61 protein-coding genes, 1 tRNA gene, 1 pseudogene and 1 riboswitch (2 of these 64 only partly in view) are annotated in these 52,886 nt (G+C 65.3%); of the genes and pseudogenes, 27 read left to right on the top strand and 36 right to left on the bottom strand.

The window, feature by feature from the left end; translation table 11 throughout:
* Positions 1-77, top strand: partial view of a quinone-dependent dihydroorotate dehydrogenase gene (locus ACN0V4_RS15030; protein WP_417677500.1) — the end only. 982 nt of this gene lie to the left of the window's left edge; 77 of the gene's 1,059 nt are visible here — the last part of the coding sequence; its start codon lies off the left edge, out of view; the stop codon is at positions 75-77.
* Positions 74-418 carry an arsenate reductase (glutaredoxin) gene (arsC, locus tag ACN0V4_RS15025; protein ID WP_417677498.1) on the top strand — a complete coding sequence of 115 codons (345 nt, stop codon included), beginning with the start codon at positions 74-76 and terminating at the stop codon, positions 416-418. The genes ACN0V4_RS15030 and arsC overlap by 4 nt, the downstream gene beginning before the upstream one ends.
* 129 nt (positions 419-547) lie before the next feature.
* On the opposite strand, the gene mraY is transcribed toward arsC, so the two are convergent.
* From mraY to mraZ, 7 genes are read right to left on the bottom strand one after another with little or no spacing between them, the layout of a single operon-like run.
* Complete coding sequence (gene mraY / locus ACN0V4_RS15020) at positions 548-1,630, bottom strand: phospho-N-acetylmuramoyl-pentapeptide-transferase (protein WP_417677496.1); 1,083 nt, start codon at positions 1,628-1,630, stop codon at positions 548-550.
* 17 nt (positions 1,631-1,647) lie between these two features.
* Positions 1,648-3,060 carry a UDP-N-acetylmuramoyl-tripeptide--D-alanyl-D-alanine ligase gene (locus tag ACN0V4_RS15015; RefSeq protein WP_417677494.1) on the bottom strand — a complete coding sequence of 471 codons (1,413 nt, stop codon included), beginning with the start codon at positions 3,058-3,060 and terminating at the stop codon, positions 1,648-1,650.
* Positions 3,057-4,556, bottom strand: a complete 1,500-nt coding sequence (locus ACN0V4_RS15010; RefSeq protein ID WP_417677492.1) for a UDP-N-acetylmuramoyl-L-alanyl-D-glutamate--2,6-diaminopimelate ligase — start codon at positions 4,554-4,556, stop codon at positions 3,057-3,059. The genes ACN0V4_RS15015 and ACN0V4_RS15010 overlap by 4 nt, the downstream gene beginning before the upstream one ends.
* Positions 4,557-4,584: 28 nt before the next feature.
* Complete coding sequence (locus ACN0V4_RS15005) at positions 4,585-6,372, bottom strand: peptidoglycan D,D-transpeptidase FtsI family protein (protein ID WP_417677490.1); 1,788 nt, start codon at positions 6,370-6,372, stop codon at positions 4,585-4,587.
* Entirely contained in the window at positions 6,369-6,725 is a 357-nt protein-coding gene (gene ftsL / locus ACN0V4_RS15000) for a cell division protein FtsL (RefSeq protein ID WP_417677488.1), read from the bottom strand. The genes ACN0V4_RS15005 and ftsL overlap by 4 nt, the downstream gene beginning before the upstream one ends.
* On the bottom strand, positions 6,722-7,735 hold the full coding sequence (rsmH, locus tag ACN0V4_RS14995) for a 16S rRNA (cytosine(1402)-N(4))-methyltransferase RsmH (protein ID WP_417677486.1): 1,014 nt from the start codon (positions 7,733-7,735) through the stop codon (positions 6,722-6,724). The genes ftsL and rsmH overlap by 4 nt, the downstream gene beginning before the upstream one ends.
* 2 nt (positions 7,736-7,737) lie before the next feature.
* Complete coding sequence (gene mraZ / locus ACN0V4_RS14990; RefSeq protein ID WP_417677485.1) at positions 7,738-8,265, bottom strand: division/cell wall cluster transcriptional repressor MraZ; 528 nt, start codon at positions 8,263-8,265, stop codon at positions 7,738-7,740.
* Positions 8,266-9,399: 1,134 nt separating this feature from the next.
* Here mraZ and ACN0V4_RS14985 point away from each other — a divergent pair.
* Positions 9,400-9,618 carry a DUF1127 domain-containing protein gene (locus tag ACN0V4_RS14985; RefSeq protein WP_417677484.1) on the top strand — a complete coding sequence of 73 codons (219 nt, stop codon included), beginning with the start codon at positions 9,400-9,402 and terminating at the stop codon, positions 9,616-9,618.
* Between the two features lie 356 nt (positions 9,619-9,974).
* Here ACN0V4_RS14985 and ACN0V4_RS14980 read toward each other — a convergent pair whose 3' ends face one another.
* The 4 genes from ACN0V4_RS14980 to thyX form a co-directional block, all read right to left on the bottom strand.
* Positions 9,975-10,265: a hypothetical protein gene (locus ACN0V4_RS14980; RefSeq protein WP_417677483.1), complete on the bottom strand. Its 291-nt coding sequence runs from the start codon at positions 10,263-10,265 to the stop codon at positions 9,975-9,977.
* Between the two features lie 115 nt (positions 10,266-10,380).
* A riboswitch (cobalamin riboswitch) is annotated at positions 10,381-10,577 on the bottom strand.
* A gap of 53 nt (positions 10,578-10,630) precedes the next feature.
* A complete protein-coding gene (locus ACN0V4_RS14975) occupies positions 10,631-12,988 on the bottom strand; it encodes an ATP-dependent helicase (protein WP_417677481.1) in 2,358 nt (785 codons plus the stop codon).
* Positions 12,989-13,206: 218 nt separating this feature from the next.
* Positions 13,207-14,013 carry a DUF3800 domain-containing protein gene (locus tag ACN0V4_RS14970; protein WP_417677479.1) on the bottom strand — a complete coding sequence of 269 codons (807 nt, stop codon included), beginning with the start codon at positions 14,011-14,013 and terminating at the stop codon, positions 13,207-13,209.
* A gap of 15 nt (positions 14,014-14,028) precedes the next feature.
* Positions 14,029-14,934, bottom strand: a complete 906-nt coding sequence (gene thyX / locus ACN0V4_RS14965) for an FAD-dependent thymidylate synthase (RefSeq protein WP_417677477.1) — start codon at positions 14,932-14,934, stop codon at positions 14,029-14,031.
* A 200-nt stretch (positions 14,935-15,134) separates the two neighbouring features.
* Here thyX and ACN0V4_RS14960 point away from each other — a divergent pair, with 200 nt between their 5' ends.
* The 4 genes from ACN0V4_RS14960 (at position 15,135) to ACN0V4_RS14945 (ending at position 18,771) form a co-directional block, all read left to right on the top strand.
* Entirely contained in the window at positions 15,135-16,127 is a 993-nt protein-coding gene (locus ACN0V4_RS14960) for a hypothetical protein (protein ID WP_417677475.1), read from the top strand.
* Positions 16,128-16,134: 7 nt separating this feature from the next.
* Positions 16,135-17,550, top strand: a complete 1,416-nt coding sequence (locus tag ACN0V4_RS14955; RefSeq protein WP_417677473.1) for a hypothetical protein — start codon at positions 16,135-16,137, stop codon at positions 17,548-17,550.
* A gap of 74 nt (positions 17,551-17,624) precedes the next feature.
* Entirely contained in the window at positions 17,625-18,053 is a 429-nt protein-coding gene (locus ACN0V4_RS14950) for a VOC family protein (protein ID WP_417677471.1), read from the top strand.
* 1 nt (position 18,054) lies between these two features.
* The gene (locus ACN0V4_RS14945) at positions 18,055-18,771 is read left to right on the top strand and encodes a DUF1194 domain-containing protein (RefSeq protein ID WP_417677605.1); all 717 of its coding nucleotides are present in this window, start codon (positions 18,055-18,057) and stop codon (positions 18,769-18,771) included.
* A 9-nt stretch (positions 18,772-18,780) separates the two neighbouring features.
* Here the strand turns inward: ACN0V4_RS14945 and ACN0V4_RS14940 are convergent, their stop codons facing one another.
* The 3 genes from ACN0V4_RS14940 to ACN0V4_RS14930 all read right to left on the bottom strand — a co-directional run bounded on the left by ACN0V4_RS14940 (position 18,781) and on the right by ACN0V4_RS14930 (position 20,037).
* On the bottom strand, positions 18,781-19,278 hold the full coding sequence (locus ACN0V4_RS14940) for a MarR family winged helix-turn-helix transcriptional regulator (protein ID WP_417677469.1): 498 nt from the start codon (positions 19,276-19,278) through the stop codon (positions 18,781-18,783).
* A 103-nt stretch (positions 19,279-19,381) separates the two neighbouring features.
* The gene (locus tag ACN0V4_RS14935; protein ID WP_417677467.1) at positions 19,382-19,639 is read right to left on the bottom strand and encodes a succinate dehydrogenase assembly factor 2; all 258 of its coding nucleotides are present in this window, start codon (positions 19,637-19,639) and stop codon (positions 19,382-19,384) included.
* Positions 19,636-20,037, bottom strand: coding sequence for a helix-turn-helix domain-containing protein (locus tag ACN0V4_RS14930; RefSeq protein ID WP_417677465.1), 402 nt, complete (start codon positions 20,035-20,037; stop codon positions 19,636-19,638). The genes ACN0V4_RS14935 and ACN0V4_RS14930 overlap by 4 nt, the downstream gene beginning before the upstream one ends.
* A 152-nt stretch (positions 20,038-20,189) precedes the next feature.
* On the opposite strand from ACN0V4_RS14930, the gene ACN0V4_RS14925 reads away from it, so the two are divergent.
* Both ACN0V4_RS14925 and ACN0V4_RS14920 read left to right on the top strand, forming a co-directional pair.
* On the top strand, positions 20,190-21,392 hold the full coding sequence (locus tag ACN0V4_RS14925) for a pyridoxal phosphate-dependent aminotransferase (protein ID WP_417677463.1): 1,203 nt from the start codon (positions 20,190-20,192) through the stop codon (positions 21,390-21,392).
* Between the two features lie 66 nt (positions 21,393-21,458).
* Positions 21,459-21,869 carry a hypothetical protein gene (locus tag ACN0V4_RS14920; protein WP_417677461.1) on the top strand — a complete coding sequence of 137 codons (411 nt, stop codon included), beginning with the start codon at positions 21,459-21,461 and terminating at the stop codon, positions 21,867-21,869.
* 135 nt (positions 21,870-22,004) lie between these two features.
* On the opposite strand, the gene ACN0V4_RS14915 is transcribed toward ACN0V4_RS14920, so the two are convergent.
* Entirely contained in the window at positions 22,005-22,244 is a 240-nt protein-coding gene (locus tag ACN0V4_RS14915; protein ID WP_417677459.1) for an Lrp/AsnC ligand binding domain-containing protein, read from the bottom strand.
* 52 nt (positions 22,245-22,296) lie between these two features.
* Positions 22,297-23,511, bottom strand: a complete 1,215-nt coding sequence (locus ACN0V4_RS14910; RefSeq protein WP_417677609.1) for a hypothetical protein — start codon at positions 23,509-23,511, stop codon at positions 22,297-22,299.
* A 114-nt stretch (positions 23,512-23,625) separates the two neighbouring features.
* Here ACN0V4_RS14910 and hisB point away from each other — a divergent pair, with 114 nt between their 5' ends.
* On the top strand, positions 23,626-24,213 hold the full coding sequence (gene hisB, locus ACN0V4_RS14905; RefSeq protein WP_417677457.1) for an imidazoleglycerol-phosphate dehydratase HisB: 588 nt from the start codon (positions 23,626-23,628) through the stop codon (positions 24,211-24,213).
* A 139-nt stretch (positions 24,214-24,352) separates the two neighbouring features.
* Entirely contained in the window at positions 24,353-24,991 is a 639-nt protein-coding gene (hisH, locus tag ACN0V4_RS14900) for an imidazole glycerol phosphate synthase subunit HisH (RefSeq protein ID WP_417677455.1), read from the top strand.
* A gap of 17 nt (positions 24,992-25,008) precedes the next feature.
* Here hisH and ACN0V4_RS14895 read toward each other — a convergent pair whose 3' ends face one another.
* On the bottom strand, positions 25,009-25,413 hold the full coding sequence (locus ACN0V4_RS14895; protein ID WP_417677453.1) for a DUF2147 domain-containing protein: 405 nt from the start codon (positions 25,411-25,413) through the stop codon (positions 25,009-25,011).
* Positions 25,414-25,561: 148 nt separating this feature from the next.
* Entirely contained in the window at positions 25,562-25,948 is a 387-nt protein-coding gene (locus ACN0V4_RS14890; RefSeq protein ID WP_417677451.1) for a DUF2147 domain-containing protein, read from the bottom strand.
* Positions 25,949-26,086: 138 nt separating this feature from the next.
* On the opposite strand from ACN0V4_RS14890, the gene hisA reads away from it, so the two are divergent.
* The 6 genes and pseudogenes from hisA to aqpZ all read left to right on the top strand — a co-directional run bounded on the left by hisA (position 26,087) and on the right by aqpZ (position 29,948).
* Entirely contained in the window at positions 26,087-26,812 is a 726-nt protein-coding gene (gene hisA, locus ACN0V4_RS14885; RefSeq protein ID WP_417677449.1) for a 1-(5-phosphoribosyl)-5-[(5-phosphoribosylamino)methylideneamino]imidazole-4-carboxamide isomerase, read from the top strand.
* A gap of 59 nt (positions 26,813-26,871) precedes the next feature.
* Complete coding sequence (locus ACN0V4_RS14880; RefSeq protein WP_417677447.1) at positions 26,872-27,150, top strand: hypothetical protein; 279 nt, start codon at positions 26,872-26,874, stop codon at positions 27,148-27,150.
* A gap of 83 nt (positions 27,151-27,233) precedes the next feature.
* Positions 27,234-27,671, top strand: a complete 438-nt coding sequence (locus tag ACN0V4_RS14875) for a DUF2867 domain-containing protein (protein WP_417677445.1) — start codon at positions 27,234-27,236, stop codon at positions 27,669-27,671.
* Positions 27,672-27,841: 170 nt separating this feature from the next.
* Positions 27,842-28,645: an imidazole glycerol phosphate synthase subunit HisF gene (hisF, locus tag ACN0V4_RS14870; protein ID WP_417677443.1), complete on the top strand. Its 804-nt coding sequence runs from the start codon at positions 27,842-27,844 to the stop codon at positions 28,643-28,645.
* Positions 28,645-28,959: a phosphoribosyl-ATP diphosphatase gene (locus ACN0V4_RS14865; RefSeq protein ID WP_417677441.1), complete on the top strand. Its 315-nt coding sequence runs from the start codon at positions 28,645-28,647 to the stop codon at positions 28,957-28,959. The genes hisF and ACN0V4_RS14865 overlap by 1 nt, the downstream gene beginning before the upstream one ends.
* A gap of 286 nt (positions 28,960-29,245) precedes the next feature.
* Positions 29,246-29,948: pseudogene (gene aqpZ, locus ACN0V4_RS14860) on the top strand (aquaporin Z).
* Positions 29,949-30,059: 111 nt separating this feature from the next.
* On the opposite strand, the gene ACN0V4_RS14855 reads toward aqpZ, so the two are convergent.
* Positions 30,060-31,043, bottom strand: a complete 984-nt coding sequence (locus ACN0V4_RS14855) for a TauD/TfdA family dioxygenase (protein ID WP_417677439.1) — start codon at positions 31,041-31,043, stop codon at positions 30,060-30,062.
* Between the two features lie 255 nt (positions 31,044-31,298).
* Between ACN0V4_RS14855 and ACN0V4_RS14850 the strand changes: the two genes are divergently transcribed.
* Positions 31,299-31,907 (top strand): TetR/AcrR family transcriptional regulator, encoded by a 609-nt coding sequence (locus ACN0V4_RS14850; RefSeq protein ID WP_417677437.1) that lies wholly within the window; start codon positions 31,299-31,301, stop codon positions 31,905-31,907.
* A 9-nt stretch (positions 31,908-31,916) separates the two neighbouring features.
* On the opposite strand, the gene ACN0V4_RS14845 is transcribed toward ACN0V4_RS14850, so the two are convergent.
* From ACN0V4_RS14845 to rlmB, 4 genes are all read right to left on the bottom strand, one after another.
* Positions 31,917-32,339 carry a CoA-binding protein gene (locus ACN0V4_RS14845; protein WP_417677435.1) on the bottom strand — a complete coding sequence of 141 codons (423 nt, stop codon included), beginning with the start codon at positions 32,337-32,339 and terminating at the stop codon, positions 31,917-31,919.
* A gap of 181 nt (positions 32,340-32,520) precedes the next feature.
* Positions 32,521-32,970: a YHS domain-containing (seleno)protein gene (locus tag ACN0V4_RS14840; RefSeq protein ID WP_417677433.1), complete on the bottom strand. Its 450-nt coding sequence runs from the start codon at positions 32,968-32,970 to the stop codon at positions 32,521-32,523.
* 103 nt (positions 32,971-33,073) lie between these two features.
* Positions 33,074-33,355, bottom strand: coding sequence for a hypothetical protein (locus ACN0V4_RS14835; RefSeq protein WP_417677431.1), 282 nt, complete (start codon positions 33,353-33,355; stop codon positions 33,074-33,076).
* 28 nt (positions 33,356-33,383) lie between these two features.
* Entirely contained in the window at positions 33,384-34,157 is a 774-nt protein-coding gene (rlmB, locus tag ACN0V4_RS14830) for a 23S rRNA (guanosine(2251)-2'-O)-methyltransferase RlmB (protein WP_417677429.1), read from the bottom strand.
* Between the two features lie 113 nt (positions 34,158-34,270).
* Here rlmB and ACN0V4_RS14825 point away from each other — a divergent pair.
* Both ACN0V4_RS14825 and ACN0V4_RS14820 read left to right on the top strand, forming a co-directional pair.
* Positions 34,271-34,354 (top strand) — tRNA-Tyr (locus tag ACN0V4_RS14825).
* A 195-nt stretch (positions 34,355-34,549) separates the two neighbouring features.
* Complete coding sequence (locus ACN0V4_RS14820) at positions 34,550-36,865, top strand: response regulator (protein WP_417677427.1); 2,316 nt, start codon at positions 34,550-34,552, stop codon at positions 36,863-36,865.
* A gap of 24 nt (positions 36,866-36,889) precedes the next feature.
* On the opposite strand, the gene ACN0V4_RS14815 is transcribed toward ACN0V4_RS14820, so the two are convergent.
* Both ACN0V4_RS14815 and ACN0V4_RS14810 read right to left on the bottom strand, forming a co-directional pair.
* On the bottom strand, positions 36,890-37,759 hold the full coding sequence (locus ACN0V4_RS14815) for an alpha/beta hydrolase (protein WP_417677425.1): 870 nt from the start codon (positions 37,757-37,759) through the stop codon (positions 36,890-36,892).
* 87 nt (positions 37,760-37,846) lie between these two features.
* Complete coding sequence (locus ACN0V4_RS14810) at positions 37,847-38,368, bottom strand: DUF2478 domain-containing protein (RefSeq protein ID WP_417677423.1); 522 nt, start codon at positions 38,366-38,368, stop codon at positions 37,847-37,849.
* A 135-nt stretch (positions 38,369-38,503) separates the two neighbouring features.
* Between ACN0V4_RS14810 and ACN0V4_RS14805 the strand changes: the two genes are divergently transcribed.
* Genes ACN0V4_RS14805 through ACN0V4_RS14795 form a run of 3 tightly spaced genes read left to right on the top strand, consistent with a single transcriptional unit; the run spans position 38,504 to position 40,272 of the window.
* Entirely contained in the window at positions 38,504-38,908 is a 405-nt protein-coding gene (locus ACN0V4_RS14805; protein ID WP_417677421.1) for a PaaI family thioesterase, read from the top strand.
* Between the two features lie 4 nt (positions 38,909-38,912).
* Positions 38,913-39,575: a DNA-3-methyladenine glycosylase I gene (locus ACN0V4_RS14800; protein ID WP_417677419.1), complete on the top strand. Its 663-nt coding sequence runs from the start codon at positions 38,913-38,915 to the stop codon at positions 39,573-39,575.
* Positions 39,576-39,579: 4 nt separating this feature from the next.
* Positions 39,580-40,272 (top strand): hypothetical protein, encoded by a 693-nt coding sequence (locus tag ACN0V4_RS14795; protein WP_417677417.1) that lies wholly within the window; start codon positions 39,580-39,582, stop codon positions 40,270-40,272.
* A gap of 265 nt (positions 40,273-40,537) precedes the next feature.
* Here ACN0V4_RS14795 and ACN0V4_RS14790 read toward each other — a convergent pair whose 3' ends face one another.
* The 4 genes from ACN0V4_RS14790 to ACN0V4_RS14775 form a co-directional block, all read right to left on the bottom strand.
* On the bottom strand, positions 40,538-40,948 hold the full coding sequence (locus ACN0V4_RS14790; protein WP_417677415.1) for a c-type cytochrome: 411 nt from the start codon (positions 40,946-40,948) through the stop codon (positions 40,538-40,540).
* Positions 40,945-41,373 carry a c-type cytochrome gene (locus ACN0V4_RS14785; RefSeq protein WP_417677413.1) on the bottom strand — a complete coding sequence of 143 codons (429 nt, stop codon included), beginning with the start codon at positions 41,371-41,373 and terminating at the stop codon, positions 40,945-40,947. Before ACN0V4_RS14785 ends, ACN0V4_RS14790 begins: the two co-directional genes overlap by 4 nt.
* Before the next feature lie 97 nt (positions 41,374-41,470).
* Positions 41,471-42,154, bottom strand: coding sequence for an ABC transporter ATP-binding protein (locus ACN0V4_RS14780; protein ID WP_417677411.1), 684 nt, complete (start codon positions 42,152-42,154; stop codon positions 41,471-41,473).
* The gene (locus ACN0V4_RS14775; protein WP_417677409.1) at positions 42,147-43,433 is read right to left on the bottom strand and encodes a lipoprotein-releasing ABC transporter permease subunit; all 1,287 of its coding nucleotides are present in this window, start codon (positions 43,431-43,433) and stop codon (positions 42,147-42,149) included. The genes ACN0V4_RS14780 and ACN0V4_RS14775 overlap by 8 nt, the downstream gene beginning before the upstream one ends.
* 297 nt (positions 43,434-43,730) lie before the next feature.
* On the opposite strand from ACN0V4_RS14775, the gene ACN0V4_RS14770 reads away from it, so the two are divergent.
* Positions 43,731-44,096: a hypothetical protein gene (locus ACN0V4_RS14770; protein WP_417677407.1), complete on the top strand. Its 366-nt coding sequence runs from the start codon at positions 43,731-43,733 to the stop codon at positions 44,094-44,096.
* Between the two features lie 85 nt (positions 44,097-44,181).
* Here the strand turns inward: ACN0V4_RS14770 and proS are convergent, their stop codons facing one another.
* Positions 44,182-45,576: a proline--tRNA ligase gene (gene proS / locus ACN0V4_RS14765; RefSeq protein ID WP_417677405.1), complete on the bottom strand. Its 1,395-nt coding sequence runs from the start codon at positions 45,574-45,576 to the stop codon at positions 44,182-44,184.
* A 145-nt stretch (positions 45,577-45,721) separates the two neighbouring features.
* Here proS and ACN0V4_RS14760 point away from each other — a divergent pair, with 145 nt between their 5' ends.
* Genes ACN0V4_RS14760 through ACN0V4_RS14750 form a run of 3 tightly spaced genes read left to right on the top strand, consistent with a single transcriptional unit; the run spans position 45,722 to position 49,107 of the window.
* Positions 45,722-46,795, top strand: coding sequence for an AI-2E family transporter (locus ACN0V4_RS14760; protein WP_417677403.1), 1,074 nt, complete (start codon positions 45,722-45,724; stop codon positions 46,793-46,795).
* 1 nt (position 46,796) lies between these two features.
* On the top strand, positions 46,797-47,513 hold the full coding sequence (locus ACN0V4_RS14755; protein ID WP_417677401.1) for a DnaA ATPase domain-containing protein: 717 nt from the start codon (positions 46,797-46,799) through the stop codon (positions 47,511-47,513).
* A 49-nt stretch (positions 47,514-47,562) separates the two neighbouring features.
* Positions 47,563-49,107: a Ppx/GppA family phosphatase gene (locus tag ACN0V4_RS14750; RefSeq protein WP_417677399.1), complete on the top strand. Its 1,545-nt coding sequence runs from the start codon at positions 47,563-47,565 to the stop codon at positions 49,105-49,107.
* Positions 49,108-49,125: 18 nt separating this feature from the next.
* Here ACN0V4_RS14750 and ACN0V4_RS14745 read toward each other — a convergent pair whose 3' ends face one another.
* From ACN0V4_RS14745 to scpA, 6 genes are all read right to left on the bottom strand, one after another.
* Positions 49,126-49,521, bottom strand: coding sequence for a hypothetical protein (locus tag ACN0V4_RS14745; RefSeq protein ID WP_417677397.1), 396 nt, complete (start codon positions 49,519-49,521; stop codon positions 49,126-49,128).
* Between the two features lie 47 nt (positions 49,522-49,568).
* Positions 49,569-50,582: an endonuclease/exonuclease/phosphatase family protein gene (locus ACN0V4_RS14740; protein ID WP_417677395.1), complete on the bottom strand. Its 1,014-nt coding sequence runs from the start codon at positions 50,580-50,582 to the stop codon at positions 49,569-49,571.
* Positions 50,563-51,258, bottom strand: a complete 696-nt coding sequence (locus ACN0V4_RS14735) for a TerB family tellurite resistance protein (RefSeq protein WP_417677393.1) — start codon at positions 51,256-51,258, stop codon at positions 50,563-50,565. Before ACN0V4_RS14735 ends, ACN0V4_RS14740 begins: the two co-directional genes overlap by 20 nt.
* A 103-nt stretch (positions 51,259-51,361) precedes the next feature.
* Complete coding sequence (locus ACN0V4_RS14730) at positions 51,362-51,973, bottom strand: VOC family protein (RefSeq protein ID WP_417677391.1); 612 nt, start codon at positions 51,971-51,973, stop codon at positions 51,362-51,364.
* 74 nt (positions 51,974-52,047) lie between these two features.
* The gene (locus tag ACN0V4_RS14725) at positions 52,048-52,482 is read right to left on the bottom strand and encodes an MAPEG family protein (protein ID WP_417677389.1); all 435 of its coding nucleotides are present in this window, start codon (positions 52,480-52,482) and stop codon (positions 52,048-52,050) included.
* Positions 52,479-52,886, bottom strand: the 3' portion of a protein-coding gene (gene scpA, locus ACN0V4_RS14720) for a methylmalonyl-CoA mutase (protein ID WP_417677387.1). 1,722 nt of this gene lie beyond the right edge of the window; only the last 408 of its 2,130 coding nucleotides appear in the window; the start codon falls outside the window, past its right edge — the gene reads right to left on this strand; its stop codon occupies positions 52,479-52,481. The genes ACN0V4_RS14725 and scpA overlap by 4 nt, the downstream gene beginning before the upstream one ends.

Below are 52,886 nucleotides of genomic sequence, written 5' to 3'. Positions count from 1 at the left end.
TCGATGCGCTTCTCGCCCGCGACGGGTTCGAAACTGTCACCCAAGCCGTAGGCACCGCAAGAGAGGACTGGCTATGATCGAATACTGGCATAACCCGCGTTGCTCGAAGTCGCGCGAGGGGCTGGCGCTGCTGGAAGACAGGGGCGTCGACCTGCATCTGCGCCGTTACCTGGAGCAGGCTCCGAACCTGGAGGAGCTGCAGGCAGCCCGCGCCGCGCTCGGCAATCCGCCGGTGATCGAGATGATGCGCCCCAAGGAGCCACGGTTCAAGGAGCTGGGTCTGTCGACGAGCGACAGCGATGAGACGCTGCTGGCGGCGATGGCCGCGAACCCGGTGCTGATCGAACGGCCGCTGGCGATCAAGGGCGACCGCGCGGTGATCGGCCGGCCGCCGGAAAAGCTGCTGGAGCTGCTTTGAACCTCTGACGCTGGGGGCTCTGCCCCCCACGGCCTGCGGCCTCCCCCCGGGATATTTGGGGCTAGAAAAAGACGAAAAAGGCGCGCCGGGAAACCACGCGCCTTTTCTTTTTTGCCGAGGGGTGCGGGGTCAGCGCACCTTGAGCGTGGCCAGCCCGATCATCGCCAGGATCAGCGAGATGATCCAGAAGCGGATCACCACGGTGGGTTCGGACCAGCCCTTCTTCTCGTAATGGTGGTGGATCGGCGCCATCAGGAAGACGCGGCGACCGGTGCGCTTGAAATAGAGGACCTGGATGATCACGCTCAGCGCCTCGACCACGAAGAGGCCACCGACTACGGCGAGGACCAGTTCGTGTTTGGTCGCCACGGCGATCGCGCCGAGCGCGCCCCCCAGGGCGAGGCTGCCGGTGTCGCCCATGAAGACCGCCGCCGGCGGCGCGTTGTACCACAGAAACCCGAGCCCGGCGCCGAAGAGGGCGGCGGTGAAGACCAGAAGCTCCCCGGTGCCCGGGACATAGTGGACATCGAGATATTCGGAAAAGTCGATCCGCCCCACCGCATAGGCGATGATGCCCAGCGTGCCGCCGGCGATCATCACCGGCATGATCGCCAGCCCGTCGAGCCCGTCGGTCAGGTTCACCGCATTGGCGGCGCCGACGATGACGATCACCACGAAGGGCACATAGAAATAGCCCAGGTTGATCAGCAGGTTCTTGAACACCGGCAGGGCAAGCTGGTTCTGCAGATCGGCCGGATGGGTCCATTCCGCCCAGAAGGCGGCGATCACCGCGATCAGGATGCCCAGGGCGAGCCGCACCTTGCCCGAAACCCCCTTGGTGTTCTGCTTGGAAACCTTGGCGTAATCGTCGGAGAACCCGATCAGCGCGAAGGCCAGCGTCACGAAGAGCACCATCCAGACGAAGGAATTGTCGAGCCTGGCCCAGAGCAGCGTCGCGGTAACCAGCGAACCCACGATCAGCAAGCCCCCCATGGTCGGGGTGCCGGCCTTGGACAGATGGCTTTGCGGGCCATCATCGCGGATCGGCTGCCCCTTGCCCTGCTTGCGTCGCAGCACGTCGATCAGCGGCCGGCCGAACATGAAGCCGAAGACCAGCGCCGTCAGGAACGCCCCGCCCGCGCGGAAGGTGATATAGCGAAAGAGGTTGAAAAAATCCCCCCCGTCCGACAGCGCGGTCAACCAATAGAGCATTTTAGCCGTTCCTATCTTTACGTCCGGTCACCGGAAACCGCGCCCCCTTGGCCGATTTCCCTCAGGGCGTCAACGAGTTTCGCCAGCCCCATGCTGAGCGACCCCTTGGCGAGCAGGACATCGCCGGGCCGCACCAAATCGGGCAGCCGGGCAGCGAATTCGGCGCTGGTGGCGCAATGAAGCCCGCGCTTGTGCTCCGGCAGCGCGGCATGCAGCGATTCCATCAGCGGTCCGATGCAATGGACGGTGTCGATCGCGGCCATGGCGGGCAGCGAGGCGAGGCCCGCGTGCAGCGCCGGCCCCTGCGGCCCCAGTTCCTTCATGTCGCCAAGGCAGGCGATGCGGCGGCCCTTGCCTTCCGGGGCGACGCTCGCCAGGACCGCCAATGCCGCGGCCATGGAAACCGGGTTGGCATTATAGGAATCGTCGAGCAGCGTCAGAATTCCCCCCGCCAGCGCGATCAGCTCGCGAGCGCCGCGGCCACGATAGGGCGACCAGCGCGGCAGGCTGTCGAGGACCTTGTAGGGATCGGCGCCGAGCGCCGTGGCCGCGGCCAGCGCGCCAAGCGCGTTCATCGCGAAATGACGCCCCGGCGTGGCGAGGCGGAACAGCACCGGGCCAAAGGGCGCCTCGGCGCGCACCTCGGTCTGCTCGCCGTCGACCTCGGCACCGATCAGCCGATAGTCACGGGCCTGAACGCCAAAGCCCAGGGCCGTCACCCCCAGGGCGCGGGCGTGCTCGAAAAGAATCGGCGACTGGTCGAGATCGGCGTTCAGCACCGCCACCCCGCCCGGCTCCAGACCGTCGAGGATCGCGGCCTTTTCACGGGCGATATCCTCGACGCTGTCGAAGGCCTCCAGATGCGCCGCTGCCACGGTGGTGACCAGCGCCACATGCGGCCGGGTCTGCCGGGTCAATGGTGCGATCTCTCCCGGGTGGTTCATGCCGATCTCGATCACCGCGAAGTCGGTGTTGCGTGGCATCCGCGCCAGGGTCAGCGGCACGCCCCAGTGGTTGTTATAACTGGCCACGCTGGCATGGGTTGCGCCCTGGTCGGACAGGACGCGCAGCAGCATCTCCTTGGTCGAGGTCTTGCCGACCGAGCCGGTGATCGCCACCACCCGCGCATCGGTGCGGGCGCGGGCCGCCGCCCCCAGCGCCTCGAGCCCCTGCAGCACATCCTCGACGATCAGCAGCGGCGCATCCGGCGCCAGCCCTTCGGGGATATGGCTGACCAGCGCCGCCCCCGCCCCGGCGTCGAGCGCCTGCGCGACGAAATCATGGCCATCGCGCGCGGCCTTGAGCGCCACGAAGAGATCCCCCGCCTCGAGCGTGCGGGTGTCGATCGACACGCCGGTGACCGACCAGTCGCCCTGCGCCCGGCCGCCGGTGGCCGCCGCCGCCTCTGCCGCGGTCCAGAGCGCGGTCATGCCGGCCGCCCGTCAAGCGCGGCGACCGCCACGCTGGCCTGTTCGGCATCATCGAAATGCAGCACGTCATCCCCCACGATCTGGCCGGTTTCATGGCCCTTGCCGGCGATCAGCAGCGCGTCGCCGGGTTGCAATGCATCAACGCCCCTAAGGATCGCCTCGGCGCGGTCACCGACCTCGACGACACGGCCCTCGCCACCGGCCCTGAGCGCGCCGTCCAGCACGGCGGCACGGATCGACGCCGGTTCCTCGCTGCGCGGGTTGTCATCGGTGACAAAGACCAGATCGGCGTTCTCGACCGCAGCCGCGCCCATCAGCGGCCGCTTGGTGCGGTCGCGGTCGCCGCCGGCGCCGATGATGGCGATCAGCCGCCCCATCACATGCGGCCGCAGCGCCTTCAGCGCGGTGGCAATGGCATCTGGGGTATGGGCGAAATCGACGAAGACGGCAGCGCCATTGTCGCGGGTGGCCGCAAGCTGCATGCGGCCGCGCACCGTGGTCAGCTCTGGCAGGGAGCGGAACACCGCCTCGGGCGCCTCGCCGCAGGCGATGGCAAGCCCGGCCGCCAGCAGCACATTCTGCGCCTGGAAACCGCCGATCAGATCGAGCCGCGCTTGATAGGTCTGCCCGCCCCAGGCGAAACGCAGATCCTGCCCGGTCGAATCGAAGCGTTGACCCAGAAGTCGCAGGTCACCCTCCGCATGTCCGACGGTCAGCACCGCCTGACCGCGCGCCATGGCGATCGCCCGCATCTCGGCCCCCTTGGGATCATCCAGGTTGATCACCGCCGTGCCCTCGGGCGGCAGCACCCGGCCGAACAGACCCGCCTTCGCCGCGAAATAGGCCTCGAAGCTCTCGTGATAATCCAGGTGATCCTGGGTGAAATTGGTGAACCCCGCCGCGGTCAGCTCGACCCCGTCGAGTCGGCGCTGGTCCAGCCCGTGGGAAGAGGCCTCCATCGCCGCATGGGTCACCCCCTCGGCGGCGGCGGCGGCCAGGGCACGGTGGAGCGTGATGGGTTCGGGCGTGGTGTGATGCAAGGGCGCGGTCCAGGCGCCTTCGACCCCGGTGGTGCCGAGGTTGATCGCCTTATGCCCCAGAACCATCCAGATCTGGCGCAGGAAGGTCGCGACCGAGGTCTTGCCGTTGGTGCCGGTGACCGCCGCCATCACCCTGGGCTGCGCCCCGAACCAGAGCGCCGCGGCACAGGCCAGCGCCTGGCGCGGATCCTCGACCACCACCAGCGCGGCCGCCGATCCGGCGAGCGCCGCCTCGGCGATTTCAGCACCACGCGCGTCGGTCAGGATCGCCGTCGCCCCCATCCGCAGGGCATAGTCGATGAAGCTGCCGCCATGCACCTTGGTGCCGGGAAGGGCCGCGAACAGATAGCCCTCCTTCACCTCGCGGCTGTCCACCGCCAATCCCGTGATCACCGGGTCGCGCCCACCCCGCGCGGTCAGGGCAAGCTGGCTGAGCGGCTTCGCGGAATTGTCCATGATTGTCCTCACCCGGTCCTTCTGACGGTCAATGCGACGACGTCAGCGTTATAGCAGCCTGCCGGTTTTGTTCAATGTCAGGACGCAGCCCCAGCAGCGGCGCGAGCCGGCGGATCATCTCGGCCGCGACCGGCACGGCGGTCCAGCCGGCGGTGCGGCGCTCTTCCTTCAGCGCCTCGACCTGGGGTTCGTCAAGCGTCAGGATCAGCACGTATTTCGGATCATTGGTGGGGAACATCGCCGCGAAGGTGGCGATCACCTTGTCCTTATAATAGCCACCCTGCGGTTTCGGCTTGTCGGCAGTGCCGGTCTTGCCGCCGACCGAATAGCCCTCGACATCGCCAAAGCTGGCGGTGCCACGTGTCACCACTCCGCGCAGCATCTTGCGCGCCTCGCGCGCGGCCTCTTCCGACAACACGCGGGGCCCATACTGCGGCCCGTCGCGCCGCAGAATCGTCGGGCTGATGTAATGGCCGCCATTGGCGATGGTCGAATAGGCCGCCGCCAGGTGCATCGGGCTCGCCGACAGCCCGTGGCCATAGGAAATCGTCACCGTGCTGAGATCGGTCCAGCGTTTCGGGATCAGCGGCTGACCGCCACGCGCCTCGACAATCTCGAACGGCGTCGGATCGAACATCCCCAGCGCGCCGAGAAAGGCCTTCTGCCGTTCCGAGCCGATTTCCAGCGCGATCCGGCCGGTGCCCCGGTTCGAACTGTGGACCATCACGTCGCTGACGCTGAGCTTGCCATAGTTCTTGCCGTTGAACTCGCCGATCAAGTGGCCGCCGACCTTCATCGGCCCCGAGGTGTCGATGATCGTCTCGGGCGTCACCAGCCCAAGGTCGAGCGCTTGGGCGGCAGCGAAGATCTTGAAGGTGGAGCCGAGTTCATAGACCCCCTGCACCGCGCGGTTGAACAGCGGGCTCGCGCTCGGATCGCCGTCCAGCGCCGGACGGGGCCGCTCATTCGGGTCGAAGTCCGGCAGGCTGACGACCGAGATCACCTCGCCGGTATGCACATCCATCAGGATCGAGGAGGCACCCTTGGCATTCATCAACCGCATGCCGCCTTCGAGCACCTGTTCGGCGGCGGCCTGCACCGTGAGATCGATCGAAAGCTGCAGCGGCTTGTCGCCGTTCGAGGGATCCCGCAGGTAGTCGTCGAATTGCTTCTCGACCCCGGCGACACCGATCACCTCGGCGGCGTTCACCCCTTCCTTGCCGAACCCCGCGCCGCCCAGCACATGGGCGGCGAGCTTGCCATTGGGGTAAAGCCGCATCTCGCGCGGGCCGAACAGCAACCCGGGATCCCCCAGGTCATGCACCGCCTGTTTCTGTTCCGGGCTGATCCGCTTCTTGATCCAGACGAACTTTCGCTTGCCGGTGAAATCCTCGATCATCCGGTCTTCGTCGAGATCGGGGAAGATCCGTTTCAGCCCCTTGGCGACCGCGACGGGATCGACCATCTGCTGCGGCTGGGCATAAAGCGAATGGGTCTCGAAATTGGTGGCCAGGATCCGCCCTTCGCGGTCGACGATATCGGCGCGCTGCATGGCGATGGCGGCATCGGGCAGGCTGGCGACCGGCTCTTCCGGTTCGGTGGTGGCCATCAGCGCCATACGGCCACCGACGATCACATAGGCACAGAAGAAGAACATGCCCAGCATAAGCAACCGCCCCTCGGCACGGACGCGGGACCGGTCCTGCATCTCGGCGTGACGGCGGCGGATGTTCTCGCGCTCGATGGCGTCGGGATTCTCTCCCTTGGCGCGGGCCGGCAGGATGCGGGCCAGCGGGCGCAGCGGCGTGCGGATCATGGTTCCCCCTCCCCATCTCCGGCCATGGTCGAGACATCGACCGGATTGGTAATCGATAACTCCGGTTTCGGCGGGAAGTTGACCTCGTCAATCCGGCCGAACTGATCAGGGCGCAGCGGCAGCAGCCCCAACCGACCGAAGTTGACCTCGGTCAGCTCGACCAGCCGCTCGGGCCGGTTGAGATAGGCCCATTCCGCCTTCAGCACGCCGATCTTCATCCGCGCGTCGCCGATCTGGCGCTGCAGCTCGCGCGTGTCCTTCAGCACCTGCTGGGTGGCGTAATTCTCGCGATAGGCCCAGAACGCCAGACCGAAGACCACCAGAGCGGTCAGAACATAGGCTATCCCCTTCATCGTCCCTTTCCTTTCGCGTGGCGGTCCTTCAACAGCGGCATCCCGATCCGGCCCGGGTCGATCCCCCCCGAGGGCGCCGAAGTGCGCACCGCGACCCGCAGCCGGGCCGAACGGGCGCGCGGATTCTCGGCCAGCTCTTCCTCATCCGGAGCGATGGCCTTGCGGGATTTCAGCATGAACTGCGGCTCGACCGCCTCGATCTCGGGGGCATAGCGGTTGGCCCGGCCGGTGGTGCCGGCGCGCTCCTGGAAGAACCGTTTGACCATGCGGTCCTCGATCGAATGGAAGGTGACGACCGCCAGTTGTCCGCCGGGCTTCAGCGCCCGTTCGGCCGCCATCAGGCCGCGGAACAATTCGCCGAATTCGTCATTCACCGCAATGCGAAGCGCCTGAAAGCTGCGGGTGGCGGGATGCGACTGACCCGGCTTGGGTCGCGGCAGGCAGGATTCGATCACCCGGGCAAGCTGCAGGGTGGTTTCGAACGGCGCCCTCTCACGCTCCCGCAGGATCGCATGGGCGATACGCCGGCTGGCGCGTTCCTCGCCATACAGAAACAGGATATCGGCCAGATCGGCCTCGTCGGCGGTATTGACCAGATCAGCGGCGCTCGGCCCGTCCTGCGACATCCGCATATCGAGCGGGCCGTCCTTCATGAAGGAGAAGCCCCGCTCGGCCTGGTCGAGCTGCATCGAGGACACCCCGAGATCCAGCACCACCCCGTCGAGTTCCTGGGCATATTCGTCCATGCGGGAAAAGACGCCGGGCTGCAGCACCAGGCGGTCGTCATATTGGCCGACCCAGTCGGCGGCCATTTCGAAGGCCAGCGGATCGCGATCGACGCCGATCACCTTGTCGGCACCGGCCTCCAGCAGACCACGGGAATAGCCACCAGCCCCGAAGGTGCCGTCAAGCCAGACCCCGGAGACCGGCGCGACCGCCTTCAGCAATGCGCGCAAGAGAACCGGAATGTGAGGGCGGGCAGAGCTGGAAACGGGCGCGTCTGCTGCCATGATCAAGCCCCGGCCCCGTCAGTATTTCGTTTACTGAGCACCAGATCGAGCGCGTCGAGCGCATTGGTGCCCTCGGGCAGGTCAAAGCCCAGATCCTCATCTTCCTCTTCGGCGAGATGGGATTCATAGGTCTCGGGGTTCCAGATCTGAAAGGTGCCCGAGGTCCCGACGAACAGCGCCTCGCTGTCCAGGCCGATCTTGTCGCGATACCGCGCCGGCAACACCAGGCGACCATCGGGATCGACCTCGGTATGATGCGACCGGGTGGTGATCTGACGAACCAGCTTCCGTTTCAGCGGTGAACTCGGCAGGCTTTCGATCTTGGCCTCGAGCTTGTCGATCTCGGTGATCGTATAGGCTTCGAGATAGTCCTGATCCTCGTCCCCATAGACGATGACGAGCTGCGGACGCAGACCTTCGGTGTATTCGGGATCCCCGGCTTCGAGCACACGGCGAAACAGGGCCGGGATCGAGACCCTGCCCTTGCTGTCCACCTTGAAGGTGTATTCGCCTCTGAAGCGCCGGCTCACACCATCTGTCCCTTTGCCCGTGCCCCCGGGTCGTTGTTGTCACCCCCCGAACGAAAAAACGGCAGGTTGATCTGCTGCCACTGATCAACCCGCCGCTTGTCCCGCTTTGCGGGGTGTCCGACTGCGCGCGCCACCTGGGGGGATGTCTGCTCGCTCGCGCGCCGGATCTCTTGGTTCGGTGAAAGCGAAGTGCCTGTATGAAACCTGCTTTTATTATTTGCGTCGGGGTCTGTTTGTGTCGCCCCTTGCCTCGTCTCCATCCGATGAACAAGGGATGCCATGGGAATTTATGGAAAGCAACTGGAATTTACGGGACACCCCGGGAGAGACCTGCCCGATTCACCGGATTTTGGCAAGGCAGACCACAGAGACCGGGAATCACATAAGCCTCCTTTGCGGCAAAGGAGAATCGGACCACTAGATGTTGATTCTCTCACCCCCTCCCAACAAATCCCGGGGTTTCCCATAAAAATTTTGCACCCCGGGATCAGCACGCCAGATGTTCCCCACATGTTCCCTTTTATGCCTCCGAATCACCCCAGAACGACCACTCGCCCCCTGCGGTTCCCGTGATTTCCCGCCACTCCCATGATTTCCCACCGTGCGCCTCAGGCCGCCTTCCCGGCGACGGAAGCGATGGGCGCCGGGGCGCAACCGGCCGCACAATGAAAGCTTCAATCAGAAAAATGCCGCCGGAAACGCTTGCGATGTTGTATTATTGCCACGCACCCACACCAACCGCGCACATCACCCCGCCGATGCCTGCATGAGAAGGTGAGCGCGCCAAAACGTCCCATTCCCGCGCCAGCCCAAAGCAACGAGGATGAAGACACCCAAATCGGCGCCGGAAAGAAATATCGTTTCCCGGAAAGGGCTCCGAAGGCGTTAACTATTTCACAGACCCATCCCCCATGGGCCACAGCCACCCCGGGACGGCGGGCGGGCCCATGACGAGATCGTCTGATGACCTTACGTCAGAAGTGCTGCCCATTTAATATGCAATCAATCTATGCACTTGCTGCATAGCAGCATTGAACATCTCCGCTATTGTGCAATTGCAGCATTTGCCTATTTTCAGTCTCAACACGGCGCCACAAGACGGCGCTGAACTGACAATACTTAAGGTTACGAACAATGGCCGCTCTGACGCATAGCGAAAATCACGACGCCACCCTGCTGGGTCGGCTGACCGCTTGGATCGCCAATGTGCGCGTTCGGATCGAACGGTATCGGGTGTACCGCCAGACGATGAACGAAATGGGCGCCCTGAACAATCAAGAGCTGGCCGATCTCGGCCTGCATCGCTCCGAACTGCGCCGCGTGGCCTATCAGGCCTCCCGCAAGGTGTGCTGACGGAGCATCGAAGGACATAAACGGTTCAGGCCCTCATCTCCTCCTCCCTTGAGGGTCTGTACATAGCGGCGACATCGCTCCTCCTCCCTGATGTCGCCGCACCCTATACCGGCCCCGAATGCCGGAACCTGATGCACCGGACGCTCTCCTCCTCCCTGCGTTCGGTGTTGGATCGGCCGGCGACGCTCTCCTCCTCCCTGCGTCGCCGGCCACTCCATCCCCCGATAGGGGAAATGACATAGCCGAATACATCGGGCGCTCTCCTCCTCCCTGCGCCTGATGTTACAAGAGAACGGCGGCACCTCTCCTCCTCCCTGGTGCCGCCGTTTTCATTTTCCGGTTTCCGTCCAGCCGCTTCACGCCCCTCCCCCACCAGGTCGTCCCAGCAACCGCACCTCGTCGGAGCAACGCTGCAACGCGCGCAGGTGATTGCAAAACAGCGCCACCTGAGGCGAAGTCGCGGCAAAAGGCGCCGCCCGACATTCCGCCGCCCGCGCCGCCGCGGCCTCGGAACAGCCCTCGGGCAGGGTCATCAACCATTCGAGAAATCCCATCCGCGCGGCGACCTTATCATCGACCTCCGCAGGCAGATCACGCAGCGCCCGCAGGATCCCCGCGAGCATCATCGCCCGATACCCCGATTGCACTTCATCTCCGCTCCTTTCTCCGCCGCTCCCCGCGGCAGGGGCTGAATGCAGGCGACAAAGATCAAGGCCGGAAGACGGGGATGCTGCCCCACACCGCGCCCTGACCGCCGCCCGCGGTCTGACGTTGGCACGAGGCTGGTTTCCGGACTTGGACAATGGGGGGCATGCGCCCTGATCCGACCCTTCCCGAGAATATGCTCTCAGTGGTTTCGCCGGAGTTTCCCGATCCTTACCGTTGCGGGGGCAGTGCCGGTCTTGCACCGGCTTCCCAATTCTCCCCCCGAAGGGGGCACCTCACGGGCGAAAGATTACAGGATTCACCACCCGATGCATTGGCAAACCGCCCCTGCGTCGCTTTTGCACGGTCAGAACGGCACATCGTCGCTGGCGGTGACGAAACGGCCGACGACCTTCTTCGGCCCGGCCTTTTCGAAATCGACGTCAAGCTTGTCGCCCTCGATCCCGGTGACGGTGCCATAGCCGAATTTCTGGTGAAACACCCGCTCTCCCACGGTGAAGCTGGAGACGGCCGTGGCGTCGATCACCGTATTGCGGGTTTCGCGCGGCTGCGACATGCTGCGTTCGCCGGCGCGCGCCTGCATCCGTTTCCAGCCGGGCGAGTTATAGACATTCGCTTCGGACACCCGGGATTCGATGCTGCCCCGCACCGGAGCGGCCGGGGCCGCCGCGGCGCCATACCCGCCGCCATAAAGACCGGGAGGCGTCAGGATATCGACATGCTCGCCGGGCAGTTCGTCAATGAAGCGCGACGGCAGCGCCGATTGCCATTGGCCGAAGACCCGCCGGTTGGCCGCGAAGGAAATGGTGCAAAGCTCCTCCGCCCGGGTGATGCCGACATAGGCCAGGCGGCGTTCCTCTTCCAACCCCTTGAGACCGCTTTCGTCCATGCTGCGTTGCGAGGGGAACAGGCCGTCCTCCCACCCCGGCAGGAAGACGGCGGGAAACTCCAGCCCCTTGGCCGCGTGCAGGGTCATGATCGACACCTTCTGGTCGGCATCGGCCTGTTCGTTGTCCATGATCAGGCTGACGTGCTCCAGGAACCCTTGCAGGTTCTCGAAATTTTCCAGCGCCTTGACCAGTTCCTTGAGGTTTTCCAGCCGCCCCGGCGCCTCCGGCGTCTTGTCGTTCTGCCACATGCCGGTATAGCCGCTTTCATCCAGCACGATTTCGGCCAGTTCCATGTGGGACAGATCGGGGTCGCCCGCCATCCGGCCCCAGCGCCGCAGATCATCGACCAGGGTGCGCAGCGCCGTGCCGCCCTTGCCCTTGATCAGCCCCTCGTCCAGCGCGATCCGGGCGCCCTCGACCAAGTTGACGCCATTGGCCCGCGCCGTGGTCTGGATCAGCTGCTGCGCCTTGTCGCCCAGGCCCCGTTTCGGCGTGTTGACGATGCGTTCAAAGGCCAGATCGTCATCCGGGCTGACCACCAGCCGGAAATAGGCCATGGCGTCGCGGATTTCGAGCCGTTCATAGAAGCGCGGGCCGCCGATCACCCGATAGGGCAGACCGATGGTCAGAAACCGATCCTCAAACGCGCGCATCTGGTGCGAGGCGCGGACGAGGATGGCGATCTCGTCCAGACCGAAGGCGCGCAGCCCCCGGGTGCCACGCTGCATCGCCTCGATCTCCTCGCCGATCCAGCGCGCTTCCTCCTCGCCGTCCCAATGGCCGATCAGCCTGACCTTTTCGCCATGCTCCGCCTCGGTCCAAAGCTCCTTGCCCAGGCGCCCCTGATTGCCGCGGATGACGTTCGAGGCCGCCGCCAGAATATGCGGGGTCGAGCGGTAATTCTGTTCCAGCCGCACCACATGGGCGCCGGGAAAATCCTTTTCGAACCGCAGGATATTGCCCACCTCGGCACCGCGCCAGCCATAGATCGACTGATCATCATCGCCGACGCAGCAGATGTTCTTGTGCCCCCCGGCCAACAGCCGCAGCCAGAGGTATTGGGCCACGTTGGTATCCTGATATTCGTCGACCAGGATATAGCGGAACCAGCGTTGATATTGCGCCAGAACGTCCGGGTGGGCCTGGAAGATCACCACCATATGCAACAAGAGATCGCCGAAATCGACGGCGTTCAGTTGGCGCAGACGCTCCTGATACTGGGCGTAAAGCTCGACGCCCCGGTGGTTATAGGCGCCGGCGTCGGCGGTGGGGATCTTGTCGGGCGTCAGCGCGCGGTTCTTCCAGCCGTCGATCACCCCGGCCAATTGCCGGGCGGGCCAGCGCTTGTCGTCGATGCCGGCGACCTGAACCAGTTGTTTCAGCAGGCGAATCTGATCGTCGGTGTCGAGGATGGTGAAGCTCGATTTCAGCCCCACCAGTTCGGCATGGCGGCGCAGCAGCTTGACGCAGATCGAATGGAAGGTGCCGAGCCAGGGCATGCCCTCGATCGCCTGGCCCAGCAGGCGGCCGACCCGCTCCTTCATCTCGCGGGCGGCCTTGTTGGTGAAGGTGACCGAGAGGATTTCGTTCGGCCGGGCGCGGCCGGTGTTCAGCAGATGGACGATGCGAGAGGTCAAGGCCTTGGTCTTGCCGGTGCCGGCGCCGGCCAGCATCAGCACGGGGCCGTCGAGACATTCGACCGCCTCCCGCTGGGCGGGGTTCAGATCGTCAAGGTAAGGCGCCGGCCGCGCCGCCATGGCCCGGGCCGACAGGGCGGCGCCCTCGAAGGCATCAAGATCGTCGTAACTGCTCATGCGGGGAACTTAGCGCGGATCGCGGCGCAGTTAAAGATCCGTTCGCGGTCTGTTCCCGGGTGTTTTTCAGGAGGAATGCGCCTGCCCCACCCTCACCATTCAAGCCCACGCGCCCGACCCGAGGGTGGGTGCGGAACGCGCCCGCGTCGTGCCGAAGGCACGCCTACGGCGTGACGGGGCGGGTCGGGCGCGTGCGCGCCTGCGGCGCGCTAAGTCTCTTATGGTTGTTGCTTTGGAAGCTGCGCCCGAGAGTTTTTGAACAATGCTTGAATATCGTCGTCCAACTCAAGACTCGTCAGATCATGTATGCATTTCAACCCGACACCAAGTATTCGCCCCCTATCGTCACCAGCGAAGCGCTTCGAAATTTCCGAAAAGTACCTTGGCTCAGGAATAAAATAGTTGTTCTGGGTCTTGTTGGCACAAAGGTAGACCGCATGGGAAACAAAATCCGCGAACTCCAAACAGTCGTCTTCACCTTTCTTCACAGCAACAATTGAAAAAGGGTTGAGCAACTTGAGAGATCGGGACTGAGGGTATATGGGCTTGTCCCTCACCGTCATCAGATACCTTAGCATAGTATCATAGTTGTGATTTCGTTCTTCGAGAACAACGCGAACATCGTTCTCGGTGACGTTAAACCTAGCCAGGTAAGAACACACTTTCTCCAGAAGATAGCAAAGACACTTATTGTAATATTTCTGCGGATCTGCGTCGATAAAGTCCTTGTATCCCCCGAGCGTAACCTTGTTAGAAATGACGGCAAAATAACGAACATGCAGCTTAGACATTTCCCGCGCAAGAAGAACTTTGGACGCATGATCCAATTCAGTAGCATGCTTCCATTTCTTCTTTGAGATGGTCTTCCTGACTTCTCCCAATACCTCTTTGGCTCGAATTTTGGCAGCGTCCTGCGCCACCATCGCACCCAGCACAAAATACCTTGATGCACCTGGCTTCAAACCATCGCGCACTTTTACAATGCCGGCTTCGCCGCTTTCATCGACATATACTGTAAAAGACATCCAACTCCGGGCACCTCACCCCACCACTTGCATGAACTCCCGCCACTCCCCCTTGGACATGCCGGAGTTTTCTTGACTCACCTCTTCACCCTTCACCATCCGGCGAATGCAATCAAGGGCTGTGGCGCTCAGCGTCGCTCCCCCCATGCGGTAATCCTCGAAGGCCTTATAGGCAAAGGGCACCCAATCGGCGACCAGCTTGCAGATCTCCTCGGCATAAACCCGGATTTCGTATTGGGCGTGGGCGTCGGCGCGCAGGCGCAGGAAATGGAACAGGTTGTGCAGATCGACCTTCCAATACCATTGGGTATAGATATTGGCGGGCAGGTTCATCCGCGCCAGTTCGCGGGCCAGGCCCTGCTGGCCATCCTGGGAAATCATCGCCTCGTAATTGTCATAGGCCCGCGCGCTGTCGGCCTTGAGGATTTCGAGGACGCGCGCGGCCTCCGCCCCTTCCAGCAATTCGCCGCGGCCCTGGTTGTTCACCGTCGATTGCGCCGCCACATGTTCCGGCGCGGGGATATAGAATTCGCGATCCAGGATCGAATAGCGCGCCGAATATTCGTTGACGTTGGCGGTGCGGTGGCGAATCCACTGCCGCGCCACGAAGACCGGCAGTTTGACGTGCAGCTTGATCTCGCACATCTCGAAGGGGGTCGAATGCCAATGCCGCATCAGATAGCGGATCAGCCCCTCGTCGTTCGACACCGATTTGGTGCCCTTGCCATAGGAGACCCGCGCCGCCTGGCAGATCGCCGCATCGTCGCCCATATAGTCGATGACCCGCACGAATCCGTGGTCCAGCACCGGATAGGCGGTATAGAGATGCCCCTCCATCCCCGGCGCGGTGCTGCGCAGCGTGGACTGCGGCCGGGCGCGCAGATCGTCAATCTCGGCCTGATGCTCGGGCGACAGCGACATGGGGGGCTCCTTTTCTCTCTGAGTCGGCGTCCACTATATCTTGGCCGGAAGCGCCGGTAAAACCGCAAGATCGGGTATGGCATTTCCGCATCCTCGCTGCGAAAGCCTGAAGGATCACGGATTCGAGATTGACTTTTCGCCGATTTCACAGATGCTTGGCGGCAAAACTTGTTCCGGATCAGAGAACAGAGGCAGGCAGTATGAACAGGTTCTTCGTCGCGACAGCGGCCGTTTTGGTATTGGCCGGATGCGGCGGCGGCAGCAACCCCTTTGCCGATCCCGGGACCCCGCCCGATCCTGACACCGTCACCCCCGCCAGCGCCATCAAGCGCAGCGAGCCGACCTCGACCGAGACGGCCTATATCGGCAACGGCTATGCCAGCAATATCCGCTATAACGCCAAGAAGGATACCTTCACCGTCGACAACCTCGCCTTCGACGGCGACAATGAATATTCGCGCGGCACCAAGGTCAGATCGCTCAGCGGCTATAACGTCTATGAGGCGGATCAGCAGTTCACCGATCCGCAGAACGGCAAGCCGGTCAACCAGTTCACCCATCGCGCGATCTATGGCGTCAGCAAGGGCGGCACCGGGCGCACCGAATTCGCCATCGTGCGCACCGGCGCCTATGCCGATTACGGCTTCGGCGGCTTCGTCTATCAGCGCAACGAAGGCGTGACCCTGCCCAATTCCGGCCAGGCGATCTATAATGGGGTGATGGCGGGGCTGCGCGACTTCAACGGCGCGGGCGGGCTGGAATATTCCAGCGCCGATATCGAGATCGCCATCGACTTCAACGATTTCAACGCCTCGACCGGCGGGCGCGGCGATGCGGTCAGCGGCACCATCAGCAACCGCAAGATCTATGACATCAACGGCAAGGACATCACCAGCACGGTGCTGAGGCGGATCGAAACCGCCGAGGGCATCAGCCTGCGCAGCTATCCGGTGGCGACCTTCACCGTCGGCCCCGGCGTGATGGACAAGAATGGCGAAATGCTGGGCCAGGTGCAGAGCTTCTATACCGACAGCAGCGGCACGCTTCGCCCCTTCGAGCAGGGCAAATATTACGCCATCGTCTCGGGGGACAAGGCCGATCAGATCGTCGGCGTCGTGGTGCTGGAGAATTCGGTCGATCCGGTGGCGGATACGGTGCGCGACACCAGCGGCTTCATCGTCTATCGCGACTGAGCCGGCGATGCTCCGCCCGCGCCCCCTGCCCCGTCTTCGCCCCTTGGCCTGCGCGCTGGCCGTGCTGGCGGGGCTGATGACAGGACCGCTCGCGGCGGTTCCGACGCAGGGCATCGAACTCAGCGCCGATCAGATGCGGGCGGCGGCCTGGATGGCGCTGCGCGGCGGCGATCCGAACCAGGCGCTGCAATTTTCCCAGGCGCTGATCCGTCGCAACCCCCAGGACCGCGCCGCGCTGCTGATCCATTCCCGCGCCGCCCGCGATCAGGGGCAATACGATCAAGCCAAGCAATCGGCGCGGCTGGCCTGGCGGCTTTCGACGGATGACGGGGCGAAATACGCAAGCTCTCTGGTCATGGCGCAGGCCTTGTCGTCGAACGGCCAGCGCACCCAGGCGCAATGGTGGCTGCGCCGCGCCATCCAATACGCCCCGAACGAGGCGCTGAGCCGCAAGGCGGTCGAGGATTTCCGCTATGTCCGGCTGCGCAACCCCTGGGCGGCGCAGCTGTCGTTTTCGGTGACGCCGGATTCGAACATCAACAACGGCTCCTCGGCGCGCTATTCCTTCCTGAACTACCAGCTGTCCGAGATATTCTTCGGCGGGCCGGCAGAATACCAGCTTGGCGGCTCCTCCCGCGCGCTGTCGGGGGTGGAATACGCGCTGGGGCTCAACACCCGCTATCGCCTTGCCGAAACCGAAACCCAGGCCCACGACATCATCTTCACCGCCGATCTGCACCATTACACCCTGTCGAACGAAGCCAAATCCATCGCCCCCGGTGCCAAGGGCAGCGATTTCGACTATGCCAGCTATTCGCTGGGCTACAGCTTTCGCGGGCTGAACTGGGGCGGGCGCGGCGAATACCGGCTGTCCGGCGATCTGGGACAGGTCTGGTACGGCGGCGAGGAATATCTGCGCTTCTACCGGCTGGGCAGCGGACAGTCCTATCGTCTCAGATCGGGCGACAAGATCGACCTGCGGCTCGCCGGCGAACATCAGGACGGGATCGCCACCAGCGACAGCGACATCCTGCGGCTGGATGTCTCCCATACCACCCGGGTGCTGAACGGCGCCACACTCTGGACCAATGCGACGCTGGCGCGGGCGACCTCCTCCTATGCCGCCGACGAATTCGACGAGTTCGGGCTCAGGGCGGCGCTGACGCTGGCAAAACCCCTGGCCGGCGCCACGGTGCAGCTTGGCCTCTGGGCGCGCAACCGGTCCTATGACTTCTCGCCCCACAGTCCGGACGGGCGCAGCGACGATCGGGTACAGGCGGATTTCACCATGATCTTCCGCCAGATCGACTATTACGGGTTCAACCCGACCATGCAGATCAGCGCCTCGCGCACCTATAGCAACATTTCGCTCTATGATGCTGATCGGCTGGGCGTGAATTTCGGCATTCAGTCCGCCTTCTGAACCGCCACGCTCGACATGGGGGCGCAAGGCGTTAAGCTCGGGGCAAAGCTGCAACCAAGGAACGGAGCTGCCTGATGGCGCTGAAATACCTGCACACGATGGTGCGCGTGAAGGATCTGGAAAAATCCATGGCCTTCTATGAACTTCTCGGGTTGAAGAAGACCCGCCAGATCGACAGCGAGGGCGGACGGTTTTCCCTGGTCTTCATGGCCCCTCCCGGCCAGGAGGACTGCCCGATCGAACTGACCTATAACTGGGATGGCGACGAGGGCCTGCCCAGCGACAGCCGGCATTTCGGCCATCTCGCCTATGGGGTCGACGATATCTATGCCACCTGCCAGACGCTGATGGATGCGGGCATCACCATCAACCGGCCGCCGCGCGACGGGCACATGGCCTTTGTCCGCTCGCCCGACAATATCTCGATCGAACTGCTGCAGAACGGTGGCGCGCTGGAGCCTGCCGAACCCTGGGCCAGCATGGAGAACACCGGCCATTGGTAAGCTGAGCGCCAGCCTCCTGGCCGGCGTCCTGGCGCTGGCCGCCGGCGGTGCCGATGCCGCCCCTTGCCGGCAGGCGCTGGTGCTGGCCATGGATGTCTCAAGCTCGGTCGACCCGCGCGAGGATGCGCTGCAACGCCAGGGGCTGACGGCGGCGCTGCTCGCTCCCGAGGTGGCGGCCGCCGTCTTCGCCGCGCCCGCCCCCGTCGCCATCGCCGCCTATGAATGGAGCGGACGCGACAAGCAGAGGCTGCTGTCCGACTGGCGCCTGATCGAAACCCAGGATGATCTGCTGGCCCTGGCAGAGATCATCCGCCAGTCACGGCGCAGCGAAACCGAATTCCCCACCGCGATGGGATATGCCCTGGGCTATGGCGCCGGCCTGCTCGCCCGGGCACCTGACTGCCTGATGCGAACCCTCGACATGGCGGGCGACGGCATCAACAACGAGGGCTTCGGCCCCGCCGAGGCCTATGCCGCCTTTCCCTTCGATGAGGTGGTGGTCAACGGGCTGGTGGTCGCGCCGCTCGACGGGCCGGATCAGGCCGATGTCGAAGGGTTCTATCGCGACCAGGTGCTGCACGGCCCTGGCGCCTTTCTCGAAATCGCCCGCGGATTCGAGGATTACGAAGGCGCCATGCGGCGCAAGCTGTTGCGCGAATTGCGCCCGCGCGCGATCAGCCTGTTGCGGGCGCCCACGCAGCCGGGGCACCCGGGCTGAACCCTGATGTCAGTAGATATAGCGGATCTGGTCCGACCAATAGCGTTCCATCCGCTTCAGCGTGCCGGTGATATCCTCGATCCCGGCGGCGGTGATCACGCCCTTTTCCTCCAGCCCTTCGGCATGGCGCAGGAAGAGATCACCGACCACATCGCGAATCTGCCGCCCCTGCTGGGTCAGCCGAACCCGCACCGAACGGCGGTCGATCTCGCAGCGCTGGTGGTGCATATACCCCATCTCGACCAGCTTCTTCAGGTTATAGCTGACATTGCTGCCCTGATAGTAGCCGCGGCTCTTCAATTCGCCGGCAGTCACCTCGTTATCGCCGATATTGAACAGCAAAAGCCCCTGCACGGCATTGATTTCGAGGATCCCGACGCGTTCGAACTCATCCTTGATGACGTCCAGAAGCAGCCGGTGCAGCCGCTCGACCAGAGCCAACGATTCCAGGTACCCCGTCATGAAGCCCTTGCGCGAGGCAAGGCTCACCTTCATTTCCATACTCATCTGTCTCTCCACATCTAACTGCTTGGAGACAAGGGTGAGGGGAAATCCCGAAAATTCGGTTAAATCTCACACGACCCGAGACCGCCACTGGCGGAAACCGGCCTTACCCTTGAAAAGTCATGGAAATTTCATGGATCAAACCGGCCAGCGCCGCCGGCGGCTGAACCTGACCAGTGACCCATTGGTACAGATCCTGGTCGTTTTCATCGAGCAGCGCCTCATAGAGATCGAGCTCTGCCGGCGTCATCGCCTCCAGCCGCCCCGCCGCATAGGCCTGAAGAATCAGGTCCATCTCCTTGATGCCGCGCCGCATCGACCGCATCTTCAGCCGCTTGATGCGGATTTCTCTCGTCTCGCTCATGTCCGTTCCCGTTCCATCAAGGCACGCAGCTTTTTCTCCAGCCGCGCCGCCCGCTCGGCCATGGCGCGCATTTCGGTCTGCAGCGCGCGCATTTCGGCCACCAAAGGTCTCAGATCACGGCCGTCCTCGGCCAATTCATCCGCCGGCGCCGTCATGCCATCGCCTTCGCCCGTCAGCAACCACATGATCGACACATTCAACAGCCCGGCCATCATCGACAGCTTGTTGGCACGCGGCTCGGACAGATCCTCTTCCCAGGATCGGATCGTGCCGTGCCGGACCCCCAGCCGCCTTGCCAATTGCGCCTGGCTCATGCCCGCCGCCTCCCGCGCGCCGGCCACCCGGTCGCCAAAGGTCGCAGCCTCCGGTCCGAACCAGTCGTCCTCCGCCTCGCTCATATCCCTCTCCCACTGATCGCGTCCGGGTCGATCCGGCTACCCCGGCTCTGGGCGCAACCCCGCTTGCCACCCCGATCGCATCGGTGCGGGTTGATCGCCTTCCTGCCTCACCCTATGACAGACGCGCGAAACATTCAAACCGAGGCCCTCTCATGAGTTTCCTGTCCACGACCCTCTCCCGTGTCAAACCGTCGCCCACCGTGGCGGTCACTACCCTCGCGGCGGAACTCAAGGCCGCCGGCCGTGACGTGATCGGCCTGGGTGCGGGCGAACCGGACTTCGATACGCCCGACAATATCAAGGCCGCCGCCATCGCCGCGATCCAGGCCGGCAAGACGAAATACACCGCCCCCGACGGGCTGATGGAGCTGAAGCAGGCGATCTGCGCCAAGTTCGAGCGCGAGAACGGGCTGAAATACACGCCGAAACAGATCAGCGTCGGCACCGGCGGCAAGCAGATCCTCTATAACGCGCTGATGGCCACCCTGAACCCGGGCGACGAGGTGATCATCCCCGCCCCCTATTGGGTCAGCTATCCGGATATGGTGCTGCTCGCCGGCGGCACCCCGGTTGCGATCGAGACCACGCTGGAAAACGCCTTCAAGCTGACCCCGGATCAGCTCGAGGCGGCGATCACCCCCAAGACCAAATGGTTCATCTTCAACTCGCCCTCGAACCCGACCGGCGCCGCCTACAGCAAGGACGAGCTGAAGGCGCTGACCGACGTTCTGCTGAAGCACCCGCATGTCTGGATCATGTCGGACGACATGTATGAACATCTGGTCTACGACGGTTTCGAATTCGTCTCCCCGGCGCAGATCGAACCGGCGCTCTACGACCGCACGCTCACCTGCAACGGCGTCTCCAAGGCCTATGCGATGACCGGCTGGCGGATCGGCTATGCCGGCGGCCCGGAAGTGCTGATCGCGGCGATGCGCAAGATCCAGTCGCAATCGACCTCGAACCCCTGCACCATCAGCCAATGGGCGGCGGTCGAGGCGCTGAACGGCACCCAGGACTTCCTGGAGCCCAACAACGCCATCTTCAAACGCCGCCGCGACATGGTGGTGGCCGCGCTGAACGCGATCGACGGCATCACCTGCCCGATGCCCGAGGGCGCCTTCTACGTCTATCCCTCGATCGCCGGTCTGATCGGCAAGACCACGCCGGCCGGCACCAAGATCGAAAACGACGAGGCCTTCGCCAAGGCGCTGCTGGAAGAAAAGGACGTCGCGGTGGTGTTCGGCGCCGCCTTCGGCCTCAGCCCGAACTTCCGCATCAGCTATGCCACTTCGGACGAGAACCTGAAACAGGCCTGCGCCCGTATCGCCGCGTTCTGTGCCAGCCTCAGCTGATCTGACCGTTGACCGGGGGGCGGCCCGCCGTCGCCCCCCGCGCTCTGCCCGAAAGGACTGCGCGACATGACCAGCGATCTGCCCGACTATTACTTCCGCGTCCGCGAAAACGGCGCCTTCGTCTTCCGCATCGACACCACCAGCCGCGACCGGCGCATCGAGATGGAGCAGATCGCCATCGTCAACATGCGCAATGGCGAGATCCGCCCGCATGGCGACCGCCGGCTCTCGCCCGAGGATCTGGAGCGTATCCGCGCCTGGATGGAGGAACGCGCCGATTTGCTGGCGCGGCGCGAGGTCGACGACATCCTGCGCACGGTCGATCACCTGAACCTGACCGCGCAATGGGCGCAATCGCGCGCCACCGACGCCCAGATCGACGCGGTGACCGATGCGCTGCTGATGGCGATGCATGACCTGCGCAGCGTGCTGGTCCGCAAGAAGGCCGACCGGCTGATGAAGGCCGCCAGGGACTGACCGCGCCACGCGCTTTCGGCTCTTTTTCTAGCTGAAAATATCCTCGGGGGTGAATTGGCCCCGCAGGGGACAAGAGGGGGCAGACAGCCCCCTTTCTTATTGCTGCCCGCGGCGCGGAACCACCGCCCCGAGGGGTCAGAACACCTTATAGGTCATCGTGGTCATAGACCGCTCGATGCCCTCGATATCCAACAGGTTGTCATTGATGTATTTTCCCACATCCTCGCCACCGGGGATATAGAGCTTCATCAACAGATCGTATTCGCCGCTGGTCGAATAGAGCTCGGAATGAATCTCGCGCAGTGCGATCTTCTCGGCGACCCGATAGGTGGTGCCGGGTTTGCAGCGCAGCTGAATGAAGACGCAGGTGGACATGGCAGGCCTCTGAATTATTCCGCGGCCAAGCTCGCATGGCCTGCGTCCGGGTTCAATCCCCCAGCCCCGCGCGCCTCTGCCGCGCCTTCAGCCCACCGTTCAGCCGCCAGGCGCCATAGGCGATGGCGATGGCGATCAGCCCGGCCACCACCACGGTGCCCGGCGTGGTGTCGATGCGCATGAAATACTGGGTATAAAGATGCAGCGTGCCGAAGGTGATCACGGTGTTGAAGACCGCCCGCCGCGTCCGCGTCGCGGCCCAGAGCCCGGCGGCGATCAACACCAGCGTCCAGACCAGCGCGAAGGCCCCCTCCGGGATATGCGGTGCGGTCGCCTCATAGGCTTCCTGCGTCGCGCGAAAGCTCTGCTGCAACGCCTCGTCGGCCTGGTAATAGGGCGTGGCGCTCAGTTCCGACCACTTCGGCCCCCAGAGCGTGACGCCCACCACATCGCCCCAGACCGATCCCACCCAGAAGGCGGCGTTCATCCAGACGAAGGCGAGGCTGCCCAGAACCTCGGCATGGCGCCCGAGCCGCCGCCCAACCGCCGAAGCCGCCCAGAGGCAGAGCCCGGCAAGCAGCGCCATCTGCAGGATGGTGAGCGTGCTTTCATAGATCGCCATGGCGCCGATCTCCCCCTCGGCGAAGCTGCGCGCCGAGAGCGCCGCGCCCAGCGGCAGAATCGCCAGCGCCGTCACCGCCCGGATATCCAGCGCCAGGCCGCAGAGGATCAGCAGCCCCCCAGCATAGTGATAGAGCAGCCATTGCGGCACACCGGTGTCGGAGGCCAGCAGCAACCCGCCCAGATGCGCCGCCAGCCCGAGGAAACAGAGCCAGCCCGCCAGCAGCCGCAGCCGCGCAGGCCCCCAGCGCCAGAGCGCATAGGCCGCCAGCGCCACCGGCGCCCCGACGACCGCCGCGCGCAGCTCACCACCGCTGTCGCCCACCAGCCGGACCGTGCCGCCGCCCATCAGCATCACCGCCCCGATCACCGCGGTGGCATTGGCGAGAAACTGGGTATTCTCTCGCCCCCAAAGCAGCGCCAGCGCCCCGACCAGCGTCACCCCGCCACCGAGAAGCGCGAGCTGCCCCGCGTCCGAGACATAGGCGGCCATGCCGGCGATCACCGCCAGGATGCCGCAGAACAGCACGAAATTGATCGCCGAGGCGATCATCCCCTCGCGCGCCCGGCGCGCGATCTCCCTGCCCTGATCGGCGGCGATCACCCCGTCGGCCAGAAGCTCGTCAATATCGACCACGTATTTCATGGCGGCATCATGCCGTCAGCGCGCGCCGGGCGAAAGTGCAATCGCCATGCCACGCCATCTTGGCCTTGAGCGCCCATCCGCCTATAAGGGGCGCGCTATCAAAGGATTACTCCCATGCGACAGGCCCGGATCGCCCGCAAGACGGCAGAGACCGACATCACCGTCGAACTCAACCTCGACGGCAGCGGCAGCTATGACAACCAGACCGGCGTGGGCTTCTTCGACCACATGCTCGACCAGTTGTCGCGCCATTCGCTGATCGACATGACGGTGCGCGCCAAGGGCGATTATCACATCGACGATCACCACACAGTCGAGGATGTGGGCATCGCGCTGGGTCAGGCGCTGGCGCAGGCTCTGGCCGACAAGAAGGGCATCCGGCGCTATGGTGAATGCCACCTGCCGATGGACGACGCCCAGGTGCGCTGCGCGCTCGATCTCTCGGGCCGGCCCTATCTGGTCTGGAACGTCACCCTGCCGACCCCGAAGATCGGCACATTCGACACCGAGCTGGTGCGCGAGTTCTTCCAGGCGCTCAGCACCCATGGCGGCATCACCCTGCATGTGGATCAGCTCCATGGCTTCAACAGCCACCATATCGCCGAGGCCGCCTTCAAGGCGGTCGCCCGCGCCCTGCGGGTGGCGGTCGAGACCGACCCGCGCAAGGCCGATGCGATCCCCTCGACCAAAGGGGCGCTTTGATCTCGGGAAACCCGGGGTCGCACAAGAGACGTGAGGTTTGCACCCGCCCTGGGGGCGGGTCGGGTGCGAACCGGTCCGCAAGCGGACCGGACAGGACTGCCCCGAAAGAACGCCCGCAAGAACGTCGGAGATCCAAGCCATGCTGACCGCCATCATCGACTACGAAAGCGGCAACCTCCATTCCGCCGAAAAGGCCTTTCAGCGCATGGCGCATGAGGTCGGCGGCGGCACCGTGGTGGTCACCGGTGACGCCGATGTCGTCGCCCGCGCCGATCGCGTCGTGCTGCCCGGCGACGGCGCCTTTCCCGCCTGCGCCGCCGCCCTGCGCGGCCAGTCCGGCCTGTTCGACGCCATGGTCGAGGCGGTGGAACATCGCGGCCGCCCCTTCCTCGGCATCTGCGTCGGCATGCAGCTGATGGCGACCTGGGGCCGCGAATACGAGGATACCAAGGGGCTCGACTGGATCGGCGGCGAGGTGGTCAAGATCACCCCCTCAGACCCCAGGCTCAAAGTGCCGCACATGGGTTGGAACGATCTGGTGATCGACAATCCCCACCCGGTGCTCGAAGGGATCAAGACCGGCGATCACGCCTATTTCGTCCACTCCTACCACTTCCGCGTGACCGATCCGGCCGATCGTCTGGCGCATGTGGATTACGGCGGTGACGTCACCGCCATCATCGGTCGAGGCACCATGCTGGGGATGCAGTTCCACCCGGAGAAAAGCCAGAAGACCGGCCTGACCCTGATCGGCAACTTCCTGCGCTGGAAACCCTGAACGCGCGCGCCACGCGCTCAGTTCACCCGCCGCCAGATCTGCGACTGGCAGACCGGGCCGAGACAGCCGCGCACCACCATGCGGTTGCCCTGCACCTGCATGGTGCCCTGATAGCTGCGCTTGTGCGCCGGCACGAAGGCACGCCCCGCCCAGGTGTCGCCGCCCACCGGCTTCATGTCCCAGAACACCTGAACGCCCAGATTGGGCGTCTCGACCTCACGGCCCTCGCTATCATAGGTGCGCGCGATCACCCCACAGGTGGCCTCGCCACAGGGGTGCGCCTCGATATGGGCGGAGATCCCCTTGTTGTCGGGCGGCGTGGCCCAGGTGCCCAGCGGCGTTTCCGCCAGGGCGGTCAGGGGAATGAAAGCTGCCGCAGCCAGGACGGCAGAAAAACGGAACAGGGGCGAGCGAACAGGCACCGGTATCACTCCAGATCAAGCGACAAAGGCGCAGTCCCCGGGGCGACTCACATATGCCGGGGCACAGGCGACGGCGCAAAATACACCCGTCCCGCAACGCCCCGCAATTGCCGGAACGCGCTCTGATCACACTCCGGCGCGGCTTTGCCTACTCCACCCGGCTCCAGGTCTGTTTCGAACAGATCAGCCCGCCTGCCACGCAGCCGCGCAAGGCCAATGTCTTGCCGTTCAACTGCATCTTGCCGATGTAGAGCTTGCCGTTCGCCGGTCGCAGCACCTTGCCGGAATAGCTGCCGCCGCCATTCGGCTCCATGTCGATCACCAGGGTCTTGCCGATATTGGGGGATTTATATTCCCCCTCGGCCTTGAAGGTCCGCGTGATCACCCCGCAGAGCGCCTGACCGCAGGGCGCCATCCGCACATAGGCATAGGCGCCATTGTCCGGTTGCGTTTGCCAGGTCCCCTCGATCGGATCGGCCAGGGCCGTCCCGGCCAGTGCCATGCCCACCAGGGCCGCAAGGACAAAGGTCTTCATCGCAGCGTCCTTCCTGCTGTCCGCAAGCAAGGTGCCTCAAACTAACCCGCTGCGACAAGCCCCGCTGCGCGGCCTGCGTTGCATTTCACGGCGCCCCGGTGCAATACGCCGCCAATCCCTCAGCGAAAGGCCGAAGCCATGATCCTCTACCCCGCCATCGATCTCAAGGACGGTCAGGCCGTCCGCCTGCTGCGCGGCGAGATGGAGAAAGCCACCGTCTTCAACGACGATCCCGCCGCCCAGGCCCGTGCCTTTGTCGAAGCGGGCTGCGACTGGCTGCATCTGGTCGATCTGAACGGCGCCTTCGCGGGCGAGCCGGTGAACGCCGCCGCGGTCGAGGCGATCCTGGCCGCCTGCCCGGGCACCCCCGCCCAGCTCGGCGGCGGCATCCGCGACATGGCGACGATCGAGGCGTGGATTTCCAAGGGGCTGGCCCGCGTCATCCTCGGCACCGTGGCGGTGGAAAACCCCGACCTGGTGCGCGAGGCGGCCAGGGCCTTCCCCGGCAAGGTCGCGGTGGGCATCGACGCCCGGGGCGGCATGGTCGCAACCAAGGGCTGGGCCGAGGAAACCAATGTCGACGCCACCGATCTGGCGCGCTCCTTCGAGGACGCCGGCGTCGCCGCCATCATCTATACCGACATCAACCGCGATGGTGCCATGCAGGGCCCGAATGTCGAGGCGACGGCGGCGCTGGCCCGCGCGGTGTCGATCCCGGTGATCGCCTCCGGCGGCGTCAGCTCGATCGCCGATCTGATCGCCCTGCGCGACTGCGGCGCGGCCCTGAACGGCGCGATCTCCGGCCGCGCGCTCTATGACGGTGCCATCGACCTGAAAGAGGCGCTGGCCACGCTCAAGGGCTGAGCCCCAAAACACCGAGGGGCGCGCCACCGGGCGCCCCCTCTCCCCTGCCCGTCGACACCATGCGCCTTCTCTCCCGCCTTCTCGCCCTCGCCACCCTCGCGCCGATCCTGGTCTGGCTGGGCGCCCTCGGCCTCACCCTGATCCTCGCCGGCCCGCTGGGCTGCCGGATCGACGAGGGCAGCAGCCATCCCTGCGTGATCGCCGGCCACGATCTGGGGGAGACCGCCTATAGTCTCGGCATGATCTCGGCCTGGGGCTTGTTCTTCCTCGCCCCGATCTCCTTCACCGCCGGGCTTCTCTGGGGCCTCACCACGCTGTTGCGCCGCCCCCGCGGCTAATCCCCCCCGAGACGATCTGCCGCCTTCTCCGACGATCCAACCCATGCTCTGCTCAGGCCACCCCATGCCCAAGGAGATGGCCGATGACCGCCGCCAGCCTGCCCCGACATGCCCATATCTGGCCCCGCGTCGCCCCTGGTGACTTTCTCGATACCTATAGCGTCGCCACCCCGCTCAGCGCGCGCCAGGCGCTGGAGCTGGCGCTGCGCTCTCCCAACTGGGCGCGATCGCTTCTCAAGCTGCGCGATACGCTGGTCAGCCCGCTCGGCCTGAAGACCGCCAGCAGCGAGGGCCGGCCGGGGTTTCCGGTGGAATACGAGACCGAGGACGAGGTTCTGGTCGGCATGGACGACCGCCATCTGGATTTCCGCATCACCGTGCTCAAACACGACGGTATCGTCCATATCGCCACCTGGGTGCATCGCAACAATGCTCTCGGCCGGATCTATCTGGCGCTGGTGATGCCGTTTCACAAGCTGATCCTGCAAAGCGCCATCAAGCGTATCGCCGCCGCCGGCTAGGTTCGCGGCGCCCGCCCTTTTTCTAGCCGAAAATATCCCCGCCGGAGGCCGCGCCCGGCAGGGCGCGTCTCGGCCGCCCGCCACAGGCCCCGCCCTCGCCCCCTTCGCGCCCCATGCCCCCTTTCCCCCCTGCGCCCCCGGCGTTATGAAAGCGGCAAAGGAGCGGCCCCATGCTGAAAACCCGCATCATCCCCTGCCTCGACGTGGCCGATGGCCGTGTGGTCAAGGGAGTCAACTTCGTCGATCTGGTGGACGCCGGTGATCCGGTCGAGGCCGCCAAGGCCTATGACGCCGCCGGCGCGGACGAGCTCTGCTTTCTCGACATCCATGCCACCCACGAGAACCGCGGCACCATGTACGATCTGGTCCGACGCACCGCCGAGCAATGCTATATCCCGCTGACCGTGGGCGGCGGGGTCCGCACCAGGGACGATGTGCGCAAGCTGCTGCTGGCCGGCGCCGACAAGGTCAGCTTCAATTCCGCCGCCGTCGCCAACCCCGATGTGGTGGCCGAGGCCGCCGATCACTTCGGCAGCCAGTGCATCGTGGTGGCGATCGACGCCAAGACCATCGAGACCGACGACAACGGCGTCGGCACCCGCTGGGGCATCTTCACCCATGGCGGCCGCAAAGCCGCGCTCGACGCCGATGGCAATCCGATCGACGCGGTGGACTTCGCCTGCACCGTGGTGGCCAAGGGCGCCGGCGAAATCCTGCTCACCTCGATGGACCGGGACGGCACCCGCGCCGGCTTCAACCTGCCGCTCACCCGCGCCATCGCCGATGCGGTCGAGGTGCCGGTGATCGCCTCCGGCGGCGTCGGCAACCTGCAACACCTGGTCGAGGGCGTGACCGAAGGCCACGCCAGCGCGGTTCTCGCCGCCTCGATCTTCCATTTCGGGGATTATACCATCCGCGAGGCCAAGGAATACATGGCCGCCGCCGGTATCCCCATGCGGCTGGAGTTTGCCTGATGCACATCCTCGATCAACTGGCCCAGACGGTGGCCGAGCGCGCCTCGGCCGACCCCGAGTCGAGTTGGACCGCCAAGCTTCTGGCCAAGGGACCGGCGAAATGCGCCGAGAAATTCGGCGAAGAGGCCGTCGAGGCGATCATCGAGGCGGTCAGGGGCGACAAGGAGCGGCTGGCCTCAGAGGCGGCCGACACGCTCTATCACATGCTGGTCATGCTGCAGGCGAGCGATGTGCCGTTTCAGGCGGTTCTTGATGAACTCGCCCGCCGCCAGGGCATGAGCGGCATCGCCGAAAAGGCCGCCCGCAAGACCTGAGCCCCCCGCTTCGAGCGGGACCGCGCGCCCCGAGACCGGGGCGCGATGGGCGGTTTCGCCCCCCGGAGTGATTCCCACAACGCTTTGCATGTTCCATCGGCACGCCGAGGCTCCCGGCCCGTCAGCCGTCGCGTCAATGCGCCGGCCTGCGGCCTGCGACCGGTCATCGGCGGCGGCTGGAGAAATGCCGCGGCTCCGCAAGGGGGGAAAATGGAGAGAAATTCCCGGTTAAAAAATCATTAACTTCGGCTTCAGCAGTGCCTGTGTATTTGTGAAAAGGTACGAAATGCAAAAGCAACTTGCAGCCGAGTTCTTCGGCACATTCTGGCTGGTGTTCGGCGGCTGCGGCAGCGCGGTTTTCGCCGCCGCCTTCCCTGAGCTGGGCATCGGCTTTGCCGGTGTGGCGCTGGCCTTCGGGCTGACCGTCCTGACCATGGCCTATGCGGTGGGTGGCATCTCCGGCGGCCATTTCAACCCGGCGGTCTCGGTTGGCCTGACGGTGGCGGGACGGTTCCCCGCGACCAAGCTGCTGCCCTATATCGCTGCTGCCCTATATCATCGTGCAGGTGCTGGGCGCGATCGCCGCCGCGGCGCTGCTCTATGTCATCGCCTCGGGCAAGGCGGGCGCCGAACTGGGCGGTTTCGCCGCCAATGGCTATGGTGAGCATTCGCCGGGCGGCTATTCGCTGCTCTCAGCCGCGCTGATCGAGGCGCTGCTGACCGGCTTCTTCATCATGATCATCCTCGGCTCGACCCACGGCCGGGCACCGACCGGCTTTGCTCCGATCGCCATCGGCCTGGCGCTGACGCTGATCCATCTGATCTCGATCCCGGTGACCAACACTTCGGTCAACCCGGCGCGCTCGACCAGCCAGGCGCTCTTCGCCGGCGACTGGGCGCTGGGGCAGCTCTGGCTGTTCTGGGTGGCGCCGATCGCAGGCGCCATCCTGGGTGCTCTGATCTGGAAGATCTTCGGCGAAGAAAAGTGATCGCCCTCGCCTGGCCCCGCCGCAATCGGCGGGGCCTTCCTGCCCAGCGGCGCGGTCGGCGCCGGGCTCAAATCTTCCTGTAAAGAAGACCGACCGGAAAATGACGCCTGATCAATAGGCGCCTTCGGGGATCGGAAAACCGTTCCGCCCCGGGAATTCCGGCGCCAGTTCCCGCGCGTTGGGCATCTTGACCCAGAGCCGCAGCAGTTTCCGCGTCCGTGCCGGATCCTCGTCATCCTCGAACGAATTGCGCGAATGCAGCACTGCGTAGTTGTTGGCGAATTGCAGATCGCCCGGCTCCAGCATCATGTCCAGCCGCAGGCGGTTCGACATGATGATCTCGTCGAAGAGATCGAGCGCCTCGATTTCGACCTTCGACAGCGGCGCCTGCATGATCTCATGCCCGAGCTCCAGATATTGCCGCAGATAGCGGCAGCTCAGCTTGCCCTTGTTGAAGCTGAAGATCGGCGACAGGCTCGGCATATCCTCGCAGAGATGCGAGAAATACCAGGGCCGGTAGTAGAGCCCGAGATATTCGCGGTGTTTTTCCAGGATCTCGTTATAGATCGCGGCGACGCTGATCAGGCTGCTCAGCCCGCCCTGCCTCGCCTTGCGGATCGACAAAAGCCCCACCATGTCCGACGGGTCGGAGTGATAGGGCAGATAGAGGTTGGTCTCGTAGACGCGGGTTTCCTTCTTCTTCGCGTCGCCCACCGCCATCACCTTGCCGATCAGATCACCGCGCGGGTTCTGCCCCACCGGCTGCCCCATGTGCAGGCCGATCGCGTAATAAAGCGTATTGATCTGCTCTTCGCTGTATCGCTCGACCGGCAGGCCGCGCAGCACGCAGAAGCCGCGGCCGTTCTCCAGCTCGTCCGAACATTGCACCAGCAGCGCCTCGAGCCCGCCCAGCGGGAAATCCGCCTTGGTGAAATGGGGAAAGCGCAGTCCCTTGGCCTCAAGCCCGGCCAGGGCCGCGTCGATGGCGGCAATATTTTCGGCGGACAGCGGGTGAATCCAGCTGTCGTCGTTGGCGAAGTCCCCGCCCACCCAGGCCGCCGGCGTGGTGATCTTCTCGGTCAAAACGATGCTCATCTCGTCTCCTTTCGACATATCGAACCCCGGCAGGAGTCGGTCCTGCCACGCCCCGATCTCCGACTCGGGGGCGGACAGCAAGAATCTCCATACCATTCGGTATAGACTTGTGGAGCATCGGCACGCCGGTCAATCCTTTTCACACGAGCGTCGCAAAATGAGCCCCGAGGGGTGACGGGAGGCGACGGCTCCGGTTAGGAAGAGAGCAGCCCGGCCCAGCACGCGTGCCGGACGACATCTGGACAGGCGACAGAGATGACACAGGCGACAGACCCCAGAGCCCCCGGCAGCGGCACCAATACCGGCCGGATGAAGGAGGATCGCCTGTCGAAACAGGACTGGCTGGATGCCGGGCTCAAGCTTCTGGGCAAGACGGGGCCCGGCGGCCTCAGGATTGATCATGTCTGCAAGGCGATGAAAGTGACCAAGGGCAGTTTCTACTGGCACTTCCGGGACCGGCGCGATTTCCTCGGCAGCCTGTTCGACCACTGGCGCCGGCGGGAGACCACGGGGCTGATCCGCCATGTCGAAACCACCTATGACCGAGCTGAACAGCGGATCTGGCATGTGGTCGAATTCGTCACGCTGGGCACCTATGACGTCGGCACCGAGGTGGCGATGCGCCAATGGGGGCAAAGTGATCCCGATGTGCGCGCGGGGCTGAAACAGGTCGATGCCGAACGCCTGGGCTTTTTCACCCGCCAGTTCGAATCCTGCGGTTTCGACACCGAGCCGGCGCGGCTGCGCGCCATCTCGGTCTATTCCTTCACGCTGAGCTGCGGCTATATGCTGACCGGCGAGACGCGGGACGCGCTGCGCCTGCGGCTGCGTCAAAGCCTGGATCTGCTGCTGGCCCGCGACTGAGGCGGCCCGTCAGCCGATCAGCCGGGAATATTCGATCTTGGGGCAATGATTCTGGATCACGGTGATGCCGCGATCCTCGGCCTTGGCGGCGGCCTCGGCATTCTCGACCCCGAGCTGCATCCAGATCACCTTGAGATCGGGAAAGGCGGCCAGGGCCTCGTCCACCACCGGCGGCACCGCCTCGGAGCGGCGGAAGATATCAACCATGTCGACCGGCCCTTCGATATCGGCAAGCGAGGCCACCACCTCCTGCCCCCAGAGCGTCTGGCCGGCCAGGCCCGGGTTGATCGGGATGACCTTATACCCCTTCTCGGTCAGGAACTGACCGACCCGAAAGCTCGGCTTGTCAGGATTGGCGGAGGCACCGACCAACGCGATGGTGCGGGTCTGGCGCAGGATCTCTTTCAGCAGGGCGTCGGCATATTCGGGCATGGGGTCACCTTAGACGGATCGCGTGACAGAAAAAAGCGCCCGAAGCAGAAAAGCTTCGGGCGCCAGTCGTGGAACGAGGGACAGTGAAATGACCCGCGGGAGTTCCGGTCCGCGGTCATTGTGGGATTTAGGCATCAACTTTGAAAAAAGAAGACCGGATCGCATTTTCGTGAAAGCCATTTCAACGAAAAAGTGCTGCCGGCCAGTGTTCTGCGCCGCGCGCGATGAAACCGGCCGGATCGGCGGACCAGAGGACAAGCTGGCGCGGGTCCTGAACCAGGTAAAGCTTGCCATCGACGATCCTCCAGAGCTGCGGATCGCTGGGAGCCACCTGACCGCCGGCCATGCCAAAGGCGCAATAACCACCGAATTGCGGCGCATAGGCGCGCGGGTTGGCCTCGAACCGTTCGCGGTTGCCGCGGTCGGCGAAATGCCAGACCGCCCCGCGCCACATCACCGCGATATCGGCCCGACCACGCACCGCCGCCCCTTCGATGAAATAGGCAACCGCGTCATAGCCCGAGATCGCCACCCCGTCGCGGGTGAAGAACAGGGTCTTTTCGCCCGCCCGTGCGGCCCCGGCCAAGAGCAGGATAAACAGACAGGCGGACAGGATCGGTCGGAAATGCATGGCGAAAGGGCTAAAGCTCGGGACATTAGGGACGTGCCACAAGATGCCCCCCCGATACACCTCTGCAAAGCCCAGATGACGCGGTTGTGAAAGCGCGGCGGGATCAGTCAAAGATATCCTCGACCGCATCCATCGCCTCCTCCAGCACCCGGGCGAACACCCCCTTGCGCCGCTTTGGCGCCTTTGGCTTTTTCGTCTTCTCCGATCGCGCCTTGGGTGACTTGCGATGATCCGCCGGCCCGACAGGCGGCAGCGGCCCCGCCTGCAACATCTTCAACGCGTGCAGGGGGGCGCCGCAGGATGAACAGGCCAGCTCGTGCCGACCCTCCCCGCCCAGCACAAGTGCCGCGCGGGTGCCGCAATAGCTGCAGGTGGCGATCTTCACACTATGGGGTATGGCGGCCTCCTCTCAGTCAGTGGGACTGAGAGGCATATAGGGCGATCGCCGCGGCATTTGAGACGTTGAGCGAGCCGAAGCCGCCGGCGGCGTCGATCTTGACCAGCTTGTCCACCGTTTCCTTGGTCTTTTCTCGCAGACCGGGGCCTTCGGCGCCCAGTACCAGCGCCACCGGGTCGCCGCGCCGCCCCTCCATCGCCTGTTCGATGGTCTCCTCTGCCTCGCCGTCGAGACCGAGAACATAGAAGCCCATGCGCTGCAGATCCTCGATCGTCTCGGCCAGGTTGCGCACCCTCAGATAGGGCTGACGCTCCAGCGCGCCGCTCGCCGTCTTGGCCAGCGCGCCGGTTTCCGGGGCGGAATGGTGCCGCGTACCGATCACGGCCGAGGCGCCCAGCACCTCGGCGCTGCGCAGGATGGCCCCGACGTTATGCGGATCGGTCACCCGGTCGAGCAGAATCACCCGTGGCGCCTCGCGGCCGATGCAGACCTCCTCCAGACTGCCCCAGGCCAGCGGCTTGACCTCGAGCGCGGCGCCCTGATGCACCGAGCCCGGGTCGATCGGGGCGGAGAACCTGCGGGCATCGACCACCTCAGGCGTGATTCCCGCCTCGGCGATGGCATCGGCCAACTTGTCCTGAGCATTCAGCGTCACGATCAGCCGCAGCTTTTCCCGCTGCGGGTTCGACAGCGCGTCGCGCACCGCATGCAGGCCGAAAAGCCAAACGGTTTCCGCCCCCGAGGCCTTGCGCGCCTGTTCCTTTTCGATCACCCACTTCGGCTTTTTCATGGTCTTCCCCGGCTCTCTCCGCAAAGGCTGAAAAATTGCGGTTTTTCCTGTTGACGCCCTTCGGCCACGCTAGTAATCACGCCTCCACAGCGGGCGCAACAGCGCACGTGGATGGGCGACAGGCCGCAAGGTGTGGCAGGGGACTGTAACTCCCTCGCGGAGACGCACGCCTGGTTCGATTCCAGGGTCGCCCACCATCCACCGCTGTTTTCTCTTAGAAATAGAACGATAGTCTGCCCCTCGCGGCGGTGATCGTCTGGCGCATGACGCTGCTTTCAAGCGCCTTCCGCGCAGGGCTTGCCGCATACATTTCAACATCTATGTAAGTTTCCTTTACCCGAAATTAGCGTTTTTGCGGCCCAATCCCCGGATCGCGGCGAAGGGAGACCTCGATGTTCATAGGCAGGCTGAAGATCTGGATCTGGTCAGCTCTGGTGTTGGCCATGGTGGTTTTCATCTCCGGCCGGCTGATCGAAAGCGCCCGGATCCATGTCACGGAATCGACACTGACGACGGCCGCCTCGACCGAAGCGCGCAGTTGGTACAGCCACTATGTCTTGCACGAGAAAACCTTCCTCGACCTGTTGGGCCAGGATGGTAACCTTTCGGTGCATCCGCTGCTTCGTCATGACGCCGACGTCTTCGGCAATGTGCAGCTCTATCGCATCTACGATCGCCACGGGCGCCTGGTGCTCAGCTCGGCAAACACGCAGGCGCAAGACCAGAACCGCCAGCAGTCGATCAACTTCCCCGGCGGCTCGGGCCAGAAGGGCATCGAGCGGATCCTCTCGGGCACCCCCGAGATCACCGAGATCAGCGACGTCACCGACAAGACGCCGGTGCTGCGCTATTCCCGGACGCTTCTGCCGGTCATCCAGAACGGCCAGATCATCGGCGCCGCCGAGGTCTTCGTGAACGTCAGCGACACACGCGCCACCATCTTCAGCGCCTTCCGCCGCTTCAGCATCATGCTGGTCACGATTCTCACCCTCGCCAGCCTGATTCCGATCAGCGCGCTCACCTATCTCGGCTGGCGGATGGCGATCATGAACCGCGATCTGGCAAGGGCCCGCGATGCGGCGCGCCATGCCGAGGAGATCAAGTCCCGCTTCCTCGCCAACATGAGCCATGAGATCCGCACACCGATGAACGGCATCATGGGGATGGCGGAACTGCTGAATGAGACCAAGCTGAACGATGAACAGCGCAGCTATGCCTCGACCATCCTCGGTTCGGCCTCGGCGCTGTTGACGATCATCAATGATATCCTCGACTTCTCGAAAATCGAGGCCGGCAAGGTCTCGATCGCCGAAGTCCCTTTCGATCTGCACAATTGCGTGCAGGACGCCGCCGATCTGCTGTTCCCCGCCGGCTACAGCAAGGGGGTGGAGCTTTGCGTCGACTTCCAGAAACAACTGCCGGCCTGGGTGGTCGGCGACGAATCCCGGCTGCGGCAATGTCTGCTGAACGTCACCGGCAACGCCGTGAAGTTCACCGAGGAAGGGCATGTCACCATCCATGTCTCGGAACTGGCCGGAGAGCGGTTCGAAATCTCGGTCAGCGACACCGGCGTCGGCATTCCTCAAGACAAGCTGGACGCGATCTTCCGCGATTTCGAACAGGTCGACGAGGATGACACCCGGTCGCGCGCCGGGACCGGCCTGGGGCTGGCGATCACCCGGCGCCTGCTGCGCCTGATGGGCGGCGACATCACGGTGGAAAGCACGCTGGGCAAGGGCTCCTGTTTCCGCATGGTGCTGCCGCTCAAGACCGTCGCCCCGCCCCAGCCCGCCGAAGCGCGCGTCTCGGCGCTGTTCTTCGATCCCGATGCCCTGCGCGGCAAGCGCGCCGTGGTGGTCGACGATCTGGAGGTCAACCGCCGCATCCTCACCGCCCGCCTCGCCGGCTTCGGGATGGAGAGCGTCGCCTATGACAACGCCCGCGCTGCCCTCGCCGCCTTCCAGAGCGGCCGTCAACCGGTCCCCGACATCATCATCTCGGACCACCATATGCCCGGAATGAACGGCGCCGATCTGCTGCATGCGCTGCGCAAGCTGCCACAGACGCAGGATCTGCCCTTCATCATCCTCTCTTCCGGTGACCTGGAAACCCTGCGTCAGGAACTGACCCGCACCGATGTGGAGCTTTGCCTCAACAAGCCCGTGCGCACCGACCTGCTGTTCCGCAGCCTGTGCCGCGCGATCCACCACGACGGCGCCACGCCGCAAACTGCCACGGCGGCGACCACGGCCAGCGCCCCCGAACCAAGGCTGCCGCTGCGCCTCGGCGTCGCCGAAGACAACAAGACCAACCTGCTGATCATCCGGAAGATGATCGGCGCCCGTGTCGAAGAGATCACGAGCTGGACCAACGGGCAGGAGGTGGTCGACGGCTATCTGGCGACACGGCCCGACCTGATTTTGATGGATGTCTCGATGCCGGTGAAGGGCGGGCTGGTCGCCGCGGAGGAAATCCGGGCACTGGAACGCGCCGAGGGGCTGGCACCCACCATCATCGTGGCGTTGACGGCCCATGCGATGCCCGAGGACAGGGCCCGTTGCGAGGCTGCCGGAATGGACGGCTTTTTGACCAAGCCGGTCTCGAAGAAGGATTTGATCGACATTCTCGAGGACACCGCCGAACGGATCAGGCGCCGGCAGCAGGCTGAGCCCGAGGTCGGGCCGTTGCGGCAGCAGGGCGCGGTCTGACCGCCGCGCCAAGGCTGCGCCGGTTCAGCCCGCCGTGACCATCCGGGCAATGCGTTGCGCGGTGATCGAGCCCGAGGGCGCCAGTTCGTCGAGAATGTCGAAGTGGTCCCGGCCAGCGAACCGCTCCAGGCTGATCCGCTTCAGCTCCCGCCCCCAGAGCGCCGCCAGAGCATCACTTTGACGGCGGAACGCCTCGGGTTCATCGGCGCCGATCATCAGATGCACCGGCCGATCCGCCGCCGGCAGATAGAGCAGCGGCGACAATGCCTCGACATCCGCCGGGGTCATCCCCACCGCGTCGTTGACATAGGAGGCCGCCACCGGCGCCAGATCGTAGACGCCGCTGATCAGCACATAGCCCGCCAGCGCCGCCGGCAAATCCTCTCCCGCCAGACCAGCCAGGACCGAGGCCGCCAGATGCGCGCCCGCCGAATGGCCGGCCAGGACGATGCGGTCCGGGTCGATGCCGTAATCGCCCGCATGGGCACGCAGATGGCGCAGGGCGGTGCCGATCTCGGCCAGGATCTGGGCCAATGTCGCCTCGGGCGCCAGGGTATAGCCGATCGCGACATGTGCCCAGCCGGCTTCGGCATAGCCCCGCGCGGCAAAGCCGGCCCCGGCCTTCGACCCCTCCTGCCAGAAGCCGCCATGGATGAAGGCCAGACAGGGCAGCCCCGCCCCCGCGTCAGTGGCCGGCGCCGTCACGTCATACCTCTGCCGCGCCCCCTCGCCATAGGCCACATCGGTCCAGCGCCGCAGATCCTCCGCCCCCTGCAACGCCGCGGTCATCTCCTCGTGCCGAGTGAGAACGCTCATGAAATCCTTGGCCGACAGGCTCGGCGACAGTTGCCGGTCCAGCTCCGCCCGACTCAGACGGCTATAGGGCACACGCATAATCAATCCTCCTCCGGCCGTCCCATGCGGCGGGCAGAGCGTTACGCGATGATAGGCCCGGGATAAAGCGGCAAGCTGCGCGAGGGGTCATGCCGAAGAGGCGCCGTCGCCGCGAATGCGCGCGAACCAGGCATCGAGCGCGGCGGGATCATGCTCCAGCGCCTCAGCCAGATCGCCGGCAAAGGCCAGGAAGGCCGGCAGATTGCCGTCATTGACCCCCAGCAGCACCGGAATGCCGCGCGCCAGCGCCTCGCCGATCACGGGCCGGAACCCGCGCCCCTCGGCCTCGTGCTTGCCGAACTTGTTGATCATCAGCAGTTCCGGCGCCCGATCCAGCAGCGGCTGCACCGCCCCCACCGCCGTCTCCAAAGCGGAGGTATCAAGCCGGCAGCCTCGCGACCCGGCGCCGAGCGATTGCGAAATCCGGATCACCCCGCCGCCCGGCAGCAGCCGCAGGTCCATGTCGCAGGCGCAGCCCTCTGCCCCGTCGCTGTTGTGCTGCACCACCCCGGCCAGCACCACGCCGGCGGCCAGCAGGCGATCGGCGAATCCCGCCAGCAACAGATCGGCGGCCCCCCGCTCGGGGTTGAGAACATAGGCCAGATGCATCGGCAGCCCTCCCTCTGTGCCCCAGCCTTATCAGCTTGCCCATCGCCCCGCCAGCAGCCCGCAGGCGTCGAATCGCCTCGACGCCGCCCGCGCCCGCCAGCTAGGGTCGGCCGGAACACGACAGAAAGGCCCGCCATGACCCCGGACATCGCCCAGAAAATCTTCGCCGAGAACTTCGCCGACTGGGTGCAGGCGCTCGACCTCAAGGTGATCGAGGTCGGCAGCGACCATGTGCTGATCCGCATGCCACTGGGCGATCATCTGGCCCGCGTCGGCGGCATCGTCTCGGGTCAGGCGCTGGCGGCGCTGGCCGATACCACCATGGCACTCGCCATCATCGCGCATTTCCCTGAACCGCGCCCCTTTGCCACCACCGATCTGCACACCCAGTTCCTGCGCCCCGGGGTCGGCACCGCCATCCTGTGCCGGGCCGAGGTGGTGCGCGCCGGAAAATCTCTGGTCTTCACCCGCGCAGAGATGCGAGAGGAGACCAGCGGCAAGCCGGTCGCCACCGCCACCGCCACCTTCTTTGCCGGCTGAGCCCATGCGCAGCTTCGATGACATCTTCGCCATCGCCGCCGACCGCCACGGCGGCGCCGAGGCGCTGGAGGCGCAGCTGACCCGCCCGCTGCCGCCGGAGGATCTGGCCCGCCTGCCCGACGACCGCTGGCTGTCGGTGATGACGAAATGCATTTTCCAGGCAGGCTTCAACTGGAAGGTGATCGAAGCGAAATGGGACGGTTTCGAGGCCGCCTTCGACCATTTCGACCCCGCCGCCTGCGCCTTCATGGACGAGGATCGCTTCGACGCCATCCTGCGCGACCCCAAGGTGGTGCGCAATGGCGCCAAGCTCGCCACCGTGCGGGAAAATGCCGCCTTCCTGCTGCGCCTGCACGACCGGGGCGGCGCCGGTGCGGTCCTGGGCGGCTGGCCCTCGACCGATTACATCGGGCTTCTCGACCTGCTGCGCACCGAAGGCGCCCGGCTCGGCGGCACGACCGGGCAATATGCGATGCGCTTTGCCGGCCGTGACAGTTTCATCCTGTCGCGCGATGTCACCGCCCGGCTGATCGCCGAAGGGGTGATCGACAAGCCGGCCACCTCGAAAACCGCGCTCCGCCAGGTGCAGCAAGCCTTCAACACCTGGATGGAGCAATCCGGCCGCTCGCTCACCGAGATCAGCCGCACCCTGGCAATGAGCCTCTGATCTGATGACCCGCCTGCTCCTCAGCCTCCTCCTCGCGGTGCTGGTGACGATCAGCGGCTGCGGCCGCCGCCTCACCCCGCAGGAGATCGCCTTTGCCGAGTCCCTGCAGGGCGATGCCACCGATCTCAGCCGCGTGCGGCTGGTCAAGGGCGCCCCCCTCACCTCGATCACCTTCCAGCGCAAACCGCGCCCGCGTCTGACCTGCCGCGAACGCATCATGCCGCCCGAGACGGGCGAGATCGTCACCGCCAAACCCGCCGCGGTGACCTTCTTCAACCATATTCTCTTCACCCGCGACTGGTATCTGCCCGATTACCTGCCGCATTACCCGCGCATTCTCTACCTCAGCGAGGCGATGCTCCTCGCCCATGAGATGACGCATGTCTGGCAATGGCAGAACCGCACGAAGACCGGCTATAGCCCGTTCCGCGCCGCCGCCGAACACCGCGGCACCGACGACCCCTATCTGTTCGATCTGAAGGGCGCGCCAGATTTCCTCAGCTTCGGCTACGAGCAACAGGGCGCGATCATGGAGGAATACGTCTGCTGCCGCTCCCTCGCCCCGCAGGCCTCGCGCACGAAGCGGCTGCACGCGATGCTGGCCGGCGCCATGCCAGTGGCGCCGCTGCCGCAAAGCCGCCAGAGCGATGTGGTGCTGCCCTGGCGCGGGGTCGAACTGAAAGGCATCTGCGACTGATCTGCCGCGCCTCTGGCTCTGGATTGTTCGCGCCTGACATGAGACGGAGCAGAAAGCACTTCGGCGGAATGGTTTCCCGCCAGGCGACCACTGGACCATTTTCCGGGCGCCTCCCCTGGGCTACGCCCGTTCGCGGCTGAAAACGGTCCACTGGACCATTTTCCGGGCGCCGCTCACCCCGCTTTTTTCTAGCTGCAAATATCCCGGGGGAGGCCGTAGGCCGTGGGGGCAGAGCCCCCGCCCCCGGCCGGCCTCACGACCGACCTCAGCTCTTGACCTGGATGCTTTCCAGATAGGCCAGCAGCGCCGCCAGGGGGCGCGGCGTGGGCGTCATCATGCCCTCGACCTCGACCGGCACCAACTCTCCCTCAAGCAGCGAGCCAAACTCGGGCATCACATCCTTGGCTTTGCCGCGACCATAGCCGTCGATCTGCGACAGCACCCGGGCACGCGGGAACTCACCACCGTTGCGCAGGGAAATCCGCGTCAGATCCGGTGCCGCCACCCCCGCCGACAGCATGCCCCCCTCACCGCGATAATCATGGCAAGCGGTACAATTGTTGGCGAAAATCTCCTCCCCCTCCTGCGGCCCCGGCATATGATCCTGCTCGGCGGCGATACAGGCGGCCAACACGGCCAGAACGGGAAGAACGATCAGGAAACGGTCAATGGTCATCGAAGGGCCTGCCACTTGCTTTGAAGAGTTTCGAGATAGGCCAGCAGATCGACGATCGGCTGGCTGGTCATGATCTGCCGCCCGTCAGGCAGGCGCAGCGCGCGCCCCTTGCCCTCGAAGAACGGCCCATAGACCGGCATGGCGCTGCCGTGGGAGACCAGGGGATCGGTGCCGTCGATCCGCCTCACCACCCGCTCGACCGGAAAGACGCCATCTGCGGCCAGTGCGGTCAGATCGGTTGGCGCGATTGCCAGCGCCCCTGCCATCGGCCCGCGGCCGGTGGCCTCGGTCCCGTGGCAGGTAGCGCAATGGACGGCATAGAGCTCGGCCCCGCGTCGCGCCATGACACTGCTCTCCTCCGCCCGCGCGGAGAGCGCGGCAAGGCTCAGGGCGATCACGCCGGTGATACAGTGACTGACTCGCATGGGGGGGCTCCCAGTTTCCCGAAGGATATCACGCTCCTACAGGACATCACCATAGCCCAGCATCGCGGCGAAAGCCACGCCGGGCAGCGGCGAAAGCTCAGGCCGGGCGCACCAGCCCAGCCTCCAGCCGCACCACCCGGTCCATCCGCGCCGCCAGCTCCATGTTGTGGGTGGCGATCAGCGCGGCGAGCCCGGTCTCGGCCACCAGCGCCATCAGCACGTCGAACACCCGGTCCGAGGTTTCGGGATCAAGGTTGCCGGTCGGCTCGTCGGCCAGCAACAGCTTCGGCCCGTTGGCCATCGCCCGGCAGAAGGCCACGCGCTGCTGTTCCCCGCCTGACAGCTCCGCCGGCCGGTGATCGGCCCGCGCGCTCAGCCCGACACGCGCCAGCAGCTCCGCCGCCCGCGCCGCAGCCGCCCTGCGCCCGAGGCCATTGGCCAACTGCGGCAGGATCACGTTCTCGGCCGCGGTGAACTCGGGCAGCAGGTGATGGAACTGATAGATGAAGCCGACATCGCGCCGCCGCACCGCCGTGCGCAGCCGGTCCGACCGCCCTGTCATGTCCTGCCCGGCGATCTCCACCCGCCCCGCGTCGGGCGTGTCGAGCAGCCCCGCGATATGCAGAAGCGTCGATTTGCCTGCCCCCGAGGGGGCCACCAGTGCCACCGTCTCGCCGGCGTTCAGCACCAGATCGACGCCGCGCAACACATCGACCGCGCCCGGCGTGCCCTGCAGATAGCCCTTGGTCAGCCCCTCAAGCCGCAACACCGCATCACTCATAGCGCAGCGCCTCCACCGGGTTCAGCCGCGCCGCCCGGCGGGCCGGAAAGATCGTCACGATGAAAGACAGCCCCAGCGACAGGATCACCGCCTTCATCACATCCCAGAAATGCAGCTCTGCCGGCAGCGAGTAGATGCCGCGGATCGCCGGGTCCCAGACGCCGCCGCCCGCCACATAGTTCACGAAAGAAAAGATCGGGTCGATATAGATGGCGAACAGGCAGCCCAGCACCACCCCCATGGCGGTGCCGATGATGCCGGTGAAGGCGCCGCAGATGAAGAAGATGCGCAGCACCGAGCCCTCGCTCAGCCCGATGGTGCGCAGGATGCCGATGTCGCGGCCCTTGTTCTTGACCAGCATGATCAGCCCCGAGACGATATTCATCGTCGCGATCAGCACCAGGATCGACAGGATCACGAACATCACGTTGTCCTCGACCTGCAGCGCGCGCAGGAACCCGCCCGAAGCGTCGCGCCAGGTCCAGACCTGCGCCTCTTCGCCCGCCGCCTGACGCAGCGCCGGGATCATCGCCTCGACATGAGCCGGATCGGCGACCATCACCTCGATCTCGTCCGCCACCCCCTCGCGGTTGAAATAGGATTGCGCCTCGGCCAGGGGCAGATAGGCGCGGGTGCGGTCGATATCCCAGCGCCCGGCGCTGAAGATATAGGTGACGGTATAGACATTGACGCGCGGGCTGGTGCCCATCGGCGTCTTCACCCCATCGGGCGAGATCAGCTTGATCCGGTCACCGACCATCACCCCCAGCTCGCGCGCGACGCCCGAGCCGATGGCGATGCCGGCCGGGAAATCCGCCAGATCGCCCTGCGCGTGTTCGCCATCTGCGATCGCCGGCAGGCTGGCCAGATCGGCCGGGGTGATGCCATAGACCTCCACCCCCGAATTGCGCCCGCGATAGGAAATCATCACCTGCCCGCGCACCGTCGGCGCCGCCCGGGTCACGCCCGGCACCGCCGCCAGTCGCCCGGCCATCGCCTGATACTCCGGGATGGTGCGGTCGAAGGCCCCCTGATCGGTCACCCGTCCGGGGCCATAGATGGTCACATGGGCATTGGCGCCCAGGATGGTTCCGACGAATTCCGACCGGAAGCCCGAGCGGACCGCCAGCGTGGCGATCAGGGCGAAGACCGCCAGGGTGATCCCGATCAGGCTGATCCAGGTCATCACGCTGACACCGCCCTCGGCGCGCCGCGCCCTGAGATAGCGCCAGGCAATCATCCATTCGAAAGGGGCAAAGGGGGCGGTATGGCCGGCCATGATCTCCATCCTGCTGATGTCGGCGCGACCCTGCGCGAGCGACCGGGGACGGTCAAGGCCGGATCGCCCCGCCCATGCCTTCCCCGCCCGCTTCACGCGTTTTCCCGCCGGTTTCCCCAAGGTCTCCCTCCGCCAGCCATTCAGTTTCCGCACTGGGGACAAAATGTGGATAACTTTCCGATCACGATTTTTTTTGCCACAATTTCCCCCTGCAATCGCCTTTCCTTACAAGTAAACCTTGTCTGCTGCCTAAACCGCGCCAGACTTGTCGGTTCAAGACAAGGAGGGGAGATTGGTATGGAGGAGACGATGCTTCCCAATTCGCACAGCGCCAGCCCGACCGGGCTGCCGGGACCGGCCCTGCCGCCCGACCTTGATCATCCCATAATCGACAGTGAAGCGGCCGCCCTGCTGCGCGGCTGGCTGCAACCGCTGATCGCGGCCAGCCCAAGTTGGGCGGCGCTGGAGCAGGCGCTTGCGGCGCATGGCTACGGGCTCGCCTTCCTCAACGGCCGGCTCTGCCTAACCCGCGACGGGGATTGCCTGTGCTCGATGCGCTTCGTCGGCGCCGGGCTGCGCGATCTCGCCCCCCGGCTTGGCCGCCCGGCAGTACGCCCGCTGCCCGGGCGCATCGCCTGCGGCACCCTCTGCCGCCGCCCCTGAGCAAACGAAGGGCCGGCCCTTGATGGACCGGCCCCTGCTGCTTCTTTGCAAGACATTCAAGCGGCGGCCACCGCCGCCAGCCGGATCAAAGCCAGGTGTGGAACGACCGGTTCGCCATCGGCTGCCAGTGCGGCGAGGCCGCCTGATGCGGCTGATAGATTTCGGCCACCTTCTTGACCGCCTCTTCCGGGCTCAGCTCCTGGCTCTCGCCGGTGCGGCGGCAGGTCAGCTCGACCACACCGTTCTTCAGCCCGCGCGGGCCGACGGTGATCCGCCAGGGCAGACCAATCAGATCCATGGTGGCGAACTTGCCCCCCGCCCGCTCGTCGCGATCGTCATAGAGCGGTTCCAGCCCCACCGCGGTCAGCGCCGCATAGATCTGCTCGCAGGCCGCATCCGCCGCCTCGTCGCCCTGTTTCAGATTGACGAGACCGCAATGGAACGGCGTCACGCCTTCCGGCCAGATGATGCCCTTGTCGTCATGGCTGGCCTCGATGATGGCGCCGACCAGACGGCTCACCCCGATGCCGTGGCTGCCCATGTGCACCGGAACCTGCTTGCCGTCCGGCCCCTGCACCGTCGCCCCCATCGGCTCGGAATACTTGGTGCCGAAATAGAAGATCTGACCGACCTCGATGCCGCGGGCGCTGCGCCGGCGCGCTTCGGGGATCTGGTTGAACAGCGCCTCGTCATGAGTTTCGTCCGTGCGAGCATAGAGCGCGGTGAATTCTTCCATGACAGCCTGGCATTGCGCCTTGTCGTTATAGTCGATCTCGCGCTGACCCAGCCGGATGTCGGTCACCGCGCTGTCGTAGAACACTTCCGACTCGCCGGTATCGGCCAGCACCAGGAATTCATGGGTATCGTCGCCGCCGATCGGGCCGGAATCCGCCCGCATCGGGATCGCCTGCAGCCCCATCCGCTCGTAGGTGCGGATATAGCTGACCAGATGGCGGTTATAGGCGTGCAGCGCGTCTTCCTTGGTCAGGTCGAAGTTATAGCCGTCCTTCATGAAGAACTCGCGCCCGCGCATCACGCCGAACCGCGGCCGGATCTCGTCGCGGAACTTCCACTGGATATGGTAAAGCGTCAGCGGCAGATCCTTGTAGGACTTCACATAGGTGCGGAAGATGTCGGTGATCATCTCCTCGTTGGTCGGCCCATAGAGCATGTCACGCCCGTGGCGATCCTTGATGCGCAGCATCTCTTCGCCATAGTCGTCATAGCGCCCCGACTCGCGCCACAGATCCGCCGATTGCAGCGTCGGCATCAGCAGCGGGATATGACCCGCGCGCTGCTGTTCCTCGTGGACGATGTTCTCCAGCTTGCGCAGCACCTTGAACCCCAGCGGCAGCCAGGAATAGATGCCGGCGGCCTGCTGCTTGATCATGCCGGCGCGCAGCATGTAGCGGTGGCTGACGATCTGGGCCTCGGCGGGGTTTTCTTTCAGAACGGGCAGGAAATAGCGGCTCAGGCGCATGGGAGTTCCTTAGGATAGAGCGTTTTCCCGGGTCTAAGCCAATCCGCGCGGTCAGGCAATCGGCAAGGCGGTGCGGCGGAGGCACCGCAGGGTTGCAACGGCCGCCCCGATGGGCGATGGAAAGACACGCAGATGAGGAGCGCGGATGGCCCTGCCAGTACGGGATCAGGTCAGATACTGGAGCATCGCCCTGGCGGTGTTCGCGGTGGTGCTGTGGTTCCTCGGCAACGTGCTGCTGCCCTTCGTGCTGGGCGGCGCCATCGCCTATTCGATCGACCCGATCGCCGACCGGCTGGAGCGGCTGGGGCTGTCGCGGCTGGCCGCGACGGCGGTGATCTCGATCGCTGCGGTGCTGCTTTTCGTGGTACTGGGGCTGCTGGTGGTGCCGATGCTGGTGGGTCAGTTGATCGACCTGGCGCAGATCCTGCCGCAACTGTTCCAGAACCTGCGCGAGTTCATCGACACCCGTTTCCCCTCCCTGCTCGACAGCGGATCGCAGGCGCATCAGGCGCTGGCCTCGCTGGGCGAAACGCTGAAATCCCGCGCCCTTGAAGTGGTGCAAACCCTGCTCGGCTCGGCCAGATCAGCGCTGAGCCTGGTGATGCTGCTGGTGATCGTGCCGGTGGTCTCGGTCTATCTGCTGCTCGACTGGGACCGCATGGTCGCCGAGATCGACGAGCTTCTGCCGCGAGACCATGCCCCGGTGATCCGCCGGCTGGCGCGCGACATCGACGCCACCCTGTCGTCTTTCGTGCGCGGCATGGGCACGGTCTGTCTGATCCTCGGCACCTATTACGCGGTGGCGCTGATGATCGTCGGGCTGCAGTTCGGGCTGATCGTCGGGGCGATCGCCGGGCTGGTCACCTTCATCCCCTATCTCGGCGCGATCATCGGCGGCACCCTGGCGATCGGCCTGGCGCTGTTCCAGTTCTGGGGCGACTGGCTGTCGATCGGCCTGGTCGCCGGCATCTTCGTGCTGGGTCAGGTGGCCGAGGGCAATTTCCTGACGCCCAAGCTGGTTGGCGGTTCGGTCGGGCTGCACCCGGTCTGGCTGCTGCTGGCGCTTTCGGTCTTCGGCACGCTGTTCGGTTTTGTCGGCATGCTGGTCGCTGTGCCGGTCGCCGCCTCTCTCGGCGTGCTGGCCCGCTTCGGCGTTCAGCAATATCGCCTGAGCCTGCTTTATCGCGGGCTGACGCATCAGGATCAGGACGTCGAGTAAGATGGCCGAACAGCTCAGCTTCGATCTGCCGATCCGGCAGGCTTTGGGCCGCGACGATTTCTTCGTGTCGCCCGCCAACGCCCTGGCCGTCGTCATGGTGGAAAGCCCCACCCCCTGGCCCGGTGGCCGGCTGGTGCTGTCGGGACCGGAGGGATCGGGAAAAACCCATCTGACCCATGTCTGGGCCAGCCGCGCCGGCGCCCGCATCGTCTCGGCCCGCGAGCTGCGCGAAGAGGATGTTCCAGATCTGGCCCAGGGCCCCGCCGCCATCGAGGACGTGCCCGAGATCGCCCAGGACATGGAAGCGCAGAAGGCGCTGTTTCACCTCTACAATCTGATGCTCAGCGACGGGCAGCCGCTGCTGCTGACCGGGCGCCGCGACCCGACGCTCTGGGGTCTCAGCCTGCCTGACCTGCAAAGCCGGATGCAATCGGCCCAGCACATCGGCCTGACGCCCCCCGACGACGCGCTGCTGGCGGCGGTGCTGACCAAGCTTTTCGCCGATCGCCAGCTGGCCCCCAAGCCGGATGTGATCCCCTATCTGGTGCAACGGCTCGACCGCACCTTTGCCGCCGCCGCCGAGATGGTCGAGCGGATGGACCGCGCCGCCCTCGCCGAGGGGCGCACCCTGACCCGGGCTCTGGCGGCGAGGCTGCTGGGCACGCCCACGCTGGAGCTAGACGAACCCGAACAGCCGCGGGCGCATCAAGGCAATTGACCCTGATGTCCCGATCCCGCATCCTCAAGACCACAGACCAGGGAAAGCCATGACCCTAAACCCGGACATCGAACACCCCGAATGGGGGCCGTTCGGTCGCCCCTTGTTCAACGACCCAAGCTCCCGCGCGCTGTCGCGGGTTGGTGTGGTCGATGTCGGTTCGAACTCGGTCCGGCTGGTGGTCTTCGATGGCGCCGCCCGTTCGCCGGCCTATTTCTACAATGAGAAGATCATGTGTGCGCTCGGTGCCGGCCTGTCGGAGACCGGGCGGCTGAACCCCGAAGGGCGGATTCGCGCCCTGAGCGCGCTGCGCCGGTTCCGCCATCTGGCCGAGGGCATGGATCTGCCGCCCCTGTCGGTGGTGGCCACCGCCGCAGTGCGCGATGCCGAGGACGGCCTGGAATTCTGTGCCGAGGTGCTGCGCGAGACCGGGCTGAAGATCTGGGTCATCGACGGCGAGGAAGAGGCGCGGCTGTCGGCGCAGGGGGTGCTTCTGGGCTGGCCCGGCGCCTATGGGCTGATCTGCGATATCGGCGGCTCCTCGATGGAGCTGGCCGAGATCTCGGGCGGCACCGTGGGGCGCCGCGTCACCTCTCCGCTCGGCCCGCTGAAACTTCAGGACATCGCCGGCGGCCAGCGGGGTCGCAAGGCGCATATCAAGACGGTGGTCGAGGATCTGGCCGCCCGGATGGGACCGCAACGCGACCGGCTGTTCCTGGTCGGTGGCAGTTGGCGCGCCATCGCCCGGCTTGACATGACCCGGCGCGGCTATCCGCTGAAGGTGCTGCACGAATACCGGATGACCTCGAAATCGGTGCGCGAAACCGCCCGCTATATCGAGACCAGCGATCTCAACGCCCTGCGTAGCGAGGCCGGGATATCCTCGGCGCGGATGGCGCTGGTGCCCTATGCGATCGACGTGCTCAGCCAATTGGTGCGCAGCTTCAAGCCCAAGGACATCGCGATCTCAAGCTATGGTATCCGCGAGGGGCTCCTTTATGAACAGATGCCGCAGCGGCTGCGCGACCGCGACCCGCTGATCGAAGCCTGCTATTTCGCCGAAGCCAAGGATGCCCGCATGCCGGGTTTCGGCAAGACGCTGTTCCGCTTCGTGCTGCCCTTGTTCCCACAGGCGCAGAACCTGCAGCTCCGGCTGATCAAGGCCGCCTGCCTGCTGCATGACGTGAGCTGGCGCGCCCATCCCGACTATCGCGCCGAGGTCTGTTTCGACCTTGCCACCCGGGCCAATATGGGCGGGATGAAGCATTCCGAACGGGTGTTCCTGGGGCTGGCGCTGCAGCATCGCTATCGCAACAAGCGCGAGGGCACGCGGTTCGAACCGATGTACAGCCTGCTGGACGAAAAGATGCAGAAGCAGGCCGAAATCCTCGGCAAGGCGATGCGCTTTGGCGCAATGTTCCTGATGAAGCCCGATGCCGACATGGGCACGCTGACCTGGCAGCCCAAGCGGCACCGGCTGGATCTGTCGCTGCCGCAGGAGGCCCGCCCGCTCTATGGCGAGGTGGCGCAGGCCCGGCTGATGTCGCTGGCGCAATCGCTGGGCGCCGAGGCGACCGTCACCATCCGTGACTGACGCCCCGACCGTGCCAGATCAGATGTCGGTCCCGCCTTCGGGGATCACGGAGTTGTCCGGTGTCGCCGGCCCCGGCTCCGGCTCCGGTTTCGGAGTTGCCTTGGGTTCGGGGCGACGGCGCAGGATGATATCGCCGTTCGGCAGCATCTCGGGCGGGTAATAGCGGGTCCAATCCTTGACCTGATCCATCATCCCGGCCAGCGCCGGCCCCATCTCCTGCAGGAAGGACCGCATCGAGGGGCCAACCTGTTCGGCCATGTCCTTCAGATCGTCCATCGCCGGCGCCATCTCCTGACGCAGCCCGTCCATGAACATGCCAAAGCCCCGGCTCATCAGCGACTTGCTGTCCTCGCCCGCCTCTTCCGCGAGGGCGGGAAAGGTGGCGAGACCCGCGGCCAGAACAAGGGGGATCATCCGTTTCATACGTCCCATATAGGCAGGACGGAGCGCGGCGATAAGGGTCAAATCTCGATCTCCAATGTCACTGGAAAATGGTCCGAAGCCGTCAGCAGGGCCTCGCGCAACTCCACCATAGCATAGCAGGTCTCATCCTCGAAGGGATGCCAGATCCGCCAGGCCGGTCGGCGCGACATCAGATCCTGCGACACCATGATGTAATCCAGCAGCGCATGCAGATAGCGCCCCTGCCCCGGCAGGAAGAACCGGGAGGTGGTCGGAAAGGACTGCGCATGCGGCTGCAAGGCCCTGTGGGCATTGGGATCGACCATATCGTCGCCCAGCAGGATTTCGACCGAGGAGCGGCCGAAGAGATCCTCGAATTCATCCAGCCCCGGACCGTCGTTCAGATCGCCCATCAGGATCACCGGCATCCCTGCGTTGCGGCAGGCGTCGATCCGGCGGCGCAGCCAGATCGCCTGCGCCAATTGCTTGCGCCGGTTGGCGATCGAGGCGCGCATCATCCCCTCGGGCGTGGATTCGCCATGCGGCGCCTTGGATTTCAGATGCGCCCCGATCAGCCGCAGCTGGGTTCCCGCCGCGGTCTTCACCGCGAGTTCCAGCGGCGGTTTCGAAAAGGTCACCAGATCTTCGTTGCCGTCGTTGTCCAGGTCGATCCGGAACACCCCGTCGAACCGCGGCGCGCCGACACCGCCCTTCCTGCCGGTCTCCTCCCCCTGCGGGTCGTGCCGCACGCTGAGCGCGTCGGGATCATAGAGCAGCGCGATTTCCTGATGGGTCTCGTTGGCGAAGCCGATCAGGGCGCGGCGCTGGCGCAGGTCGAAGGCCTTGGCGAAATGCTCGAGCGCCCGCATGCCGTTCTGATGCTTGCCGGTATTCGGCGCCTCGATCACCATGATCGCATCGGCGTCGAGCGCGGTAAAGACCTTGCCCAAGGCCTCGGTCTGATCGGCCCGGCTCACCCCTTCGCGCCCGGAGGGGCCTTCATCCATGATCAGATCGTCGGATTGATCAAAGAGATTGGCGAACCATTCGACATTATAGGTGGCGAACCGCATCCTGATCTCCGCTGATCTCGGCCCAGGCGCGGTTGATCTCGGCCATCCGCTTTTCCGCCAGACGGATCGCCTCGGAGGGCACCCCCCTGGCGATCATCCGGTCAGGGTGAAAATTGCGCACCATCTCGCGATAGGCGCGGCGCACCTCGGGCAAGGGCGTATCGGGGGCCACCCCCAGAATCGCATAAGGATCCGCCTCGGCATCGGGGACATAGCGCATCCTGAGCGCCTGAAACTGCGCCGGGGTCAGGCCGAAGATCTCCGCCACTTCCAACAGGAACTCGTTCTCGCCAGGGTGATAGAAGCCATCCGCCATGGCGATGTGGAACAGCCCCTCCATCAGATAGCACAGGGTTTCCCGGTCGTTCTCGAACATCTTAGCGATGCGCCGGGCATATTCGCGATAGCCCGCCACGTCGGTCCGGGCCAGGTTGAAGACCCGGGCCGCCCCGGCCTCGTCCTTCTGGGCGATCTGGAACACCTCGCGAAAGGCGGTCACCTCGTCCCTTGTGACCTGGCCATCGGCCTTGGCCATCTTGGCACCAAGCGCGATCACCGCGATGGCAAAGCCGACGCTGCGCTGCGGCGGCGTGCGCAGGCGGTCGAAGACCTCGGTCAGGCTTTCGCCCTGGCTCAGCGCCTTGAGCGCGTCGGATATGCGGGACCAGATGGACATGGGGGCAGATTAGCCCGCCCGCGACCGGCTGTCAGGTGCGGCGAACGACCCAAGGCGGAGAATTTTCAGCAGCGGCCCCCGATCGCGTCAAAGGGCGGCGCGATCAGCCCAGCAGACGCAGACCATGCGGCGTCTCGATCTCGACCCGCAGCGCCGCGGGGCCCGGTTCAAAGATCAGCCGGGCGTCGGACAGATGCGGCGCCAGAAGGTCGCGCAGCGCCAAGGCCTCGGGATGGGTGACGATCAGCCGGCGCAGCCGGCAGCCCGTATCCGGCAGCCGCTTGGCCGGATGCAGGCCCGCCTGCCACTCGATCAGCGGCGGGAACAGATTGTCGAAGGGCAGCCGGCCATCGGCGGGCACCGCCATCCGCCAGCGCAGATCGCCCCGGCTCAGCGCCACCGGGGTGCCGGCATCGACCGGCAGGGCCGCCAACAGGGCATCGAGATCATCGGTCGCGCAAATCCAGTTGGTCAGCCGCGCCGGGCCGGCGAAACTGTCCAGATCGAACCAGCGGGGCCGCGAGGGTGCGGCGCGCGATGGATCGGCCGCGATCGCCTCGAGATAGAGCCCGTCGGCCAGGCCCAGCAGGCGGTTGTGGGTGATGAAGACATCGTGCTGCCCGCCCGGCAGCATCGGCAGGCCCAACGCCGCTTCGACCGCGGCGGCGGCCTCCTCCAGGGTTTCGCCGGAGACCGCGAGATGATCGAGCTGCATGGGACGGGCCTTTCGCCTTGGGGTCATCGCCCGAGGCTAGGCCGCCGCAGGCGCCGCGACAAGGGACGCACCAATCAGAGCGCCCAGCGACCCACCGCCCAGAGCGCCGCGAAGAGGGTGGGAAGCAGGCTTGCGGCAAAGGCCAGCCCGCGCAGGACGGACCCGGGCGCGACCCAGGCCAAGAGGCGCGTCAGCGCGAGCGATGCGCCCAGCAGGATCGCCAGCCAGCCGCCCTGGGTCATCGCCACGAAGGGCCAGAGCGCCAGCGCGAGGACCATCTGCCCGACCGTCTCGGTAAGGGCCGCGGCCAACCGCTCGCCTCCGCAGCCGATCCAGCGCGCCAGCATCATCGCCGCCAGCACCAGCCCCGGCGCCACCAGCGCCCCGGGCAAGGCCACCGGTGCCGGCAGATAGGGCAACCCCAGCGCCCCCGGCAGAATCACCACCGCCAGCGCCCAGAGGGCGCCGGCGGCCAGTGCTGTCAGTCTTTGGCCGGTCTGGCCGATCACTTCCGCGCCTCGCGGATCAGCCGCAGGATGTCCTGCGCCGCATGCGGGATATTGGTGCCCGGGCCGAAGATCGCCTTGACGCCGTGGTCGTAGAGATACTGGTAATCCTGCTGCGGGATCACCCCGCCGCAGATCACGATGATATCCTCGGCACCCGCTGCCTTCAGCGCCTCGATCAGTTGCGGCGCCAGCGTCTTGTGGCCGGCGGCCTGGGACGAGATGCCGACAACGTGCACGTCGTTGTCGATGGCGTCCTGCGCCGCCTCTTCCGGGGTCTGGAACAGCGGGCCCACGTCGACGTCGAAACCGATGTCGGCGAAGGCGGTGGCGATCACCTTGGCGCCGCGGTCGTGACCGTCCTGGCCCATCTTGACCACCAGCATCCGCGGCCGGCGGCCTTCGTC

Source organism: Pseudodonghicola sp. (assembly GCF_048268305.1).
In the GTDB taxonomy this organism is placed as follows: Bacteria; Pseudomonadota; Alphaproteobacteria; order Rhodobacterales; family Rhodobacteraceae; genus Pseudodonghicola.
The sequence above is the reverse complement of the archived record's forward strand: the minus strand, read 5'-3'. Positions and strand labels throughout refer to the sequence as shown.

Coding starts and splice junctions, on each gene's coding strand:
- arsC (WP_417677498.1), top strand. CDS start 74: ATGATCGAATACTGGCATAACCCGCGTTGCTCGAAGTCGCGCGAGGGG.
- mraY (WP_417677496.1), bottom strand. CDS start 1,630: ATGCTCTATTGGTTGACCGCGCTGTCGGACGGGGGGGATTTTTTCAAC.
- ACN0V4_RS15015 (WP_417677494.1), bottom strand. CDS start 3,060: ATGACCGCGCTCTGGACCGCGGCAGAGGCGGCGGCGGCCACCGGCGGC.
- ACN0V4_RS15010 (WP_417677492.1), bottom strand. CDS start 4,556: ATGGACAATTCCGCGAAGCCGCTCAGCCAGCTTGCCCTGACCGCGCGG.
- ACN0V4_RS15005 (WP_417677490.1), bottom strand. CDS start 6,372: ATGATCCGCACGCCGCTGCGCCCGCTGGCCCGCATCCTGCCGGCCCGC.
- ftsL (WP_417677488.1), bottom strand. CDS start 6,725: ATGAAGGGGATAGCCTATGTTCTGACCGCTCTGGTGGTCTTCGGTCTG.
- rsmH (WP_417677486.1), bottom strand. CDS start 7,735: ATGGCAGCAGACGCGCCCGTTTCCAGCTCTGCCCGCCCTCACATTCCG.
- ACN0V4_RS14985 (WP_417677484.1), top strand. CDS start 9,400: ATGGCCGCTCTGACGCATAGCGAAAATCACGACGCCACCCTGCTGGGT.
- ACN0V4_RS14975 (WP_417677481.1), bottom strand. CDS start 12,988: ATGAGCAGTTACGACGATCTTGATGCCTTCGAGGGCGCCGCCCTGTCG.
- ACN0V4_RS14970 (WP_417677479.1), bottom strand. CDS start 14,013: ATGTCTTTTACAGTATATGTCGATGAAAGCGGCGAAGCCGGCATTGTA.
- thyX (WP_417677477.1), bottom strand. CDS start 14,934: ATGTCGCTGTCGCCCGAGCATCAGGCCGAGATTGACGATCTGCGCGCC.
- ACN0V4_RS14960 (WP_417677475.1), top strand. CDS start 15,135: ATGAACAGGTTCTTCGTCGCGACAGCGGCCGTTTTGGTATTGGCCGGA.
- ACN0V4_RS14955 (WP_417677473.1), top strand. CDS start 16,135: ATGCTCCGCCCGCGCCCCCTGCCCCGTCTTCGCCCCTTGGCCTGCGCG.
- ACN0V4_RS14950 (WP_417677471.1), top strand. CDS start 17,625: ATGGCGCTGAAATACCTGCACACGATGGTGCGCGTGAAGGATCTGGAA.
- ACN0V4_RS14940 (WP_417677469.1), bottom strand. CDS start 19,278: ATGAGTATGGAAATGAAGGTGAGCCTTGCCTCGCGCAAGGGCTTCATG.
- ACN0V4_RS14935 (WP_417677467.1), bottom strand. CDS start 19,639: ATGAGCGAGACGAGAGAAATCCGCATCAAGCGGCTGAAGATGCGGTCG.
- ACN0V4_RS14930 (WP_417677465.1), bottom strand. CDS start 20,037: ATGAGCGAGGCGGAGGACGACTGGTTCGGACCGGAGGCTGCGACCTTT.
- ACN0V4_RS14925 (WP_417677463.1), top strand. CDS start 20,190: ATGAGTTTCCTGTCCACGACCCTCTCCCGTGTCAAACCGTCGCCCACC.
- ACN0V4_RS14920 (WP_417677461.1), top strand. CDS start 21,459: ATGACCAGCGATCTGCCCGACTATTACTTCCGCGTCCGCGAAAACGGC.
- ACN0V4_RS14915 (WP_417677459.1), bottom strand. CDS start 22,244: ATGTCCACCTGCGTCTTCATTCAGCTGCGCTGCAAACCCGGCACCACC.
- ACN0V4_RS14910 (WP_417677609.1), bottom strand. CDS start 23,511: ATGAAATACGTGGTCGATATTGACGAGCTTCTGGCCGACGGGGTGATC.
- hisB (WP_417677457.1), top strand. CDS start 23,626: ATGCGACAGGCCCGGATCGCCCGCAAGACGGCAGAGACCGACATCACC.
- hisH (WP_417677455.1), top strand. CDS start 24,353: ATGCTGACCGCCATCATCGACTACGAAAGCGGCAACCTCCATTCCGCC.
- ACN0V4_RS14890 (WP_417677451.1), bottom strand. CDS start 25,948: ATGAAGACCTTTGTCCTTGCGGCCCTGGTGGGCATGGCACTGGCCGGG.
- hisA (WP_417677449.1), top strand. CDS start 26,087: ATGATCCTCTACCCCGCCATCGATCTCAAGGACGGTCAGGCCGTCCGC.
- ACN0V4_RS14880 (WP_417677447.1), top strand. CDS start 26,872: ATGCGCCTTCTCTCCCGCCTTCTCGCCCTCGCCACCCTCGCGCCGATC.
- ACN0V4_RS14875 (WP_417677445.1), top strand. CDS start 27,234: ATGACCGCCGCCAGCCTGCCCCGACATGCCCATATCTGGCCCCGCGTC.
- hisF (WP_417677443.1), top strand. CDS start 27,842: ATGCTGAAAACCCGCATCATCCCCTGCCTCGACGTGGCCGATGGCCGT.
- ACN0V4_RS14865 (WP_417677441.1), top strand. CDS start 28,645: ATGCACATCCTCGATCAACTGGCCCAGACGGTGGCCGAGCGCGCCTCG.
- ACN0V4_RS14855 (WP_417677439.1), bottom strand. CDS start 31,043: ATGAGCATCGTTTTGACCGAGAAGATCACCACGCCGGCGGCCTGGGTG.
- ACN0V4_RS14850 (WP_417677437.1), top strand. CDS start 31,299: ATGACACAGGCGACAGACCCCAGAGCCCCCGGCAGCGGCACCAATACC.
- ACN0V4_RS14845 (WP_417677435.1), bottom strand. CDS start 32,339: ATGCCCGAATATGCCGACGCCCTGCTGAAAGAGATCCTGCGCCAGACC.
- ACN0V4_RS14840 (WP_417677433.1), bottom strand. CDS start 32,970: ATGCATTTCCGACCGATCCTGTCCGCCTGTCTGTTTATCCTGCTCTTG.
- rlmB (WP_417677429.1), bottom strand. CDS start 34,157: ATGAAAAAGCCGAAGTGGGTGATCGAAAAGGAACAGGCGCGCAAGGCC.
- ACN0V4_RS14820 (WP_417677427.1), top strand. CDS start 34,550: ATGTTCATAGGCAGGCTGAAGATCTGGATCTGGTCAGCTCTGGTGTTG.
- ACN0V4_RS14815 (WP_417677425.1), bottom strand. CDS start 37,759: ATGCGTGTGCCCTATAGCCGTCTGAGTCGGGCGGAGCTGGACCGGCAA.
- ACN0V4_RS14810 (WP_417677423.1), bottom strand. CDS start 38,368: ATGCATCTGGCCTATGTTCTCAACCCCGAGCGGGGGGCCGCCGATCTG.
- ACN0V4_RS14805 (WP_417677421.1), top strand. CDS start 38,504: ATGACCCCGGACATCGCCCAGAAAATCTTCGCCGAGAACTTCGCCGAC.
- ACN0V4_RS14800 (WP_417677419.1), top strand. CDS start 38,913: ATGCGCAGCTTCGATGACATCTTCGCCATCGCCGCCGACCGCCACGGC.
- ACN0V4_RS14795 (WP_417677417.1), top strand. CDS start 39,580: ATGACCCGCCTGCTCCTCAGCCTCCTCCTCGCGGTGCTGGTGACGATC.
- ACN0V4_RS14790 (WP_417677415.1), bottom strand. CDS start 40,948: ATGACCATTGACCGTTTCCTGATCGTTCTTCCCGTTCTGGCCGTGTTG.
- ACN0V4_RS14785 (WP_417677413.1), bottom strand. CDS start 41,373: ATGCGAGTCAGTCACTGTATCACCGGCGTGATCGCCCTGAGCCTTGCC.
- ACN0V4_RS14780 (WP_417677411.1), bottom strand. CDS start 42,154: ATGAGTGATGCGGTGTTGCGGCTTGAGGGGCTGACCAAGGGCTATCTG.
- ACN0V4_RS14775 (WP_417677409.1), bottom strand. CDS start 43,433: ATGGCCGGCCATACCGCCCCCTTTGCCCCTTTCGAATGGATGATTGCC.
- ACN0V4_RS14770 (WP_417677407.1), top strand. CDS start 43,731: ATGGAGGAGACGATGCTTCCCAATTCGCACAGCGCCAGCCCGACCGGG.
- proS (WP_417677405.1), bottom strand. CDS start 45,576: ATGCGCCTGAGCCGCTATTTCCTGCCCGTTCTGAAAGAAAACCCCGCC.
- ACN0V4_RS14760 (WP_417677403.1), top strand. CDS start 45,722: ATGGCCCTGCCAGTACGGGATCAGGTCAGATACTGGAGCATCGCCCTG.
- ACN0V4_RS14755 (WP_417677401.1), top strand. CDS start 46,797: ATGGCCGAACAGCTCAGCTTCGATCTGCCGATCCGGCAGGCTTTGGGC.
- ACN0V4_RS14750 (WP_417677399.1), top strand. CDS start 47,563: ATGACCCTAAACCCGGACATCGAACACCCCGAATGGGGGCCGTTCGGT.
- ACN0V4_RS14745 (WP_417677397.1), bottom strand. CDS start 49,521: ATGATCCCCCTTGTTCTGGCCGCGGGTCTCGCCACCTTTCCCGCCCTC.
- ACN0V4_RS14740 (WP_417677395.1), bottom strand. CDS start 50,582: ATGCGGTTCGCCACCTATAATGTCGAATGGTTCGCCAATCTCTTTGAT.
- ACN0V4_RS14735 (WP_417677393.1), bottom strand. CDS start 51,258: ATGTCCATCTGGTCCCGCATATCCGACGCGCTCAAGGCGCTGAGCCAG.
- ACN0V4_RS14730 (WP_417677391.1), bottom strand. CDS start 51,973: ATGCAGCTCGATCATCTCGCGGTCTCCGGCGAAACCCTGGAGGAGGCC.